54 protein-coding genes, 1 tRNA gene and 2 pseudogenes (2 of these 57 only partly in view) are annotated in these 55,663 nt (G+C 69.8%); 35 read left to right on the top strand and 22 right to left on the bottom strand.

The features are described from left to right. On the bottom strand, positions 1 to 2,031 hold the 5' portion of the coding sequence (gene tkt / locus ACZZ98_RS18235) for a transketolase (protein WP_463517561.1). It extends 279 nt beyond the left edge of the window; only the first 2,031 of its 2,310 coding nucleotides appear in the window; the start codon lies at positions 2,029 to 2,031; its stop codon lies beyond the left edge, outside the window. Positions 2,032 to 2,224: 193 nt separating this feature from the next. Here tkt and ACZZ98_RS18230 point away from each other — a divergent pair, with 193 nt between their 5' ends. Next, entirely contained in the window at positions 2,225 to 3,133 is a 909-nt protein-coding gene (locus ACZZ98_RS18230; protein ID WP_463517811.1) for a heme o synthase, read from the top strand. Here the strand turns inward: ACZZ98_RS18230 and ACZZ98_RS18225 are convergent. The 4 genes and pseudogenes from ACZZ98_RS18225 to ACZZ98_RS18210 all read right to left on the bottom strand — a co-directional run bounded on the left by ACZZ98_RS18225 (position 3,070) and on the right by ACZZ98_RS18210 (position 5,907). After that, positions 3,070 to 3,585 carry an MFS transporter gene (locus tag ACZZ98_RS18225; RefSeq protein ID WP_463517560.1) on the bottom strand — a complete coding sequence of 172 codons (516 nt, stop codon included), beginning with the start codon at positions 3,583 to 3,585 and terminating at the stop codon, positions 3,070 to 3,072. The genes ACZZ98_RS18230 and ACZZ98_RS18225 overlap by 64 nt on opposite strands. Before the next feature lie 22 nt (positions 3,586 to 3,607). Further along, a pseudogene (locus tag ACZZ98_RS18220) lies at positions 3,608 to 4,468 on the bottom strand (MFS transporter); the annotation flags it as partial. Then, positions 4,384 to 4,983, bottom strand: coding sequence for an ArsR/SmtB family transcription factor (locus ACZZ98_RS18215; RefSeq protein WP_463517559.1), 600 nt, complete (start codon positions 4,981 to 4,983; stop codon positions 4,384 to 4,386). The gene ACZZ98_RS18215 and the pseudogene ACZZ98_RS18220, both read right to left, overlap by 85 nt. A gap of 36 nt (positions 4,984 to 5,019) precedes the next feature. Beyond that, complete coding sequence (locus ACZZ98_RS18210; protein ID WP_463517558.1) at positions 5,020 to 5,907, bottom strand: COX15/CtaA family protein; 888 nt, start codon at positions 5,905 to 5,907, stop codon at positions 5,020 to 5,022. Between the two features lie 346 nt (positions 5,908 to 6,253). Between ACZZ98_RS18210 and ACZZ98_RS18205 the strand changes: the two genes are divergently transcribed. Both ACZZ98_RS18205 and ACZZ98_RS18200 read left to right on the top strand, forming a co-directional pair. Further along, positions 6,254 to 8,311, top strand: a complete 2,058-nt coding sequence (locus ACZZ98_RS18205; RefSeq protein WP_463517557.1) for a M4 family metallopeptidase — start codon at positions 6,254 to 6,256, stop codon at positions 8,309 to 8,311. 76 nt (positions 8,312 to 8,387) lie between these two features. Then, entirely contained in the window at positions 8,388 to 9,836 is a 1,449-nt protein-coding gene (locus tag ACZZ98_RS18200; protein WP_463517556.1) for a M28 family peptidase, read from the top strand. Between the two features lie 108 nt (positions 9,837 to 9,944). On the opposite strand, the gene ACZZ98_RS18195 is transcribed toward ACZZ98_RS18200, so the two are convergent. Further along, the gene (locus ACZZ98_RS18195; protein ID WP_463517555.1) at positions 9,945 to 10,478 is read right to left on the bottom strand and encodes a TetR/AcrR family transcriptional regulator; all 534 of its coding nucleotides are present in this window, start codon (positions 10,476 to 10,478) and stop codon (positions 9,945 to 9,947) included. 54 nt (positions 10,479 to 10,532) lie between these two features. Here ACZZ98_RS18195 and ACZZ98_RS18190 point away from each other — a divergent pair, with 54 nt between their 5' ends. Continuing rightward, on the top strand, positions 10,533 to 11,363 hold the full coding sequence (locus tag ACZZ98_RS18190; protein ID WP_463517554.1) for an SDR family NAD(P)-dependent oxidoreductase: 831 nt from the start codon (positions 10,533 to 10,535) through the stop codon (positions 11,361 to 11,363). Positions 11,364 to 11,433: 70 nt separating this feature from the next. On the opposite strand, the gene ACZZ98_RS18185 is transcribed toward ACZZ98_RS18190, so the two are convergent. Together ACZZ98_RS18185 and ACZZ98_RS18180 are read right to left on the bottom strand one after the other, a co-directional pair. Continuing rightward, positions 11,434 to 12,228, bottom strand: a complete 795-nt coding sequence (locus tag ACZZ98_RS18185) for an ABC transporter permease (protein ID WP_463517553.1) — start codon at positions 12,226 to 12,228, stop codon at positions 11,434 to 11,436. Then, on the bottom strand, positions 12,225 to 12,938 hold the full coding sequence (locus ACZZ98_RS18180; protein ID WP_463517552.1) for an ABC transporter ATP-binding protein: 714 nt from the start codon (positions 12,936 to 12,938) through the stop codon (positions 12,225 to 12,227). Before ACZZ98_RS18180 ends, ACZZ98_RS18185 begins: the two co-directional genes overlap by 4 nt. Positions 12,939 to 12,972: 34 nt before the next feature. Here ACZZ98_RS18180 and ACZZ98_RS18175 point away from each other — a divergent pair, with 34 nt between their 5' ends. Both ACZZ98_RS18175 and pssA read left to right on the top strand, forming a co-directional pair. Then, positions 12,973 to 13,641, top strand: a complete 669-nt coding sequence (locus ACZZ98_RS18175) for a phosphatidylserine decarboxylase (protein ID WP_463517551.1) — start codon at positions 12,973 to 12,975, stop codon at positions 13,639 to 13,641. Beyond that, positions 13,638 to 14,591: a CDP-diacylglycerol--serine O-phosphatidyltransferase gene (gene pssA / locus ACZZ98_RS18170; RefSeq protein WP_463517550.1), complete on the top strand. Its 954-nt coding sequence runs from the start codon at positions 13,638 to 13,640 to the stop codon at positions 14,589 to 14,591. The genes ACZZ98_RS18175 and pssA overlap by 4 nt, the downstream gene beginning before the upstream one ends. Here the strand turns inward: pssA and ACZZ98_RS18165 are convergent. Beyond that, positions 14,578 to 15,045: a GrpB family protein gene (locus tag ACZZ98_RS18165; protein ID WP_463517549.1), complete on the bottom strand. Its 468-nt coding sequence runs from the start codon at positions 15,043 to 15,045 to the stop codon at positions 14,578 to 14,580. The genes pssA and ACZZ98_RS18165 overlap by 14 nt on opposite strands. 51 nt (positions 15,046 to 15,096) lie before the next feature. Here ACZZ98_RS18165 and ACZZ98_RS18160 point away from each other — a divergent pair, with 51 nt between their 5' ends. From ACZZ98_RS18160 to ACZZ98_RS18110, 11 genes are all read left to right on the top strand, one after another. Continuing rightward, positions 15,097 to 15,960 (top strand): LLM class flavin-dependent oxidoreductase, encoded by an 864-nt coding sequence (locus tag ACZZ98_RS18160; RefSeq protein WP_463517548.1) that lies wholly within the window; start codon positions 15,097 to 15,099, stop codon positions 15,958 to 15,960. Between the two features lie 90 nt (positions 15,961 to 16,050). Then, complete coding sequence (locus ACZZ98_RS18155) at positions 16,051 to 16,794, top strand: helix-turn-helix transcriptional regulator (RefSeq protein WP_463517547.1); 744 nt, start codon at positions 16,051 to 16,053, stop codon at positions 16,792 to 16,794. After that, positions 16,791 to 18,209 (top strand): Fe-S cluster assembly protein SufB, encoded by a 1,419-nt coding sequence (gene sufB, locus ACZZ98_RS18150; protein ID WP_380089524.1) that lies wholly within the window; start codon positions 16,791 to 16,793, stop codon positions 18,207 to 18,209. Before ACZZ98_RS18155 ends, sufB begins: the two co-directional genes overlap by 4 nt. Continuing rightward, positions 18,210 to 19,382 (top strand): Fe-S cluster assembly protein SufD, encoded by a 1,173-nt coding sequence (gene sufD / locus ACZZ98_RS18145; protein ID WP_463517546.1) that lies wholly within the window; start codon positions 18,210 to 18,212, stop codon positions 19,380 to 19,382. Next, a complete protein-coding gene (locus ACZZ98_RS18140; protein ID WP_463517545.1) occupies positions 19,379 to 19,735 on the top strand; it encodes a non-heme iron oxygenase ferredoxin subunit in 357 nt (118 codons plus the stop codon). The genes sufD and ACZZ98_RS18140 overlap by 4 nt, the downstream gene beginning before the upstream one ends. A gap of 14 nt (positions 19,736 to 19,749) precedes the next feature. Next, positions 19,750 to 20,523 carry a Fe-S cluster assembly ATPase SufC gene (sufC, locus tag ACZZ98_RS18135; protein ID WP_463517544.1) on the top strand — a complete coding sequence of 258 codons (774 nt, stop codon included), beginning with the start codon at positions 19,750 to 19,752 and terminating at the stop codon, positions 20,521 to 20,523. Between the two features lie 12 nt (positions 20,524 to 20,535). Continuing rightward, a complete protein-coding gene (locus ACZZ98_RS18130; RefSeq protein ID WP_463517543.1) occupies positions 20,536 to 21,834 on the top strand; it encodes a cysteine desulfurase in 1,299 nt (432 codons plus the stop codon). Continuing rightward, a complete protein-coding gene (gene sufU / locus ACZZ98_RS18125; RefSeq protein ID WP_463517542.1) occupies positions 21,834 to 22,316 on the top strand; it encodes a Fe-S cluster assembly sulfur transfer protein SufU in 483 nt (160 codons plus the stop codon). Before ACZZ98_RS18130 ends, sufU begins: the two co-directional genes overlap by 1 nt. Beyond that, positions 22,313 to 22,642 carry a metal-sulfur cluster assembly factor gene (locus ACZZ98_RS18120; RefSeq protein WP_463517541.1) on the top strand — a complete coding sequence of 110 codons (330 nt, stop codon included), beginning with the start codon at positions 22,313 to 22,315 and terminating at the stop codon, positions 22,640 to 22,642. Before sufU ends, ACZZ98_RS18120 begins: the two co-directional genes overlap by 4 nt. Beyond that, complete coding sequence (locus tag ACZZ98_RS18115) at positions 22,642 to 23,166, top strand: acVLRF1 family peptidyl-tRNA hydrolase (protein WP_463517540.1); 525 nt, start codon at positions 22,642 to 22,644, stop codon at positions 23,164 to 23,166. The genes ACZZ98_RS18120 and ACZZ98_RS18115 overlap by 1 nt, the downstream gene beginning before the upstream one ends. A 36-nt stretch (positions 23,167 to 23,202) precedes the next feature. Beyond that, positions 23,203 to 23,562 carry a hypothetical protein gene (locus tag ACZZ98_RS18110; protein ID WP_463517539.1) on the top strand — a complete coding sequence of 120 codons (360 nt, stop codon included), beginning with the start codon at positions 23,203 to 23,205 and terminating at the stop codon, positions 23,560 to 23,562. 48 nt (positions 23,563 to 23,610) lie between these two features. Here ACZZ98_RS18110 and ypfJ read toward each other — a convergent pair whose 3' ends face one another. Then, complete coding sequence (gene ypfJ, locus ACZZ98_RS18105) at positions 23,611 to 24,507, bottom strand: KPN_02809 family neutral zinc metallopeptidase (RefSeq protein ID WP_463517538.1); 897 nt, start codon at positions 24,505 to 24,507, stop codon at positions 23,611 to 23,613. A gap of 129 nt (positions 24,508 to 24,636) precedes the next feature. Between ypfJ and ACZZ98_RS18100 the strand changes: the two genes are divergently transcribed. The 4 genes from ACZZ98_RS18100 to ACZZ98_RS18085 all read left to right on the top strand — a co-directional run bounded on the left by ACZZ98_RS18100 (position 24,637) and on the right by ACZZ98_RS18085 (position 29,939). Continuing rightward, a complete protein-coding gene (locus ACZZ98_RS18100) occupies positions 24,637 to 26,235 on the top strand; it encodes an ABC-F family ATP-binding cassette domain-containing protein (protein WP_463517537.1) in 1,599 nt (532 codons plus the stop codon). 166 nt (positions 26,236 to 26,401) lie between these two features. Beyond that, on the top strand, positions 26,402 to 28,288 hold the full coding sequence (locus tag ACZZ98_RS18095) for an ABC transporter ATP-binding protein (RefSeq protein ID WP_463517536.1): 1,887 nt from the start codon (positions 26,402 to 26,404) through the stop codon (positions 28,286 to 28,288). Between the two features lie 134 nt (positions 28,289 to 28,422). Then, positions 28,423 to 29,145, top strand: coding sequence for a hypothetical protein (locus ACZZ98_RS18090; RefSeq protein ID WP_463517535.1), 723 nt, complete (start codon positions 28,423 to 28,425; stop codon positions 29,143 to 29,145). Next, positions 29,145 to 29,939, top strand: a complete 795-nt coding sequence (locus ACZZ98_RS18085; protein WP_463517534.1) for a class F sortase — start codon at positions 29,145 to 29,147, stop codon at positions 29,937 to 29,939. Before ACZZ98_RS18090 ends, ACZZ98_RS18085 begins: the two co-directional genes overlap by 1 nt. Positions 29,940 to 29,974: 35 nt before the next feature. On the opposite strand, the gene ACZZ98_RS18080 is transcribed toward ACZZ98_RS18085, so the two are convergent. After that, positions 29,975 to 30,760, bottom strand: coding sequence for an SURF1 family cytochrome oxidase biogenesis protein (locus ACZZ98_RS18080; RefSeq protein ID WP_463517533.1), 786 nt, complete (start codon positions 30,758 to 30,760; stop codon positions 29,975 to 29,977). 32 nt (positions 30,761 to 30,792) lie between these two features. Between ACZZ98_RS18080 and moaA the strand changes: the two genes are divergently transcribed. Further along, positions 30,793 to 31,803: a GTP 3',8-cyclase MoaA gene (gene moaA / locus ACZZ98_RS18075; RefSeq protein WP_463517532.1), complete on the top strand. Its 1,011-nt coding sequence runs from the start codon at positions 30,793 to 30,795 to the stop codon at positions 31,801 to 31,803. Positions 31,804 to 31,809: 6 nt separating this feature from the next. Here moaA and ACZZ98_RS18070 read toward each other — a convergent pair whose 3' ends face one another. Continuing rightward, positions 31,810 to 32,010 (bottom strand): hypothetical protein, encoded by a 201-nt coding sequence (locus ACZZ98_RS18070; protein ID WP_463517810.1) that lies wholly within the window; start codon positions 32,008 to 32,010, stop codon positions 31,810 to 31,812. A 14-nt stretch (positions 32,011 to 32,024) separates the two neighbouring features. Beyond that, the gene (locus ACZZ98_RS18065) at positions 32,025 to 32,321 is read right to left on the bottom strand and encodes a DUF3099 domain-containing protein (protein ID WP_463517531.1); all 297 of its coding nucleotides are present in this window, start codon (positions 32,319 to 32,321) and stop codon (positions 32,025 to 32,027) included. Between the two features lie 87 nt (positions 32,322 to 32,408). On the opposite strand from ACZZ98_RS18065, the gene fabG reads away from it, so the two are divergent. The 3 genes from fabG to ACZZ98_RS18050 all read left to right on the top strand — a co-directional run bounded on the left by fabG (position 32,409) and on the right by ACZZ98_RS18050 (position 36,202). Then, complete coding sequence (gene fabG, locus ACZZ98_RS18060) at positions 32,409 to 33,122, top strand: 3-oxoacyl-ACP reductase FabG (RefSeq protein ID WP_463517530.1); 714 nt, start codon at positions 32,409 to 32,411, stop codon at positions 33,120 to 33,122. 89 nt (positions 33,123 to 33,211) lie between these two features. Beyond that, the gene (gene fabI, locus ACZZ98_RS18055; RefSeq protein ID WP_463517529.1) at positions 33,212 to 33,970 is read left to right on the top strand and encodes an enoyl-ACP reductase FabI; all 759 of its coding nucleotides are present in this window, start codon (positions 33,212 to 33,214) and stop codon (positions 33,968 to 33,970) included. Between the two features lie 27 nt (positions 33,971 to 33,997). Next, positions 33,998 to 36,202, top strand: coding sequence for a tetratricopeptide repeat protein (locus tag ACZZ98_RS18050; RefSeq protein ID WP_463517528.1), 2,205 nt, complete (start codon positions 33,998 to 34,000; stop codon positions 36,200 to 36,202). A gap of 18 nt (positions 36,203 to 36,220) precedes the next feature. Here ACZZ98_RS18050 and cphA read toward each other — a convergent pair whose 3' ends face one another. The 5 genes from cphA to glgC all read right to left on the bottom strand — a co-directional run bounded on the left by cphA (position 36,221) and on the right by glgC (position 43,413). Beyond that, positions 36,221 to 39,091 carry a cyanophycin synthetase gene (gene cphA / locus ACZZ98_RS18045; RefSeq protein WP_463517527.1) on the bottom strand — a complete coding sequence of 957 codons (2,871 nt, stop codon included), beginning with the start codon at positions 39,089 to 39,091 and terminating at the stop codon, positions 36,221 to 36,223. Positions 39,092 to 39,210: 119 nt separating this feature from the next. Next, entirely contained in the window at positions 39,211 to 40,068 is an 858-nt protein-coding gene (locus ACZZ98_RS18040) for a cyanophycinase (protein WP_380089487.1), read from the bottom strand. 19 nt (positions 40,069 to 40,087) lie between these two features. After that, positions 40,088 to 41,338, bottom strand: coding sequence for a phosphoserine phosphatase SerB (gene serB / locus ACZZ98_RS18035; protein ID WP_463517526.1), 1,251 nt, complete (start codon positions 41,336 to 41,338; stop codon positions 40,088 to 40,090). A gap of 9 nt (positions 41,339 to 41,347) precedes the next feature. Next, the gene (locus ACZZ98_RS18030; RefSeq protein ID WP_463517525.1) at positions 41,348 to 42,163 is read right to left on the bottom strand and encodes an LLM class F420-dependent oxidoreductase; all 816 of its coding nucleotides are present in this window, start codon (positions 42,161 to 42,163) and stop codon (positions 41,348 to 41,350) included. Continuing rightward, entirely contained in the window at positions 42,160 to 43,413 is a 1,254-nt protein-coding gene (glgC, locus tag ACZZ98_RS18025; protein ID WP_463517524.1) for a glucose-1-phosphate adenylyltransferase, read from the bottom strand. Before glgC ends, ACZZ98_RS18030 begins: the two co-directional genes overlap by 4 nt. Before the next feature lie 79 nt (positions 43,414 to 43,492). Between glgC and glgA the strand changes: the two are divergent. After that, positions 43,493 to 44,682, top strand: a pseudogene (gene glgA / locus ACZZ98_RS18020) (glycogen synthase). Here the strand turns inward: glgA and ACZZ98_RS18015 are convergent. Beyond that, complete coding sequence (locus ACZZ98_RS18015) at positions 44,661 to 45,425, bottom strand: hypothetical protein (protein WP_463517523.1); 765 nt, start codon at positions 45,423 to 45,425, stop codon at positions 44,661 to 44,663. The pseudogene glgA and the gene ACZZ98_RS18015 sit on opposite strands and share 22 nt — an antisense overlap. A gap of 42 nt (positions 45,426 to 45,467) precedes the next feature. Here ACZZ98_RS18015 and ACZZ98_RS18010 point away from each other — a divergent pair, with 42 nt between their 5' ends. The 6 genes from ACZZ98_RS18010 to ACZZ98_RS17985 all read left to right on the top strand — a co-directional run bounded on the left by ACZZ98_RS18010 (position 45,468) and on the right by ACZZ98_RS17985 (position 50,373). Continuing rightward, positions 45,468 to 46,250: an ABC transporter ATP-binding protein gene (locus tag ACZZ98_RS18010; RefSeq protein WP_463517522.1), complete on the top strand. Its 783-nt coding sequence runs from the start codon at positions 45,468 to 45,470 to the stop codon at positions 46,248 to 46,250. An 85-nt stretch (positions 46,251 to 46,335) separates the two neighbouring features. Next, the gene (locus tag ACZZ98_RS18005; protein WP_463517521.1) at positions 46,336 to 46,788 is read left to right on the top strand and encodes an NfeD family protein; all 453 of its coding nucleotides are present in this window, start codon (positions 46,336 to 46,338) and stop codon (positions 46,786 to 46,788) included. A gap of 15 nt (positions 46,789 to 46,803) precedes the next feature. Continuing rightward, on the top strand, positions 46,804 to 48,030 hold the full coding sequence (locus ACZZ98_RS18000) for an SPFH domain-containing protein (RefSeq protein WP_463517520.1): 1,227 nt from the start codon (positions 46,804 to 46,806) through the stop codon (positions 48,028 to 48,030). 1 nt (position 48,031) lies between these two features. Next, complete coding sequence (locus tag ACZZ98_RS17995; RefSeq protein ID WP_463517519.1) at positions 48,032 to 48,820, top strand: sulfite exporter TauE/SafE family protein; 789 nt, start codon at positions 48,032 to 48,034, stop codon at positions 48,818 to 48,820. Continuing rightward, entirely contained in the window at positions 48,817 to 49,539 is a 723-nt protein-coding gene (locus tag ACZZ98_RS17990) for a sulfite exporter TauE/SafE family protein (RefSeq protein ID WP_463517518.1), read from the top strand. Before ACZZ98_RS17995 ends, ACZZ98_RS17990 begins: the two co-directional genes overlap by 4 nt. A 24-nt stretch (positions 49,540 to 49,563) precedes the next feature. Then, the gene (locus ACZZ98_RS17985; protein ID WP_463517517.1) at positions 49,564 to 50,373 is read left to right on the top strand and encodes a TrmH family RNA methyltransferase; all 810 of its coding nucleotides are present in this window, start codon (positions 49,564 to 49,566) and stop codon (positions 50,371 to 50,373) included. A gap of 11 nt (positions 50,374 to 50,384) precedes the next feature. Here ACZZ98_RS17985 and ACZZ98_RS17980 read toward each other — a convergent pair whose 3' ends face one another. Both ACZZ98_RS17980 and ACZZ98_RS17975 read right to left on the bottom strand, forming a co-directional pair. Beyond that, positions 50,385 to 50,762 carry a DUF3037 domain-containing protein gene (locus ACZZ98_RS17980; RefSeq protein WP_463517516.1) on the bottom strand — a complete coding sequence of 126 codons (378 nt, stop codon included), beginning with the start codon at positions 50,760 to 50,762 and terminating at the stop codon, positions 50,385 to 50,387. Continuing rightward, on the bottom strand, positions 50,759 to 51,523 hold the full coding sequence (locus ACZZ98_RS17975) for a HipA family kinase (protein WP_463517515.1): 765 nt from the start codon (positions 51,521 to 51,523) through the stop codon (positions 50,759 to 50,761). The genes ACZZ98_RS17980 and ACZZ98_RS17975 overlap by 4 nt, the downstream gene beginning before the upstream one ends. 56 nt (positions 51,524 to 51,579) lie before the next feature. Between ACZZ98_RS17975 and ACZZ98_RS17970 the strand changes: the two genes are divergently transcribed. Further along, positions 51,580 to 53,130, top strand: coding sequence for a serine/threonine-protein kinase (locus ACZZ98_RS17970; protein WP_463517514.1), 1,551 nt, complete (start codon positions 51,580 to 51,582; stop codon positions 53,128 to 53,130). A gap of 30 nt (positions 53,131 to 53,160) precedes the next feature. Beyond that, positions 53,161 to 54,060, top strand: coding sequence for a bile acid:sodium symporter family protein (locus tag ACZZ98_RS17965; protein ID WP_463517513.1), 900 nt, complete (start codon positions 53,161 to 53,163; stop codon positions 54,058 to 54,060). Between the two features lie 87 nt (positions 54,061 to 54,147). Here the strand turns inward: ACZZ98_RS17965 and ACZZ98_RS17960 are convergent. Continuing rightward, positions 54,148 to 54,233, bottom strand: a tRNA-Leu gene (locus tag ACZZ98_RS17960). A 103-nt stretch (positions 54,234 to 54,336) separates the two neighbouring features. Between ACZZ98_RS17960 and ACZZ98_RS17955 the strand changes: the two genes are divergently transcribed. Continuing rightward, on the top strand, positions 54,337 to 55,663 hold the 5' portion of the coding sequence (locus tag ACZZ98_RS17955) for a M20/M25/M40 family metallo-hydrolase (RefSeq protein ID WP_463517512.1). 2 nt of this gene lie beyond the right edge of the window; only the first 1,327 of its 1,329 coding nucleotides appear in the window; the start codon lies at positions 54,337 to 54,339; the stop codon is cut by the window's right edge — 1 of its three bases falls inside, at position 55,663.

The raw sequence follows: 55,663 nt of genomic DNA, 5'->3' as shown, positions 1-55,663 counted from the left end.
ACCGGCTTCCACGCTCACCCGAGCCCGGACGGCCGGCGGGAGCACCTTGTCGCGGTAGGCCTTGGTCTGGGTGTCGAACCACTCGCGGCACGGCATCGAGACGACGCGGGTGCGCACTCCGGACTTCTCGAGAGCGAGCCGGGCCTCGAGCGCCACGGACACCTCCGAGCCGGTCGCCACGAGGATGACCTCGGGCTTGGCCTTGCCGTCGTCACCGGCGTCGATGAGGACGTAGCCGCCCTTGGCGACGTTGTCCGCCTTCGCGTGCGTCTTGCGGTCGACCGTCGGGAGGGCCTGCCGGCTGAGGGCCAGCGCCGCCGTGGTGCCGTTGCGCAGAATCGCGGCCCAGGCGGCGGCGGTCTCGTTGGCGTCGGCCGGGCGCACGACGTCGAGCCCGGGCATGGCGCGCAGTGCGGCGAGGTGCTCGATCGGCTGGTGGGTGGGGCCGTCCTCGCCGAGCCCGATGGAGTCGTGGGTCCACACGTAGGTCACCGGCAGCTGCTGGATCGCAGCCAGGCGCACCGCCGGTCGCATGTAGTCCGAGAAGACGAGGAAGGTGCCGCCGTAGGGCCGGGTGAGCCCTTCGAGCGCGATCCCGTTGAGGATCATGCCCATGGCGTTCTCGCGGATGCCGAAGTGGAGCGTGCGGCCGTAGGGGCCGCCCTTCCACGCATCGGTCTGCTTCGACTTCGGGATGAAGGACGGCTCGCCCTCCATGGTCGTGTTGTTGGACTCCGCTAGGTCGGCGGATCCACCCCACAGCTCGGGCATGACCGGCGCCAGGGCTCCGAGGACCTTGCCCGAGGCGGCGCGGGTGGCGATGCCCTTGGCGTCGGCGGGGAAGGTCGGCAGCGCAGCGTCCAGTCCGTCGGGGAGCTCCCCGGCGACGAGCCGGTCGAGCAGCGTCGCGGCGTCCTTGTTCTTGCGGCGCCACGCGGCATACGTCGTGTTCCACGCCTTGTGCGCGGCCTTGCCGCGTGCCTTGACCTTGCGCGCGTGGGCGAGCACGGCCTTGTCGACCTCGAAGGTCTTCTTGGGGTCGAAGCCGAGCAGTGCCTTGAGGCCGGAGATCTCCTCGTCACCCAGCGCCGAGCCGTGCGACTTGCCCGTGCCCTTCTTGGTGGGTGCCGGCCACGCGATGACGGTGTGCAGGCGGATGAGCGTCGGCCTGGCTGACTTCTTGCTCCGGGTGAGCGCGTCGAGCAGTGCGTCGACGTCCTCGACGTAGTCGGCGCCACCGGCCGGGTCGGTGCTCTGGCGCCAGTCGACGTCGGCGACCTCCCAGCCGTAGGCCTCGTAGCGCTTGGCCACGTCCTCGGAGAAGGAGATGTCGGTGTCGTCCTCGATGGAGATCTGGTTGGCGTCATAGATGACGGTGAGGTTGCCGAGCTCCTGGTGGCCGGCGAGCGAGCTGGCCTCCGAGGCCACACCCTCCATGAGGTCGCCGTCCGACGCGATGACCCACACGTGGTGGTCGAACGGGCTCTGTCCGGGCTTCGCATCCGGGTCGAGCAGGCCGCGCTGACGGCGCTGGGCCATGGCCATGCCGACGGCCGAGGCGAGGCCCGAGCCGAGGGGGCCGGTCGTGATCTCGACACCCGGGGTGTGGTGCACCTCGGGGTGGCCGGGGGTGAGCGAACCCCAGGTGCGCAGCGCCTTGAGGTCCTTCAGCTCGAGTCCGTAGCCGGAGAGGTAGAGCTGGATGTACTGGGTGAGGCTCGAGTGGCCGCAGGAGAGGACGAACCGGTCACGCCCGAGCCAGGTCGGGTCCGACGGGTCGTGCGTCATGACGTTCTGGAAGAGCAGGTATGCCGCGGGGGCCAGGCTCATCGCCGTGCCGGGGTGACCGTTGCCGACCTTCTGCACGGCATCGGCTGCGAGGACACGGACCGTGTCGACAGCCTTGACGTCGAGGTCGTTCCACTTCGCCTTGCGGGCGGTGGGGCGGGCGATCTCGGTGGAGCGAGTGGCGGTCGCTGCGGAGGCGCGGCGGGTCTTGGCCCGGCCTGCCTTCGTCGGGGTGGTGGTCACGTGGAGCCTCTCTGACGTCGTGCAAGTGTGATGCAGGTCAAACCATTGATTCCCAGCCTAGACCGCACCCTGCCGGTGGGAGCGACGGCGTCCGCCCCGGTTAGACTCGCTTTGACTTCATCGCCCCACCGCACCGCGAACTACCCCGAAGGACGCCGTGGCAACCGCCCCGATCAGCACCGCCTCGCCGGCCATGCCGGCGACTGGCTGGAAGCGATCGCTGGGCAACTACGTCGCGCTGACGAAGCCGCGCATCATCGAGCTGCTGCTCGTGACAACGGTTCCAGTGATGTTCCTCGCCGAGCGTGGAGTGCCCGACCTCTGGCTCGTCTTCGCGACCCTCGTCGGAGGCACGCTCAGCGCGGGAGCCGCCAACACCTTCAACTGCGTCTACGACCGCGACATCGACGCGCTGATGGACCGCACTCGCAACCGCCCCATGGTGACCGGTGAGATCAGCCCGCGCGCGGGCCTGGCCTTCGGCGTCGCCCTGACCGTCCTGTCGACGGCGTGGTTCGTCGCCTTCGTCAACGTCGCGTCCGCGCTGCTCTCGCTCGCTGCGGTCGTGCTGTACGCCGTGCTCTACACGATGATCCTCAAGCGCCGGACTCCCCAGAACATCGTCTGGGGTGGCATCGCCGGGTGCATGCCCACCCTCATCGGCTGGTCGGCGGTGACCGGCTCGGTGGGGTGGCCGGCCGTCATCCTCTTCCTCGTCATCTTCTTCTGGACGCCACCGCACTACTGGCCGCTGTCCATGGCCTTCAGGGACGACTACGCCAACGCCCACGTCCCGATGCTCCCGGTCGAGCGCGGCGCGCTGGCGGTGGCCCGCCAGATCGTGGCCTACAGCTGGGTCATGGTCGCGGTGTCCTTGACGCTCGTGCCAGTGGCAGACATGGGCTGGATCTATCTCGTCGCCGCCGTCGTCAGCGGTGCCGTGTTCATCGGCGAGGCGCACCGGCTCCTCCACCTCGCGAAGCAGGGTGCGGCCACCAAGGTGCTCAAGCCCATGCGTCTCTTCCACTTCTCGATCACCTACGTGACGCTGCTCTTCCTTGCCGTCGCGATCGACCCGCTGGTCCATCTCGCCATCGGCTGATCCGGCAGGTCGCGACCTGTCCGGTAGGGACCGAGGAAGACGGACAGCGACACGACGGCGTGGATCGCGGCCATGACGAGGATCGTCTCGCGCACCCCGATCCAGGTGCCGAGCCCCCCGGCCACCAGCCCCGCGAGCGGCATCGTCCCGAAGTTGAGGACGGCCGAGGTGGCGGTGGTGCGGCCGAGGAGCTCGGGTGGTGTGTAGCGCACGCGGAACGACGACCGCACGACGTTGGCGCCGACCACACCGACACCGACGAAGAACGCACCCAACGGCAGCAGCACCACGCCGACACGCGGGAAGGCGAGGCCCTCGATGACGGCGACGGGACCGCCGAGGACCTGCAGCCATCTCAGTGCCCCGGCGTTGCCGAGCCAGGCCGTGGTGCGGGCCGCCAGCGTCGCGCCCAGGAGGCCGCCGATCGACCCGAGCGCCATGACGACGCCCACGGCTCCCGGCTCGAGCTTCCAGGTCGCGCACCATGAACAGGACCATGAGCGCCCAGAACCCCGTCAGCGCGAAGTTGCTGAGCCCGCCCTGGATCGAGAAGAACCTGAGGTAGGGGTCGCGGGCCACGATCGAGACCCCCTCGCGGATCTGACGGACCATCGGCTGCCGGTCCGGCAGGTGGGGCGCCGGGCCGAGCTCCTCGGGGCGCATGCGGGCCAGGCAGAGCCACGAGGCGAGGAAGCTCACGACGTCGATCACCACGGCATACGCAGCCGAGAACAGCTGCACGAGAACCCCGCCCAGCCCGGGACCGCCGACCTGCATCGCCGACTCGGTCCCGTAGATGCGCGCATTCGCGCGCTCCAGGTCGGAGCTGGCGACCACCCGCGGGACGAACGCCGTGTATGCCGTCCGGAAGAAGACCGTGCAGCAGCCCAGTGCCAGCGCGGTTCCCACGAGGTGGGGGAGGGTGAGCAGGTCCATCGCCCACGCGATCGGCACGCTGGCGACGGCCACGGCACCGACGAGGTCGGCGCGCATCATGACGCGGCGGGGGTCGGAGCGGTCCACCCAGGCCCCGGCGACCAGCCCGAGCACGAGCCAGGGCAGCCAGATGGCTCCGGCCAGGATGCCCATCCAGAAGGGTCCGGCGCCGAACTGGGTCACCGCGATCAACGGGAAGATCACGGTGGTCGTCATCGAGCCGAGGACGCTGATCCCCTCGCCGGCCCACAGCAGGCGGAAGTTGCGGTTGCCGGCGAGCAACGGCGGGAGCGTGTCCACCTCGTCGGTGATGGTCACGGCTGCGCCGGGAAGCCGCGGGAGAACACGAAGACCGGCTCGCGCTCTGCGCCGTCGTCGGGGAGCTCCCGCTGGCTCCATCGGACGAGCACCTCGATGAGCTCTTCGGCGACCTCACGCAGCTCTGCCGGCGTGAGGCGCAGCCAGTGCTGGGTCGCGAAGGCCGCGTCGTCCCACTCGGGCACCGTCGCCGCGTTGGCGTTCCACTCCTGGACGCGCTCGAACTGGCGCTGCACGGTGAGCGCCTCGGCGGCATACGCAGCCGTGACCGCGGCCGTGTCCGACGCGAAGTCGGCCCGGGACCAGCGGGTGCCGGGGTCGACGAGACGCCACCAGCGCTCTCGCCGGTCCTTGGCAAGCTCCGGGGCCTCCTCGACGAGGCCCGCCTCGCTCAGCACCTTGAGGTGGTGGCTCACCGAGCCGACGGCCTGACCGGTGCGGGCAGCCAGCGCCGAGGCCGTGGACGGCCCGTCGACCTTGAGTGCGTCCATCATCCGCGAGCGGAAGGCGTTGGCCATCGCCGAGAGGGCCTTGGCGTCGGTGATCGTGCGGACGCCGTCGGGGGACCGGCGATCGGGGTTCGTGGGTCTCGTCATGCTGACGAGGCTAGACCCACAAGCACTGTTGTGCAACTAGTCTTGTGCAATCCTCCGGAGCGAGACGAGGCCGTTGACCAGGGCCACGACGAGGGTGGCTGCGCCGAGCATGTGCGCCAGGACGAGGACCTCGGGCAGGTCGGTGAGGTACTGGACGTAGCCGATCGCTCCCTGAGCGAGCGTCACGACGAGGACGGCACGCCACCCCGCGCTGACCGACGTCGGCGCGGAGGAGAGGCGGGTCGCCAGCCAGACCGCGACGACGAGGCCGATGAAGAGCATGACGGCGTCGGCGTGCAGCCACGAGATGGTGCGTGGGTCGAACCCGAACCGCGCCGGCGCATCGGCATCCCCGGAGTGCGGGCCCGACCCGGTGACGACCGTGCCGAGGGTGAGCACGACGGCCGCGACCGCGGAGGTGAGCCAGGCAACGCGGCGCACGAGCTCGGGGACGAGCAAAGTCGGTGCGCCGTCGCTCTCGTGCCGGGCGAACCACAGGTATGCCGCGGTGGCCACCAGCCCCGCGGACACGAGGAAGTGGGCTGCGACCGTCACGGGGTGCAGGTCGGTGAGTACCGTGACGCCCCCGAGCACCGCCTGCAGGACGACACCGAGGAGGACGGTCACCGCGGCGATCTTGAGGCGTTGCACCGGTGCCCATCGCCACACGACGACCACGGCGAGGATCGCGATGAGTCCGACGAGGCCGGTGAGCGTGCGGTTGCCGAACTCGATGACCTTGTGGATGCCCTCGGCCTGCTCCCGGACGGGAACGTAGGAACCGGGGACGCACTCCGGCCACGTCGGGCATCCCAGACCGCTGCCGGTGAGCCGCACGAGGCCGCCCGTGACGATGATCGCCACCTGAGCCACGAGGTTGGCGAGGAGGATGCGGTGGTAGCTCGGGGGGAACGGCGTGCTCACCCCATGCAGGGTAGGGGAGGGGGACGGCGACCCCGACGCCCGGCTCCGGCGCAGAGGCGAGAGGCACCCGACCGCGCGGCAGGACGGCTGGGCGCCGGGGAGTGTAGGACCCGTTGCCCCTCTTGACCATTCCCTGACCCGTTCTTGACCGATGGTGTGCCTGAGGGTGGACAAGGTCCGGGTTTGGCAAAGGCTTGGTCAGTTTCGTTGACGCGCACGTCAACCCAGCGGTTGGGTTCGGAGCGCGCCGAAGCCCGTGGCCCACCCGAGCCGCCCGGAGGGGGACGACGCTCTCAACCCGTGACCGCCCGTCATCCCGTGCGGTCCGAACCAGAAGAGGTACGACGTGACTCGACGATCCACTGGTGCCATGGTGGTCACCGCCGCCCTGGCCCTCCCTCTCGCCCTCACCATGGGCCTCCCTTCCGCGAACGCCATTCCCACGAGCACGACCGGGACTGCCGTTGCCAAGGCCGACCCGGCCGGTGACCACAAGACGCTCGGCCTCTCCGCTGACGAGAAGCTCGTCGCGACCGCCGTCGTCACCGACAAGGACGGCACGCAGCACATCCGCTACGACCGCACCTTCAAGGGCCTGCGGGTCATCGGCGGCGACCTCGTCCTCGAGAAGTCCAGGAGCGGCGCCAAGAAGGACGTGCACTTCAACGCCTCCGGCAAGGCCGCGGTCAGGTCGACGACCCCGAAGAAGAGCGCCGCCGAGGCCTCGGCGGTCGCGACCAGGAACGCCCGCAAGTCGGCCACGGCCAAGGCCGAGGACAGCGAGCTCGTCGTCTGGGCCGGTGGAGCCACGCCCCGCCTTGCCTGGGAGATCATCACCGAGGGGATCAAGGCCGACCAGACCCCGTCACGCCTCCACACCCTGGTCGACGCGGAGAGCGGCGCCATCGTCCACTCCTGGGACGAGGTCAAGCACGGCACCGGCAACTCGCAGTACTCCGGCCAGGTGACCCTCAACTCGACCCAGTCGGGCACCCAGTGGCTCCTCAGGGACTCGATCGGCAACTTCACGACCGACCTCAACGGCGCGACGTCGGGGACGGGCACCCAGTTCACCGACGCCGACAACGTCTGGGGCAACGGGTCGACGACCAGCCGCCAGACCGCTGGCGTCGACGCGCAGTACGGCGCGGAGAAGACCTACGCCTACTTCGACTCGGTCCAGGGCCGTCGCGGCATCTGGAACGACGGCCGAGGCGCGCGCAGCCGCGTGCACTACGGCAACGCCTACGCCAACGCCTTCTGGGACGGCACCCAGATGACCTACGGCGACGGGGCCAACAACGCCCGTCCGCTCACGTCCATCGACGTGGCGGCCCACGAGATGAGCCACGGGGTCACCGAGAACACGGCGAACCTCAACTACAGCGGCGACGCCGGTGGCCTCAACGAGGCCTCCTCCGACATCTTCGGTGCGGCCGTCGAGTTCTACGCCAACAACACGACCGACGTCGGCGACTACCTCATCGGCGAGAAGATCAACATCCGTGGCAACGGCACCCCCCTGCGCTACATGGACAAGCCGAGCAGGGACGGTCAGAGCCCGGACTGCTGGTCCACCAACACCAAGAACCTCGACCCGCACTACTCCTCAGGTGCTCTCAACCACTGGTTCTACATGGCCGCCGAGGGTTCGGGCGCCAAGACCATCAACGGCGTGAGCTACGACAGCCCGACCTGCGGCGGCGCTCCCGCAGTGACCGGCGCAGGTCGCGCGAACGTCGAGAAGGTCTGGTACCGGACCCTGTCGACCAAGCTCACCTCGGGCAGCACGTATGCCGCCGCCCGCAACGGTGCGATCGCCTCTGCCAAGGAGCTCTACGGGGCGACGAGCCAGACCTGCAAGTCCGTCGAGACGGCCTTCAACGCGATCGCGGTCCCGGTCGGCACCGAGAAATGCGACGGCACCACCACCCCGCCGCCCACCGGTGGCAACCTGCTCCAGAACCCGGGCTTCGAGTCCGGTGCGGTGAGCTGGACCGGGACCTCCGGGCCGATCACCAACAACACCGGCCGCCCGGCCCGCACCGGCAGCTGGAAGGCGTGGCTCGGCGGCAACGGATCCACCTCGACCGAGACGATCCAGCAGAGCGTCGCGATCCCCTCGACGGTCACGGCCGCGACCCTGTCGTTCTGGCTGCGCACCGACACCGCTGAGTCCGGGTCCACGGCCTACGACACGATGAAGGTCCAGGTCGTCGACGGTACGACGACCACGACCCTGGCGACGTACTCCAACGTGGGGACGAACGCGACCTACACCCAGAAGTCGTTCAACCTCACGGCATACAAGGGCAGGACGGTCACGGTGAAGTACCTCATGAACGAGGACTCCTCACTGCAGACGTCGTTCGTCGTCGACGACACGGCACTCGCCACCAGCTAGTCGAACTCGAGCCGGGTCGGCGCTCTCCACGAGCGCCGACCCGGCTCCTTCGCTGCACTTCTCAAGGAGACCTTCCATGTCCTCACCCATCCGACAGCTTCTCGCCCCGGTGGTCATCGCCTCGCTCGCCACGGCCTCGCTCGTGGCAGCGGCCCCGGCCACCCAGGCTCGCCCGGCGGCCCCCACGGCCGTCGCGGCCAGCCCCGACATCTCGGTCGCCAACACGCAGGCGCACCTGAACCAGCTGCAGTCGATCGCCAACGCGAACGGCGGCAACCGCTACACCGGCAGACCCGGCTACGCCGCCTCCATCAGCTACCTCAAGGGCAAGCTCGACGCCGCCGGCTACACGACGACGGTGCAGAGCTTCAGCACCTCGGCGGGCATGACGTCCAACCTCATCGCAGAGTGGCCGGCTGGTGACGCCAACAACGTCGTCATGCTCGGCGGGCACCTCGACAGCGTCTCCACCGGCGCCGGCATCAACGACAACGGTTCCGGCAGCGCCGGAGTGCTCGAGGCTGCCCTGGCGTATGCCGCGAGCGGCCAGAGTGCGAAGAGTCGCCTTCGCATCGGGTTCTGGGGTGCCGAGGAGCTCGGCCTGCTGGGCTCGAAGTTCTACATGAACAGCCTGTCCACGACCGAGAAGAACAAGATCAGGGTCTACCTGAACTTCGACATGATCGGCTCGCCCAACCCCGGCTACTTCGTCTACAACGACAACCCGGCGGGCAACGCCGCACGTGACGAGCTGACCAGCTGGTACACCTCCAAGAACATCCCGTGGGAGTACATCGACGTGCAGGGTCGCAGCGACCATGCGGCCTTCCGGTCGTACGGCATCGCGACGGCCGGCATCTTCAGTGGCGCCGAAGGGCTCAAGTCGAGCAGCCAGGCCTCGAAGTGGGGTGGCACTGCGGGACGCGCGTTCGACCCCTGCTACCACTCCTCGTGCGACAACATCAACAACATCAACGTGACCGCGCTCGACCGTGGTGTCGACGTCATCGGTCACATGCTGTGGCTGTATGCCGCCAAGGACTACGGCACGACGACGCCTCCCACGGGGGGCAACCTGCTCCAGAACCCGGGCTTCGAGTCCGGTGCGGTGAGCTGGACCGGGACCTCCGGGCCGATCACCAACAGCACCGGTCGACCGGCGCGCACGGGCAGCTGGAAGGCGTGGCTCGGTGGCAACGGGTCGACGTCGACCGAGACGATCCAGCAGAGCGTCGCGATCCCGTCGACGGTGACGGCGGCGACGCTGTCGTTCTGGCTGCGGACCGACACGGCTGAGTCCGGGTCCACGGCCTACGACACGGTGAAGGTGCAGGTGGTGGACGGCTCGACGACCTCGACGCTGGCGACATACTCCAACGTCGGCGCCAACGCGACCTACAGCCAGAAGACCTTCAGCCTCACGGCATACAAGGGCAGGACGGTCACGGTGAAGTACGTCATGAGCGAGGACTCCTCACTGCAGACGTCGTTCGTCGTCGACGACACGTCCCTCACCACGAGCTGAGGCCTCACGAACGGCGATGGGCCGGCACGCCTCCGGGTGCCGGCCCATCGTCCTCGCTCGCCCCCGGAGCTCGGCCAGCTGCCCCGGTCGGAGCCGTGGGTCGAAGGGTCACGACCCCAGGTCGAGGATGCGCTCGACATGCTCCTCGAGCTCGTCGTCCCGGAACTGGGGGAGTCGCAGGAACCAGCGGTAGAAGATCGGGGCGAGCAACAGCTCGGTCGACGCCGGAGGGTTCGCATAGCCGGCGGCCGCGACAAGTTTCGTGATCTGCGCCTGCTGAGGTTCGAAGAGCCGCTCCCGGAAATGCTGCGCAACGCCCTCGTCCGTCTGGATCGAGGCCGCCAACAACCGCAGCAGCGAGGAGCGGGGCTCGGTGGAGATCTCGTCGATCGATGCTCGAAGCACCTGCATGACCGTGCGGTCGTCGGCGGACGCGTCCGAGTCGGCGGACTCGTCGGCGGACTCGTTGGCGAGAGCCTCGAAGAGGATGGCGTGGACGGAAGGCCAACTCCTGTAGAGGGTCTGCTTGCCCACCCCCGCCTCAGCGGCGATGCCTTCCATCGTCAGGGCACCGGGGCCAGCTCGCTCGGCAAGCGCCATGACTGCGGCGTGCACACGCTTGACGGTCTCGGGCCTGGCCATGCGCCTCAGTATAGAAACGAGACGCAGCGTCTCGTTTGGTGTTTGAATGCTGGGATGACGACGACGCAGACCTGGCTCATCACCGGTGCGAGCAGCGGGCTGGGCCTTGCCCTGACGAAGCACGTGCTGACCGCTGGTCATCACGTGGTGGCCACGACCCGGAAGGGAGCCCTGCCCGTCGAGGATCCACGCCTTACCGTGGTCCGGCTCGATCCCGCAGACAGGAGGGAATGCCGCCGCGCCGTGGAGGAGGCCAGCCGCGTCACCGGACGTGTGGACGTTCTGGTGAACAGCGCCGGCTACGGACTGGTGGGAGCCGTTGAGGAGGTCAGCGAGGCGGAGGCTCGTGCCATCGTCGACGTCGACCTGTTCGGTCCGCTCTGGCTGACCCAGGCTGTGCTGCCCATCATGCGGCGCCAAGGGGACGGACACGTCGTGCAGATCTCCTCCACGGGCGGCGTGGGCGCCATGCCATTCCTCGGCCTCTACAACGCTGCGAAGTGGGGCCTGGAGGGGTTCAGCGAGGCGCTCGCCGCCGAGGTGCAGTCGATGGGCATCCGAGTCACCCTCGCCGAGATCGGCGCGATGGACACGCAGTGGGCAACGTCAGGCATGAGGTTCAGCGATCCCCACAGCGACTACGACGCACTGCGCGAACAGCTGCTGGGTACGGCCACCGTTCCATGGCCCAGCGAACCGGGAGCAACGGGCGGGGGGTCCGCTCCGGACGAGATCGCTCGCAGCATCTTCGGGCACGTCACCGCGGGAAGCGGTCCACTGCGCCTTGTCCTGGGAGACGGCGCCGCCGATCAGATCACGACGGTGCTCGAAGGCAGGAGGCAGGAGTACTTCACCCAACCCGGATTTCATGGCACCGAGGACTGAGGACGATCTCGCCGGACCGTGGCTGACGCCTGGGCCCGGCACGACAGACCAACGTCCCCGAGCAGCGCCGCTAGTCGGACCAGTGGAACCAGCGGGCCGCAGCCGCACCTGCCACCATCGCCCAGACCACCAGCACGAGCCACTGAGCCAGCGGCCAGTGCCCCTCGACCAGGGCCGATCGCAGACCGTCGCCCAGCGCGCCCGAGGGCAGGAGCCGGGCCAGGCCGCTAAGGACGTCCGGGAGCCGGTCCGTCGGCAGGAGCACGCCCAGGCCCAGGAGCAGGACCCACGCGAGGTTCGCGAGGGCAAGGACCCCCTCGGCCCGCACGGTCCCGGCCAGGAGCAGGCCCAGCGCCAGGAACGCCGTTGCGCCCAGGGCGATCGTGACCAGAGCGGGCGCGACCCCGGAGGCATCGGGTCGCCAACCGAGGGTCGCCGCGATGCCGCCGAGGACGACGAGCTGCACGGCGATGACGATGCCGACCGCGGCCAGCTTGCCGGCGAGCAGCCCCTCACGTCCGAGAGGGCTGGCGCCGAGGAAGCGGAGGACGCCGTGTCTCCGGTCGAAGCCGGTGGCGATGGCCTGTCCGGTGAACGCCGTCGACACGACGGCGAGGGCGAACACTCCGGCGGTGGCGAGATCGATGCGCCGGCCCGGCCCGAGGTCGGGCACCCCGGTGAGTGCGAGGGCGACGAGGGCCAGTGCGGGGAGGACCAGTGCGACGAGCAGCTGCTCGCCGTGCCCGAGGATGGTCGCGCTCTCGAAGCGGGCCTGCGCGAGCCATCGCTGCGAGGCCGGTGCGGGCGCTGCTCCAGGAGTCGGCAGGCTCGTCGGCCTGCCGTTGGGCGTGCCGTTCGCCGTCATCGACGCGCCCCTGCCGTGAGGGCGAAGTAGCGCTCCTCCAGAGGTCGTCCGTCGCACACCTGAGCGAGCGAGCCCTCGGCGACGACCCGGCCGGCGCTCATGATGACGACGTGGTCGGCGAGGCGCTCGGCCTCCTCGAAGGAATGGGTCGTGACGACGACAGCCGACTCGCGGGCCGTCTCGGCGATGAGGTCCCAGACCTCGAGACGGGCGTGTGGGTCCAGGCCCGCCGTCGGTTCGTCGAGGAAGGCGACCTCGGGTCGGCCGACGAGGGCCGCGACGAGGGCCACCCGTTGGCGCTCACCGCCGGAGAGGCGCCGGATCGAGCGGTCCGCGACCCGGTCCAGGTCGAGCCGGGTCAGGAGCGCGGCCACGTCGGCGGGGGCCCGGTGCAGCCGGGCGACGTGCCGGAGCAGGCGTCGCGCCGTCGTCGTCACCGGAAGCCCGCCGTCCTGGAGCATGACGCCGACCCGGGCCCGGTGCTGCGCCGGGGCGCGCCAGGGATCGGTGCCGAGGACCCGGGCGGTGCCGGACGTGGGGCGCTGCAGCCCTTCGAGGCACTCCATCGTCGTCGTCTTGCCGGCGCCGTTGGGTCCGAGGACGGTCGTGACGTGGCCCTGCTCCGCGGACCAGGAGGCCCCGTCGACGGCCCGGACGTCGCCGAGGTCGCGATGAAGGGCGACGACTTCGACTGCGGGCACGGCGCACATCCTAGGCTGGGGGGCACTCGACCCAAGGAGCACCATGCCCACCATCGACCGCGAGGCCGCCCCGGCCACCGCCGTCGCCGCCCTGCCCGCGCTCGTCGCCGCCCTGGCGGGACGACGTGGTCTGGCGCTCGCGCTCGCCGTCGCCCCGGTCGGGGTCGCGCTCTTCTTCCGGGACCCGGACCGCCGGCCCGAGCACGGGGTGGTCGATGCCGACACGGTGGTCTCGCCCGCGGACGGCAAGGTGATGTATGCCGGTCCCGGTCAGGACGGCGTGGCACCCGAGGGGGAGTGGCAGCAGGTGAGCATCTTCCTGTCCGCCTTCGACGTCCACATCAACCGGGCGCCCTACGGCGGACGACTGCGAGAGGTGACCTACCGTCCGGGCAGGTGGCTGGCGGCATACAAGCACGAGAGCGCACACCGCAACGAGCGCACCGACCTCGTCATCGAGCGCGAGGTCGACGGAGCGACCCGGGTCGTCCACTTCCGTCAGATCGTGGGGCTCATGGCTCGACGGGTCGTCACCCGCGTCGCGGTGGGCGACGAGCTCGCCACCGGGCAGCGCATCGGCCTGATGAAGTTCGGCTCGCGCATGGACGTCTTCGTGCCGCCGGAGGTCGACCTGCTCGTCCACACCGGGCAGCGCGTCGTGGCCGGCGAGACCGTCATCGCCCGCTGGCCGTCCTCGGACGTGACCGCGTGAGCAACGACTCGGACGGGCGGCGGCGCCGTTTCGACCGCTGGCGGCTGATCTCGCCCAGCGGGGCAGAGGTCGTCTCGCTCCGCCAGCTGAGCAAGCGCGAACGGTTGCGGGTCACGGCACCGACGCTCTTCACCATCGTCAACCTCATGAGCGGGCTGTCGTCGGTCCTGCTGGCCTTCCGCGGCGAGTTCACTTGGGCCGCCGTGCTCATCGCCGTGTCGATCGTCATGGACATCGCCGACGGAGGGGTGGCCCGGCTCGTCGGAGCGACGTCACCGTTCGGTCTGCAGATGGACTCGCTCGCCGACCTCATCGCGTTCGGCTTCGCGCCGGCCATCCTCGTGCACACCTGGGCCCTGCCCGACTACCCCGTGCTCTCGTGGCTCGCCGCGTTCTTCTGGCTCGGCTGTGCAGCCTTCCGCCTCGCTCGGTTCAACGTGACCGTCGACCCGACAGCGGACAAGCGCTACTTCGTGGGCCTTCCCAGTCCTGCCGCGGCGGCGGTCATCATGGCGACGATCTTCGCCCTCAACCAGCCGAAGGCGGGGGGATACGACACCTCACTCATCGTTCCGGTCATCGTGAGCTGCGTCCCGGCCGTGCTCATGGTCACCTCGATCCGGTTCCGGTCCTTCCGCAACCTCCTCGCCCCCAACGGGCGCAACGCGTGGATCACCACGGTGCTCGCCGCAGTGGCCATCGTGGTCGGCCTCGTCGTCGAGCCGGGCGTCACCGGCCTCGTGCTGGCCTACGGCTACATCCTGCAGGCACCCCTCGGGGTCGTCACCGCACCGCTGCGGGAGCGGCTCCTCGGTCCGGACTCGGTCGCCCCTCGCCGTGAGCGGCTGCCATCGGTCTTCCTGCCGGACACGGACAGCGACGACGATGACGATGACGATGCCCACGGGGACGACGACGGCGGCCCTCGACGGGAGGTCACGGCCCGCTGATCGAGGAGAAGAAGCGCGACTTGGCCTCCTCGTAGTCCGCTGCCCCGGTGGCTGCCACCTTCAGGGCGTTGTACTGCTCCAGCAGCACCGGCTCGTGGCGGAGGCGCCACCAGGTGCGGCTGAAGCGCAGGTCGTGCTCGGAGCCCCGTGGAGTGACAGCGAGGCCGGCGGCCCGGGTGCCGGGGAGGTCGAAGACGGCCAGGGTCGCCGCCCACGAGTGGGGACTCGCCACGGGATAGGCCACCTCGAGCCGACCGACGGCGTCTTCGAAGTCGTGGGGTTCGACCCGCAGGTGCAGGTCGACGTCCCCCTTGGTGAGGGCTCCGGGCACACTGAGCCCGCCGGTGAGCACGAGCTCACCCGGAACGCCCGCCGACGTGAGGGCCACGGCGACGGAGTCCCGCGTACGCCGCGCCTCCGGGATCAGGTCGTCGGACAGCAGCAGGTTCTCCATCCCTCCAGCAGAGCACGCGCGCCGGCCGTCGTCCGCCGCTAGGGTCGGAGGATGCGCCATGGTCTCTCGGTGCCGTGCTTCGGCGCAGGCCTCGACGCCGCGACGGTGGCGGTGTGGGCCCGGGACGCCGAGGACGCGGGGTGGGACGGCTTCTTCCTCTGGGACCACCTGTTCGCCTTCACCGATGGACCCGTCGACACCGTGGACCCGTTCATCACCCTCACCGCTGCGGCGTGCGCGACTCGCTCGATCCGGCTCGGGACGCTGGTCACCCCCTTGCCCCGCCGCCGACCGCTGGTGGTCGCACGCCAGAGCGTGACGTTGGACCGGTTGAGCGGAGGCCGGTTGGTGCTGGGTGTGGGCACCGGCTCAGGCCCCTTCGAGTGGGACTTCTGTGGCGAGGAGGCGGACCCGGTCCTGCGGGGCGACATGCTCGACGAGCACCTCGACCTGCTGAGCCGCCTCTGGACCGGTGAACCCGTCCGGCACGAGGGGCGGTTCTACACCGTGGCGGGACCCGAGTGGTCGGGCCGATGCCACCCGCCACCGCTCCAGCAGCCCCGGATCCCGGTCTGGGTCGGTGGTTCGTGGCCGGGCACTCGACCCTTCGCCCGGGCGGCGCACTGGGACGGCGTCGTCCCCATGCGTCCGGACGGCTCGTGGTCGGTGGCTGACACCGATGCCGTGGCTCGCCGGATGCGCACCCTGCGGGGGATGACGGACTCACCCTTCGACGTGGCCGTGCCCGGCGAGAGCGACCCCACGGACCCGGGTCGCACGGAACGGTTCGCCGAGCACGCGGCTGCCGGGGCCACCTGGTGGATCGAGGCCGTCCACCCGTGGCGCTACGGCGACCCTGACCGCGGCGAGTGGAACCTCGCCGCCATGCACGAGCGGATCCTGTCCGGCCCCTGAGGGTCCTGGCGACAGCGAGGCTGGCTTCCCCCGTGCGCTTAGGGTCACCTTCGTTTCCCACCTACCAGGCAATTACGTAACATTGGTGTTGTGAATATCCCGGCCAGCACTGCGGTGCCTCTGGTTCTCGAGTCGCGCACGCGCGACCGGGTCCTGCAGGCCATCAGTGAGCACGGCCCGGTGACAGCGACGGCGCTCGCGCAGGAGCTGGGACTCACCGTCCCCGCGGTGCGCCGACACCTCGAGAACCTCACCGACTCAGGGCTCATCGACGAGCGCGAGGTCGCAGCCACGAGTCGTGGTCGCGGTCGCCCGGCCCGGTCGTTCGTCCTCAGCGAGTCCGGGCACCAGGCGCTCGAGTCCGACTACGACCACCTGGCGACCGAGGCGCTGCGCTTCCTCGCCACCGAGGCGGGTCCCGACGCAGTGCGTCGCTTCGCAGAGTCCCGTGTCGCCCTGCTCGAGGAGCGGTATGCCGCGGAGCTGGCCGTTGCCGGCACCGACACCGCCGCCCGGGTCGAGGCCCTCGTCGCCGCACTCACGCGCGACGGTTTCGCCGCGTCCGCCCGCCCGATGGGCGAGGCCCCCCGGGCAGGTCAGGACGCCGGCACGGCTCCCGCTGGACTGTCCGGCATACAGCTCTGTCAGGGTCACTGCCCGGTCCAGCACGCCGCTCGGGAATTTCCACAGTTCTGTGACGCTGAAACGGACGCGTTCTCACGCCTGCTCGGCGTGCACGTCCAAAGACTCGCAACACTCGCGCACGGAGATCACGTGTGCACGACGTTCGTCCCCACCAAGTCTGAGCTTTCAACAGGAAGGTCCACGCGATGAGCACCATCGAGGAACTCAACCCCGGCCTCAAGGACATCGGGCGCTATGACTTCGGCTGGGCGGACAGCGACACCGCTGGCACCAACGCCCGTCGTGGGCTGAACGACGAGGTCGTCCTCGACATCTCGCGGCGCAAGAGTGAGCCGCAGTGGATGGAGGACCTCCGCATGAAGTCGCTGCGGCTGTTCCACAAGAAGCCCATGCCGACGTGGGGGAGCGACCTCACCGGCATCGACTTCCAGAACATCAAGTACTTCGTGAAGTCCACCGAGCAGCAGGCAACCTCGTGGGAGGACCTGCCCGAGGACATCAAGAACACCTACGACCGTCTGGGCATCCCCGAGGCCGAGAAGCAGCGTCTCGTGTCCGGTGTCGCCGCCCAGTACGAGTCCGAGGTCGTCTACCACCAGATCCGTGAGGACCTGGAGGAGAAGGGCGTCATCTTCGTCGACACCGACACCGGCCTGCGCGAGCACGAGGACCTCTTCCGCGAGTACTTCGCGAGCGTCATCCCCGCCGGTGACAACAAGTTCGCCGCGCTCAACACGGCCGTCTGGTCGGGCGGCTCGTTCATCTACATCCCGCCGGGCGTGCACGTCGACATCCCGCTGCAGGCCTACTTCCGGATCAACACCGAGAACATGGGCCAGTTCGAGCGCACCCTGATCATCGCCGACGAGGGCTCCTACGTGCACTACGTCGAGGGCTGCACCGCGCCGATCTACCAGTCGGACTCGCTGCACTCGGCCGTCGTCGAGATCATCGTCAAGAAGAACGCCCGCGTGCGCTACACGACGATCCAGAACTGGTCCAACAACGTCTACAACCTCGTCACCAAGCGCGCGACCTGCGCCGAGGGCGCGACGATGGAGTGGATCGACGGCAACATCGGCTCCAAGGTGACGATGAAGTACCCCGCCGTCTTCCTCATGGGCGAGCACGCCAAGGGCGAGACGCTCTCGGTCGCCTTCGCCGGTGAGGGCCAGCACCAGGACGCCGGATCCAAGATGGTCCACGCCGCTCCCAACACCTCCTCGACGATCGTCTCCAAGTCGGTCGCCCGTGGCGGCGGCCGCACGTCCTACCGCGGTCTCGTGCAGATCATGGAGGGCGCGCACGGCTCGAAGTCGAGCGTCGTGTGTGACGCCCTGCTCGTCGACACGATCAGCCGTTCCGACACCTACCCCTACGTCGACATCCGCGAGGACGACGTGACGATGGGCCACGAGGCCACGGTCTCCAAGGTGTCCGAGGACCAGATGTTCTACCTCATGTCCCGAGGCATGTCCGAGACCGAGGCCATGGCGATGATCGTGCGCGGCTTCGTCGAGCCCATCGCCAAGGAGCTCCCCATGGAGTACGCCCTCGAGCTCAACCGCCTCATCGAGCTCCAGATGGAAGGAGCAGTAGGCTAAATGAGCCTTCTGGCCCAGAAGAATCCCGAAGCCCCTGCCGGGCACACCGACTCGGCTGCTGCTTTCGTCCCTGACCAGTCCCGCGCCGAGCGTGCGACCTCGTATGCCGTGGCGGACTTCCCGGTCCCGTCCGGTCGCGAGGAGGAGTGGCGCTTCACGCCCGTCGACCGTCTCCAGGCACTCTTCGCCGAGACGGCCGGCACCGCGCTGCGCCGCGAGGAGTTCCTCCCCGACGGCGTGACCGTCTCGACGCTCCCGCGCGAGCAGTGGCAGGGGAGCAAGGCGCCCAAGCCGGCCGACCGCGCCGCTGTGGTCGCCGCGGCCCAGACCGAGTCGGTCACCGTCCTCGACATCCCCGCGGAGGCCGAGCTCCGCGAGCCGGTGCGCCTCGTCCTCACGGGTGACGGCGGTCTGGCCCACGGGCACACCGTCATCCGCGTGGGTCAGTTCGCCAAGGCCACGGTCGTCCTGCGCCACCAGGGCGACGCCCAGTACTCCGAGCTGCTCTCCGTCGTCGTCGGCGACGGCGCCGACGTCACCGTCGTGACCGTCCAGGAGTGGGCCGACAGCGCCCTGCACCTCGGGCAGCACGACGTCGTCGTCGGCCGTGACGCCAAGGTGCGCCACATCGCGGTCACCCTCGGTGGCGGCATCGTGCGGCTCAACACCAATGCCTCGTATGCCGGTCCCGGCGGTTCGTTCGAGGCGCTCGGCGTCTACTTCGCCGACGCCGGTCAGCACCAGGAGCACCGTCTCTTCGTCGACCACGAGGCGCCCCACTGCCGCTCCAACGTCGAGTACAAGGGCGCGCTCCAGGGCGACAGCGCCCACACGGTCTGGGTCGGTGACGTCCTCATCCGCGCCAGCGCCGAGGGCACCGACACCTACGAGCTCAACCGCAACCTCATCCTCACCGACGGCGCCCGCGCCGACTCGGTGCCCAACCTCGAGATCGAGACCGGTGAGATCGCTGGAGCCGGGCACGCTTCTGCCACAGGCAGATTCGATGACCAGCAGCTGTTCTACCTGCAGGCGCGAGGCATCGACGAGGACACCGCCCGTCGACTCGTCGTGCGCGGCTTCTTCGCCTCGATCGTGGGTCGCATCGGCGTTCCCGAGATCGAGGAGCACCTCATGGAGGCGATCGACGGCGAGCTGGAGGCCACGGCGTGAGCGAGGTCAACGAGGTCGACGAGCTCTCGACGACGTCGGACTTCGTGCGGGTCTGCTCGCTCGACGAGCTGCCGACCGTGGGCGCGGCTGCTGCCGACATCCGCGGCCGCACGGTCGCCGTCATCCGCACCGCCGAGGGTGAGGTCCACGCCGTGGACGACACCTGCAGCCACGCCAACGTCTCGCTCTCCGAGGGCGAGCTCGACGGGTGCACGCTCGAGTGCTGGCTCCACGGCTCGCGCTTCGACATCCGCACCGGGGACCCGTCGGGCCCGCCGGCCATCGCACCCATCGCCGTCCACACCGTCAAGATCGAGGGCGACGACGTCTACGTCGCGCTCACCGAGAACTGAAAAGCTGAGTGCACATGTCGACCCTTGTCATCACCGACCTCCACGTCACCGTGGACACCGAGCAGGGCACCAAGGAGATCCTCCGCGGCGTCACGCTGACCATCAACTCCGGCGAGACGCACGCGATCATGGGCCCCAACGGCTCGGGCAAGTCCACCCTCGCCTACTCGATCGCCGGTCACCCCAAGTACACCGTGACCAGCGGCACCGTCACCCTCGACGGTGAGGACGTCCTCGCGATGAGCGTCGACGAGCGCGCCCGGGCCGGACTCTTCCTCGCGATGCAGTACCCCGTGGAGGTCCCTGGCGTGACCGTGAGCAACTTCCTGCGCACCGCCAAGACGGCCATCGACGGCGAGGCCCCCAAGCTCCGCACCTGGGTCGAGGAGCTCAAGCAGTCGATGACCGACCTCAAGATGGACCCGTCCGTCTCGGAGCGCGGGGTCAACGAGGGCTTCTCCGGTGGCGAGAAGAAGCGGCACGAGATCCTCCAGATGGAGCTGCTCAAGCCCAAGATCGCCATCCTCGACGAGACCGACTCCGGCCTCGACGTCGACGCGCTGCGCATCGTGTCCGAGGGCGTCAACCGCGCCAAGGAGGCCACCGGCTCCGGCGTCCTCCTGATCACGCACTACACGCGGATCCTGCGCTACATCAAGCCCGACTTCGTCCACGTCTTCGTCGACGGCAAGATCGCCGAGCAGGGCGGATCCGAGCTGGCCGACCGGCTCGAGGCCGAGGGCTACGACCGCTTCCAGACCGCTCCCGCGGCCATCACGACCGCCTGATTGGGGGCCTTCATGCCTGAGCCGTCGAAGACGCCGTTCACCGACGAGGAGGTCGCCCGGATCCGGGCCGACTTCCCGATCCTCGCGCGCACCGTGCGCGACGGTGCGCCGCTCGTCTACCTCGACTCGGGCGCGACCTCGCACAAGCCGACGCAGGTGCTCGACGCCGAGCGGGACTTCTACGAACGTCTCAACTCGGCGCCGCACCGTGGGGCGCACGCGCTCTCCGAGGAGGCGACGGCGGCATACGAGGGTGCACGTGAGCGCATCGCGTCGTTCATCGGAGCCCAGGCCCAGGACGTCGTCTTCACCAAGAACGCGACGGAGGCGCTCAACCTCGTCGCCTACGCGTTCTCGAACTCACCGCACCCCGGCATCCCGGGCAGCGAGCGGTTCGCGCTGGCGGAGGGCGACGAGGTCCTCGTCACCGAGATGGAGCACCACGCCAACCTCGTGCCGTGGCAGGAGCTCTGCCGTCGCACCGGTGCCACCCTGCGCTGGATCCCCGTCACCGACGGCGGACGTCTCGACCTCAGCACCCTCGACGAGCTCATCACCGACCGCACCAAGGTCGTCGCCCTCGTCCACGCGTCCAACGTCCTCGGCACGGTCAACCCGCTCGACGAGGTCGTCACCCGGGCACACCAGGTCGGTGCGGTCGTCGTCCTCGACGCGTGCCAGTCGGTGCCCCACGACGGCGTCGACGTGACCGCCCTGGAGGTCGACTTCCTCGCGTTCTCGGGCCACAAGATGTTCGGGCCCAGCGGCATCGGCGTCCTCTGGGGTCGCGGAGAGCTGCTCGAGGCCATGCCGCCGTTCCTGACGGGCGGCTCGATGATCGAGATGGTCCGGATGGAGGGCAGCACCTATGCACCTCCGCCGCAACGCTTCGAGGCCGGCGTGCCGATGACGGCGCAGGCCATCGGTCTGGCCGCGGCCGTCGACTACATCGAGGGCATCGGCGGCGTCTCCAGGATCCACGCGCACGAGCTGGCCCTCACCGAGCGGCTGCTCGCCGGCCTCGCGACCCGTCCGTGGGTCACCGTGGTCGGCCCGACCGACCTCGAGTCCCGCGGAGGCACGGTCGCCTTCGTCGTCGACGGTGTCCACGCCCACGACGTCGGTCACGTGCTCGACGCGTCCGGTGTCGCGGTCCGCGTCGGTCACCACTGCGCCTGGCCGCTGCACCGCCGCTTCAGGGTGGCGGCGACGACGCGAGCCAGCTTCGCGGCATACAACACCTTCGACGAAGTCGATGTGCTCCTCGAGGCACTCGACCGCGTCCCACAGATCTACGGGGTGGCCAGCTGATGGACCTTTTCCAGGAGCTCATCCTCGAGCACTCGAAGCGCCCGCAGCACGCCGGTCTGCGCGAGCCGTTCGAGGCCGAGGTGCACCACGTCAACCCGACGTGCGGTGACGAGGTCACCATGCGGATCCACGTCGTGGACACCGCCGAGGGTCCGCTCGTCGAGGACATCTCCTACGACGCGCTCGGCTGCTCGATCAGCATGGCCTCGACGTCGATCCTTGCTGAGGAGAGCATCGGTCGCCCGCTGAGCGAGGTCCTCACGACCTACGAGGCGATGAAGGCGATGCTCACGTCCAAGGGCGAGGACCCGGGCGACGAAGAGGTCATCGGCGACGGTGTCGCACTCGCCGGCGTCGGCAAGTACCCCGCACGCGTCAAGTGCGCCCTCCTTGGATGGATGGCGTTCACCGACGCGTTGCACCAGAGTGGTCGTCAGACCACCCCCCAGCTCGAAACCCAGTCCGTGGAAGGAACGTCATGAGTGAGACCACCAACGCACCGGTCAACGTGGCCGACGTCGAGGAGGCCATGCGCGACGTCGTCGACCCCGAGCTCGGGATCAACGTCGTCGACCTCGGCCTCGTCTACGGCATCACCGTCGACGGCCAGAACCACGCCGTCATCGACATGACCCTCACGTCCGCGGCCTGCCCGCTCACCGACGTCATCGAGGACCAGACGCAGCAGTCGCTCGAGGGTGTCGTGGCGTCCTACCGGGTCAACTGGGTCTGGATGCCGCCGTGGGGCCCCGACAAGATCACCGACGACGGTCGCGACCAGCTCCGCGCCCTGGGGTTCAACATCTAGTGAGCCGCCTCGTGGAGGTCGCGCCCGAGCGGTATGCCGCGTGGCGCGAACGCTTCGACGTCGCCAATCCCGACGGTCCCCAGCGGATCGTCGGGATCTCGCGTTTCGAGGCCCCTCACCTGGCCGTCCTGCTCATCCGACGCGGTGGGTATGCCGTCGCGCACGTCGAGGGGTCCGCTCTCGTCGCGCACAAGGTCGGGACCCGCCACGTCCAGTCGCGCACGGCGGCCGGCGGCTGGTCGCAGCAACGGTTCGCCCGGCGCCGCGGCAACCAGGCCGACGAGCTGGTCCGGGCCGTGACGGAACACCTCCTGCGGATCGTGCCGGCCGGCATACCCCAGGGTGTGGTCGTCGGCGGGGACAAGACCCTGGTGCGCGAGGTCCTGGAGGACCCACGACTGAAGTTCCTGGCAGACCTGCCGCGGCGGGAGTTCCACGACATCGGGGACCCACGAAGGGCGGTGCTCGACGAGGTCGTGCGCCGGGCACGAGCGGTCGAGGTCCGCATCGACGACGGTCCGTGAGGGCACCTGTCGCGCTAAGCAGGCCATGATGGGGAGATGGCCACCTACAGCGTGAACAGGGCAGCGGTGAAGCACTGTCGCGAGCTCATCGAGTCCGGCAAGGTCGTCCTCGACAGTGAGTGGGGTGACGTCCAGCCCGATGCCGAGGCGCAGAACGCGTTCCTCGACAAGCACGACTGGAAGGCATACGGGGCGTGGCACCTCGGGCTGACCGAGGGGCCGGGGGAGGAGACGAAGGCGCGGTACGCGTTCGGGTTCGGTGACTTCACCAAGGTCCACCGGAGCGCGCTCATCGCGTCCGTCTTCCGGGCGTCGCAGTGGCATCACAAGGACGTCGAGCTCGCGGCGCATCGTCTGCTGCAGGAGCTGGACAAGGCTCACCCCGGGCCGGAGTGAACCGAACCCGGGGTGGTATGCCGCGTCAGCCGACGTCGGGCAAGGGCCTCAGGTGAAGGTGTTGCACTTGTTGAGGTCGCCAGTCTTGAAGCCTTGGAGGAACCACCGCTGGCGTTGCTCGGCGGATCCGTGGGTCCACGCCTCAGGGTTGACCTGTCCTTGCGTCTTCTCCTGGATGCGGTCGTCGCCGACCGCTGCGGCAGCCGAGAGGGCGCTCTTGATGTCGGCCTCGGTGAGCTTCTCCAGGTAGGGCTTGCCGTCGGGGCCGTTGGTCGTCGAGGCCGCCTGGGCCCACACGCCCGCAAGGCAGTCGGCCATGAGCTCGATCTTGACGCCGCCGCTGTTGGGACCCTGCGGGTCCTGCTGGGCGCGTCCGAGGAGGTTGAGCTGGTCCTGGAGGGCGTGGCCGTACTCGTGGGCCACGACGTACTCCTGCGCGAGCGCGCCACCGTCGGAACCGAACTGCTGCTGGAGGATCGCGAAGAAGTCGGCGTCGATGTAGACCTTCTGGTCGAGCGGACAGTAGAACGGACCGACCTGGTTGCTCGCGGTGCCGCACTGCGACTGGGTCGAGCCCTTGTAGAGCACGGTCTTGGTCGGCTGCCACTGCTTCTGGTAGCGGGGAAGCTCCGCGGTCCAGAAGGCCTGGACCGAGTTCACCGTGCCGATGACGCGGCACTCGACGTCGGCGTCTGCGTCGGCCCCCGTCTTGCAGCGCTCGAAGGCGTCCCCGCTCGTGCTCGTGCCGTCGACCTGCTCCTGGCTGGTGCCGGCCGACCCACCGCCGGTGGGCAGGTCGGAGGGGTTGATGCCGAAGATCAGCCCGATGATGAGCAGGATGATGCCGCCGAGCCCGCCACCCACGGCGATCCCTCCCGGTGCGCCGCCGCCGCCCCCGGACTCCACCTGCGAGGTGTCGAGACTGACGTCGTCGTTGAAGCTCATCCAAGGCCTCCCATGTATCGCGTTTTCCGTGCGGAGCACGGCCCACCTAGACTAAAGGCCGCAAGGCCCGCGGTGTGTCAGCGGTGCGCCTGCTCATCCACCTCAGTTCCCCCGACGAAGGACTTCCCTGTGCTCACTGCCGCCGCGATCGAGCTGCGCGCGGGGTCCCGACTCCTCCTCGACAACGTGAGCTTCCGGGTCGCTGCGGGCGACCGGATCGGCCTCGTGGGCCGCAACGGCGCGGGCAAGACGACGCTCACCAAGGTGCTGGCGGGTGCCGGGCAGGCCGCGGCCGGCACGGTGCAGAGCACCGGTGAGGTCGGCTACCTGCCGCAGGACCCACGCACCGGCGACCTCCACGTCACCGGGCGCGACCGCATCCTCTCCGCGCGTGGGCTCGACCGGATCGTGCGCGAGCTGCGCGCTGCCGAGGTGGCCATGGGCGAGCAGAGCGGCGAGAAGCTCGAGCAGGCCATGCGCCGATACGGCCGCCTCGAGGGCGAGTTCCACGCCGCGGGCGGGTATGCCGCGGAGTCCGAGGCTGCGTCGATCGCCTCGGCGCTGGCCCTCGAGGAGCGACACCTCGACCAGACCCTCGCGACGTTGTCCGGTGGCCAACGCCGCCGCATCGAGCTGTCCCGCATCCTCTTCTCCGGCGCCGAGACGCTGCTGCTCGACGAGCCGACCAACCACCTCGACGCCGACTCCATCGTCTGGCTGCGTGACCACCTCAAGGGCTACAAGGGTGGGCTCATCGTCATCTCGCACGACGTCGACCTCCTCGAGGCCGTCGTCAACAAGGTCTTCCACCTCGACGCCAACCGCGCCGAGCTCGACATCTACAACCTGGGCTGGAAGGCCTACCTCCAGCAGCGTGAGACCGACGAGCGCCGTCGCAAGCGCGAGCGGGCCAACGCCGAGAAGAAGGCCGGGGTCCTCATGGCCCAGGCCGACAAGATGCGCGCCAAGGCCACCAAGACGGTGGCCGCCCAGAACATGGCCCGCCGGGCCGAGCGCCTGCTGTCGGGTCTCGAGACCGAGCGGGTGCACGACCGCGTTGCCAAGCTGCGCTTCCCCGACCCGTCGCCGTGCGGCAAGACCCCGCTGCGAGCGAGTGGACTGTCGCGCTCCTACGGCTCGCTCGAGATCTTCACCGACGTCGACCTGGCCATCGACCGAGGGTCACGCGTGGTCGTGCTCGGTCTCAACGGCGCCGGCAAGACCACCCTCCTGCGGATGCTCGCCGGGGTCGACGCGCCCGACACGGGTCAGGTCGAGCCGGGTCACGGCCTCAAGATCGGCTACTACGCCCAGGAGCACGAGAACCTCAACGTCGACCGGACGGTGCTCGACAACATGAAGTCGGCCGCGCCGGAGCTGGGTGAGACGGACGTGCGCAAGACGCTCGGCTCGTTCCTCTTCACCGGCGACGACGTCGACAAGCCGGCGGGGGTGCTGTCGGGAGGCGAGAAGACCCGGCTCTCACTGGCCCTGCTGGTGGTGTCGTCGGCCAACGTCCTCCTCCTCGACGAGCCCACCAACAACCTCGACCCTGCCTCTCGCGCGGAGATCCTCGGCGCCCTCAAGACCTACAAGGGCGCGGTCGTTCTCGTCACCCACGACGAGGGAGCGGTCGACGCCCTGGAGCCCGAGCGGATCCTCCTGCTCCCGGACGGCGTCGAGGACCTGTGGGGTCCCGACTACAAGGACCTCGTCAACCTCGCCTGAGCTCCCGTCCGCGAGGGTGCCTGTCGGCGTCGCCTCGTAGAGTCGTCCTGAGGCACGACGCTGCCCGCGGAATGGGCAGGCTCCGCGGCTGGTTTGACCTCAAGCGCACCAGAGGATCGAGGATCGACCACGTGAACACGTCCATCGACATCGGGAACACCACACCATGAGCATGGCTGGCTGGCAGGCGATCCAGAGCCTGAGCAAGGACGCCAGCGTCACGTCCAAGGAGCTTGCACCGGGCACTGCCCGACGGGTGCTGTCCTACGCGCGTCCCTATCGACGGATCATCGCGGGTTTCCTGGTGCTCGTGGTCGTGGATGCCCTGCTCATCGTCTCCACCCCGCTGATCCTCAAGAGCCTCATCGACGACGGGATCTATCCCAAGGACTCGGGCCTCGTCGTCCGCCTCTCCCTGCTCGTCGCCGCCCTCGCGGTCGTGAGCGCCGCCGTCACGTTGCTGTCGCGCTGGCTCTCGGCCCGCATCGGTGAGGGGCTCATCGTCGACCTGCGCACCCAGGTGTTCTCCCACGTGCTGCGCCAGCCCATCGCGTTCTTCACCCGCGCCCAGACGGGTGCGCTCGTCTCGCGCCTCAACAACGACGTCATCGGTGCCCAGCAGGCCTTCACGTCCGTGCTCTCGAGCGTGGTGAGCAACGCCGTCTCGCTCGTGCTGATCATCGGTGTGATGGGACTGCTCTCGTGGCAGCTCACCCTCGCCTCGCTCGTCCTCGTCCCGCTCTTCCTCATCCCGGCGCGCACCATGGGCGGACGCCTGGCCGGTCTGGCTCACGACCAGATGGGGCTCAACGCCGACCTGGGCACCCGCATGACGGAGCGCTTCAACGTCGCCGGTGCACTCCTGGTCAAGATCTACGGCAACCCGGACGTCGAGAACCGTGAGTACTCCCAGAGGGCCCGCAGCGTCCGCGACGTCGGGGTGCGCATCGCTGTCAACCGCTCGGTCTTCTTCGTCGGGCTCACCCTCGTCGCCGCGCTGGCGACGGCGCTGGTCTACGGGTTCGGTGGGGTGATGGCGGTGAGCGGCTCGATCTCGGTCGGCACGCTGCTCGCGCTGACGGCGCTGCTGGCTCGTCTCTACGGCCCGTTGACGACGATCTCCAACGCCCGGGTGGACGTCATGACGGCTCTGGTGTCGTTCGAGCGTGTCTTCGAGATCATCGACCTCGAGCCTCTTGTCGCCGAGGCGCCTGATGCCACGGCGATCCCGGACGGCCCGGTCCGGCTGGACCTCGACCATGTCGGGTTCTCCTACCCGGCCGCCAGCGATGTCTCGCTCCGCTCCCTCGAGTCGGAGGCCAGCGGAGACCGCGAGGCCGGGTCCGTCGTCCTCGAGGACATCGACGCGACCATCGAGCCCGGGCAGCTCGTGGCGCTCGTCGGTCCGAGCGGCGCCGGCAAGTCCACCCTGACGGCGCTCGTCGCACGCCTCTACGACCCCACGAGCGGGGCGGTGCGCATCAACGGCGCCGACCTGCGCACCGTCACCCTGGAGTCGCTGCGCGACACCGTGAGCGTGGTCACCCAGGAGGCGCACCTCTTCCACGACACCATCCGCACCAACCTCACGTATGCCGCGCCCTCGGCCACGGATGCCGAGATCGAGGCAGCGCTGCGCGCTGCGCGGGTGTGGGAGCTCGTCGAGCGACTGCCGGCCGGACTCGACACGGTCGTGGGGGATCGCGGGCACCGTCTGAGTGGCGGTGAGAAGCAGCGCATCGCCATCGCCAGGCTGCTCCTCAAGGGACCACGCCTCGTCGTCCTCGACGAGGCGACCGCCCACCTCGACAGCGAGAGCGAGGTCGCCGTGCAGCGCGCCCTGGACGCCGCGCTCGAGGGCCGCACCGCGCTGGTCATCGCCCACCGGCTCTCCACGGTGCGCCATGCCGACGTCATCCTCGTCCTCGACGGCGGCCGGATCGTCGAGCGAGGCACGCACGCGGAGCTGCTGACGCGGGGTGGTCTCTACAGCGACCTCTACACGACCCAGTTTGCCGATGACACCGTGACCACGCCCTCGCCGCGGCCCTAGTCCCTTTGCGCGTGCACCAGGGTCCCTTCGAGTCAACCTTGGTCGGTTCGCGGATTTCTCCGCACCGCGCGGGCAAACGATGACTACGGGAGAGCGCGACTTGTGCGTCCCCCACGTCATTCTCTGGAGGACTCATGGCACGGTACACAGCTCGACTCAGCAGCGCGGCCCTCGGGCTGGCGCTCGTCGGCGCCTCCGGCATCGCCTTCGCGAGCGCCGCCAACGCCGACCCGAACAACAACATCACCATCTGTCACGCGACGGAGTCCGAAGGGAACCCGTTCGTCGTCATCAAGATCGACGCTGCTGCGATCACGCAGCAGGGTCACGACACCCACCAGGACGGGCGCGACGTCATCCCGCCGTTCGAGTACGTCTCGGACAACACCGGAGAGACGGTCAGCTTCCCAGGTCAGAACTGGAACGACAACTGGATGACCGACGGCGAAGGTATGGCCACGGAGGACGTCGACAAGGAGGACTGCGACGCTCCTGAGGAGCCCAGCGAGACGCCTTCCGGGACGCCCACGGTGACGCCGTCCGAGACGCCTTCGGAGACCCCGTCCGAGACGCCTTCCGAGACGCCTTCCGAGACGCCCTCGGAAACGCCTTCCGAGACGCCCTCGGAGACGCCTTCCGAGACGCCCTCGGAGACCCCGTCCGAGACGCCTTCGGAGACCCCGTCCGAAACGCCTTCCGAGTCGACCCCGCCGGTTCCGACAGGTCCGGTCGTCGAGACCGACATCGTCGACCCGGCCGGCCCCAGCCCTGCCCTCATCGGCGGCGGTGCCGCGCTGATGCTCGCCGGAGCGGCGGCAACCGCAGCCGTCGTCCGTCGCCGGGGTAGCCACACCTGATGACGCGACGCCCTCTGCTCGCTGGGGGCGTTGTCGCCATCTCCGTCGGCGCGCTCCTTCTCTCCCTCGGCCTGAGCCGGGGGAGAGAAGGCGCGCCCTCGCTCGCTTCCGAGCCGTCGACGGTGACGTCGACGGCTCCCACGGCGAGTCCCACCCCGACTGGCTCGACCCCCACCGCGTCTGCCACGGCGTCGGCGACCGCGGCGCGGACCCTGACGCCCACGCCGACGAACACCCCATCGTTGACGCTGACTCCGAAGAGCAGCCCCACCCCCAAGCCCACCCGCGCGGCGCCGCAGCCCACGAAGCCCACGAAGAGCTCCCGCCCCAAGGTCTCGCAGCCGTCGGTGAAGTCCGGTCTGCGTCTGCGCGTGCCCGACATCGGGCTCAACACCTCGATGCGTTCTGGCGGGGTGAGCTCGTCGGGCAAGATCAACCCGCCTGCGGGCACAGCGATGTGGGTGCGCGGCTACGGGCGGGTCCAGCCCGGCAAGGTCGGCACGGCCGTGGTGGCGGGTCACGTGGTGGCGTCAGGCGATGACGACGTCTTCGCTCGGCTGTCCTCCGTCCGGGTGGGTGACAAGGTGGTCGTCACCTCCGGCTCGGTCACCCGGACCTACGTCGTCAAGCGGGCCGCCGTGGTCAAGAAGGCCGCGCTCACCCGCGACGCCGACGTCTGGGGTCAGAACAGCTCACGGCGCCGGATCGTGCTGATCACCTGCGACGACGAGCTCGGCTATCGCAGGGACGGGCACCGGGTCGCGAACTACGTCGTCGTCGCCGACGCCGTCTGAGGCTGCGGTGGACCAGGCCCATCAAGGCACCGCCGTCAGCCGTCCTCCTCGTCCCAGATACGGACCTTCTTGGGTTTCCGGGGGCGGTCCGGCTGCTCCTCTCGCAGCTCTCGTCTCAGCCCCAGCCAGATGAGGAGCAGACCGACCGGCATCGAGAGCCACCACTGGAACGCGTAGGCCTGGTGGGGCCCCAGGCTCCGGTCGGGATCGGCGAGCCGGGCGGGGCGTGGAGGTGCGGACCCGTCGGCGGAGCGCTCGGAGTCGAGGACGACATAGCCGTCGAGCACGTCGCTGCCCCAGGCTTCTTCGACGTCGGGCAGGCTGATGCTCGCGACCTGACCGGCCGGCAGCGTCTTGTCCTGAGTGGTCTCGGCGGGGCGGACCCAGCCGACGACGTCCACCTCACCCGCCGGGGCCGGGGGGACGTCGGGCGCGACCGCGGCGCCGCGGTCGGAGTTCTGCACCCAACCACGGTCGACGACGACGGTGGACCCGTCGGCCAGGGTCAAGGGTGCGAGCACCTCGTAGCCGAAGACGCCGTTGTTGGGCCGGTTGCGCACGAGCAGCTGCTTCCCGGCATACGTTCCGGTCGCGGTGACCTTCGTCCAGTCGTCACGGGCCCGATCGACCGGTCGGTCCGTCAGGACCTCGCGCACAGGGACGGGGTCGGCGCGGTAGTGGGCGTCGAGGAGGGCGTTGCGCTCCACCTTGAACTCATGGCGGCCGTACTGCCAGTGGCCGAGCTGGTAGGCGCCCACGGCATACAGCACGGCGAGGGCGAGTGCACCCAGCCAGCGCGGGGTGAACAGACGCCGAAACACTCTCGTCACGCTACCCGGCATACCCTAAGTACATGGCCACCGCCCCGACCACCGCCCGCCTCCTCGACCAGCACGGTCGAGTGGCCCGAGACCTGCGCGTGTCGGTGACGGACCGCTGCAACCTGCGGTGCCGCTACTGCATGCCGGCCGAAGGCCTGCCCTGGCTCGCAAAACCCGAGATGCTCACCGACGACGAGCTCGTCCGGCTCGTGACGATCTTCGTCGCGCTGGGCGTCGAGCAGGTGCGGCTCACCGGCGGCGAACCCCTGCTCAGGCTCTCGCTCACCGATGTCGTGGCCCGGATCGCCGCGCTCACCCCTCGGCCACGGATCGCCATGACGACCAACGGCATCGGACTCGACCGGCTCGCCGCGCCGCTCGCCGCCGCCGGGCTGGACCGGGTCAACATCAGCCTCGACACCGTCGACCCGGCAGAGTTCGCCGACCTCACCCGCCGTGACCGCCTGGCAGACGTCGAGGCCGGGCTCGAGGCCGCCCGAGAGGCCGGTCTGGTGCCCGTCAAGGTCAACGCCGTCGCCATGCGCGGCATCAACGACCACTCCGTCGCCGACCTGCTGGCTTGGTGCCTGGGGCGCGGCTACGAGCTGCGGTTCATCGAGCAGATGCCTCTCGACGCGCAGCACGGTTGGGACGCCAACACCATGATCGGCGCCGACGAGATCCGGAGCCGGCTGTCCGAGCGGTTCACCATCACGCCACTCCCGGAGGCCGAGCGGGGGAGCGCCCCTGCCGAGCGGTTCCTCGTCGACGGCGGCCCCGCCACCGTCGGCATCATCGCGAGCGTCACGGCGCCTTTCTGTGGCGCGTGCGACCGCACCCGGCTCACCGCCGACGGACAGGTTCGCAACTGCCTCTTCTCGCAGCGCGAGACCGACCTGCGTGGCCCCATGCGTGACGGCGCCAGCGACGACGAGCTCGCCGCACTCATCACCGGCGAGATGTGGCGCAAGGCCAAGGGACACGGCATCGGCAGCGCCGACTTCGTGCAGCCGATCCGGCCCATGAGCGCCATCGGCGGCTGAGGGGCCCTAGCCGGCCTCTGCCGGGATCTCGTCGACCGGGACCGTCTCGCGCAGGAAACCTCGCAGCGACAGGAAGTCGCCCAGCGTCACCCGGTGCTCGTCGCAGCCGAGCCAGACCTTGCGCCGCTCTGCCGTGTGCAGCCTGGGGTTGTTCCAGAGCAGACCCCAGGTGGCCTCCTGCCGGCAGCCCTTGGCGCTGCAGATCATCTGGCGGTCGCGGCTCACGGGTCGAGCTGTCGGCGGTGCGGGTCCTGCGGCGTGACGGCCGAGACGCGGCCGGCGACGCGGGGGGAGCGGGCGTTGGCGAACAGCACCGCGACATAGGGCAGGACGACGGCGAGGGCGACACAGGTCCAGCGAACCCATCCGGTCGTGACCACGGCAAGCACGAAGCACCCGGTGCGGATCCCCATCGTGACGAGGTAGTGCTTCATCCGGGCGTTGAGGTCCTCCTCCCTGGAGGTGCGCGCGCTCGTGACGGTCTGCACCGTCGGTTCGCCTTGCTCGCGCCTGCTCACCTCCTCACTGTACGTCCGCGACCTGCGAGCTCAACGGGGCCACGGCGATGCGGGCTACCGGGCAGTAGTCCACTAGCGTCGGGCGCCATGAGCCAAGCACGCAACGTCCTCGTCACGGGGGGCAACCGGGGCATCGGTCTGGCCATCGCCAAGGCCTTCGTCGAGGCCGGGGACACGGTCGTCGTGACGAGCCGTAGCGGTGAGGCCCCCGACGGACTGACCGCGGTCGCCTGCGACGTCACCGACTCGGCGTCGGTCGACGCAGCCTTCACCGCGGCGGAGGAGCTCTTCGGCGGTCCGGTGCAGGTCCTCGTGGCCAACGCCGGCATCACCAAGGACGGGCTGCTCATGCGCATGAGCGATGCCGACTTCGACGCGGTGATCGACACCAACCTCGCGGGGACCTTCCGCTGCGTCCGTCGGGCAAGCACCGGCATGATCAAGGCACGCGGCGGTCGGATCATCCTCATCTCGAGCGTCGTCGGACTCTACGGCGGGCCGGGACAGGCCAACTACGCCGCGAGCAAGGCCGGACTCGTCGGCTTGGCGCGCTCGGTGACCCGAGAACTCGGTGGACGGGGCATCACCGCCAACGTCGTGGCGCCCGGCTTCATCGAGACTGACATGACCGCAGCGCTGCCGGACGCGACGCAGAAGACCTACAAGGCCGGCATACCGGCTGGCCGTTTCGCGCAGCCCGCTGAAGTCGCGGCCGTCGTGCGCTTCCTCGCCTCCGAGGAAGCCGGCTACGTCACCGGAGCGGTCATCCCGGTCGACGGCGGCCTAGGCATGGGTCACTGAGCCGCACCTCCTCTCGACCGTCACACCGACAGACCGACAGACCTACAGACCCCACACCCCAGACCCACCCGACAAGGAGAACGACGCCGATGCTGCTCGAGGGCAAGAAGCTGCTCATCACGGGAGTCCTCATGGACTCCTCGATCGCCTTCCACGTCGCCAAGCTGGCGCAGGAGCAGGGCGCCGAGGTCGTGCTCACCTCCTTCGGGCGGACGATGAAGATCACGTCGACCATCGCCAAGCGGCTGCCGACCACGCCGCCAGTGGTCGAGCTCGACGTCACCGACGCCGAGCACCTCGACACCCTGGCCGAGCGCCTCGGCGAGCACGTCGACCACCTCGACGGCGTGCTCCACTCGATCGGGTTCGCCCCGCAGGGTGCCTTCAACTTCCTCGAGGGCACGTTCGAGGACGTGTCGGTCGCGATGCACGCGTCCGCCTACTCGCTGAAGTCCCTCGCGGTCGCCGCCCTGCCACTCATGACGCCGGGCTCGTCGGTCGTGGGGCTCACCTTCGACGCGAAGTTCGCCTGGCCGGTCTACGACTGGATGGGCGTGGCGAAGGCAGCGTTCGAGTCCACCAACCGCTACCTCGCCCGCGACCTCGGACCCAAGGGTGTGCGCTGCAACCTCGTCGCCGCCGGCCCGATCCGGACGACGGCCGCAAAGTCGATCCCCGGCTTCCAGACGTTCGAGGACTCGTGGGGACAGCGCGCCCCCCTCGGGTGGGACGTCAATGACGCCTTGCCTGCGGCGAAGGCCTGCGCCGCGCTGCTGTCCGACTGGTTCCCCGCGACGACGGGAGAGATCGTCCACGTCGACGGCGGGGTGCACGCGATGGGCTTCTGAGCCCGTCACGAGAACTAGGCTCGCTGGGTGACCAGCGACCTCCACCTCACCCCTGCCGTGACCGCCACCGAGGTGCGCGTCCTCGAGGGCCCCAACCTCTACTTCCCCAGGCCGGCCGTCAAGGTCACCCTGGACCTCACGGCATACCTCGAGGCCGACAAGGACACGGTCCGCAGCGTCGCCCACACGGCCGGCCTCGGCGCGATCCAGGCAGGTGCCCCCGGCACCGAGCAGCGACAGCGCGTCATCGCACGCCTGGCCGAGCGCGCCGTGCGTGCCGTCTCACGCGCTTCGGGCACAGGTCGGCTGGGGGTCCGCTCCCGTCCCGGTGGGGACCGCTCCGTCGTCGTCGTGTCCTTCGTCTGGCGTCGACGTGGTCCGGCGCAGGCACTGGGGGAGTCGGTGGCGCCCGTGCTCGCGGCCTGGCTCGTGGGCCGCGACGTCGTGGAGGAGCAGGCACACCTCGTGCGCGAAGCCCCCGACGGTCCGGCCGCGCGCATCGTCACGCCCCAGATCCCGGTCGCGTCCATCACCGGGACCAATGGCAAGACGTCCACGACCCGGCTGCTGGCGCACATCGCCATGACGGCCGGACGGCACACGGCCTGGAGCTCGACCGACGGGGTCGTCGACCACGGCACCATGGTCGAGCCGGGTGACTTCTCCGGACCCGCGGGCGCTCGAGGCGTCCTGGGGGCGCCCGGGGTCGAGATCGGCATCCTCGAGACCGCACGCGGCGGGATGCTCCTCAAGGGTCTGGGCGTCTCGCACAACGACGTGTCGGTCGTGACCAACGTGACCGCCGACCACCTCGGCCTCCACGGCGTCGACACGGTCGACCAGCTTGCCGAGGTCAAGGCCATCATCACCCGCGCCACCAGGCCCGAGGGCTGGACGGTCCTCAACGGCGACGACCCGCGCGTCTGGGCCATGCGCACCGGCTCGCCGGCCCGGCCGTGGGTGTTCACCCTCGACGCCAACTCGCCGGCCATCCGGGAGGCCCTGGGCCTCGGTGGCCGCGCCCTCACGGTGCTCGACGACCACGTCACGGTGCTCACCGACTCTGGCGTCCCGGACCGGCTGGTGTCCGTCGTCGACATCCCCATGACGATCAGCGGGCTCTCCCGCCACAACGTCGCCAACGTGCTGGCGGCGACAGCAGCAGCGCTCGGTCTCGGGATCGACCGAGCCGACGTCATCGAGGGGCTGCGCACGTTCCGCCCGGACGCCGAGCTCAACCCCGGCCGGATGAACACCTACACGGCTCCGGCGGGCCAGGGCGGCAGCTGCACGGTGGTCGTCGACCTCGCCCACAACGAGGCCGGGCTGGACGCGCTCATGGACGTCGCCGAGGGTCTGCGCGAACCCGGCTCACGCATCCACCTGGGCTTGGGTGCCGGGGGGGACCGCACCGACGAGATCCTCGAGAACCTCGGTGAGATCGCGGGTCACCGCGCCGACCACGTCGTCGCGGCACACAAGGCGCACTACCTGCGAGGTCGGACCATGGAGGACCTCGAGGCCCATCTCCGCGTCGGGCTGCAGCGCGCCGGTGTCGCCGACATCGACTCCCACGAGACCGAGCTGAGCGGGCTGCAGGCGCTCGTCGAGGTGGCCCACGACGGCGACGTGGTCGCGATCATGTGCCACTCCGAGCGCGAGGCGATCTATGCCTGGCTGGCGGAGATCGGGGCCGTCGCCGACACGTCGTCGTCCATCCGGCGCAAGGTCATCCTCGCGCGGGGTGAGCACGAGGCCGAGGAGGCGATCGCGGCGCTCTGGGAGGACGAGGACGTGGAGCGGCGGATCGCCACGGGCGCAGCACTGTATGCCGCGTATCCAGGGGACGCTCGCATCGCCTACGAGTACGGCGGCACCTTCGACTCCGCCGGGCGGGAGGAGCGGGCGGTCGAGCTCTATCGCGAGGCTCTGGGCGGCGGCCTGCGTGAGCCGTACCGCCACCGCGCCCTCATCCAGCTGGCCTCCTCACTGCGCAACGTCGGGAGGTACGAGGAGGCCGTCGAGCTGCTCGACGACCTGGCCCGGGACCGTCCGGACTCCATCGGCATCGCCGGCTTCCGGGCTCTGGCCCTGCACTCGACCGGGCGCTCCGCAGAGGCCCTCGGCAGCCTGTTGGCGGCGGTCGCCCACGCGAGCATGGACGACGACGTCCTGCGCTACCGACGCTCGCTCTCGGCCTATGCGCAGGAGCTGGCACCTCCCCCCGAATGACGGTCGAGGGGTGCGCCCTCAGCTCGCGGACTGCCCGTCGTCGTCGGACTCGTGCTCGGCGAGGTCCTGGTCCGTGGCCTCCTCGCCGCTGACCTGTGCCTCTGCGGAGAGCGTCGTCGGGTCGAGGTCGGGGTCGGCGAGCGAGTCGGCCGTGTGCGTGCCCGGCTGGGCCTGCTGGGTCATGGTCTCGAGCTCGTTCATGACGACGCCGTGCTGGTCGACGCAGACGACGACGATGTCGCCGGGGTTGGCGCGGGCCATGACGTGCCGAACCGCCGACAGCTCCTCGGTGACGACCTCGACCTGACGGCAGCGGGCGCCCTCGGCCATGGCTGCCTTGGCGCCCTCGGCGACGAGACCGGCGGTCTCGGCTCGCTGGCGACCCCGCAGACCGACGTCCTCACGCACGACGAGGACGTCGAAGTGCTGCGCGGCGATGGCGCCGAGCTCACGCATGTCCTCGTCGCGCCGGTCACCCGCCGTGGCGATGACGCCGAGGCGTGAGATCTTGCCGAGCTCGCTCGCGCCTGCCTTGGCATCGGCGTAGCGCTCGACGAAGTCGCCGAGCACCTTCATGGCGGGAGCGTTGTGGCAGTAGTCGACGATGACGTCGACGTTGTTGACGCTGATCTGGTTCATGCGACCGGGGGAGAGGTAGTAGCTCGTCGAGAAGGTGCGCAGCCCCTGACGGATCTCGTGCAGCCCGGTGCCCATGGCGAAGGCGGCTCCAGCGGCGGCCATGGCGTTGGCGACGTTGAACATCGCGGTCCCGCCGAAGGTGGCGGGCAGCAGGTGCGTCCAGGCGAGCTGCATCGAGCGGCGGCCGTGTCGGATGACGATCATGTCGCCCTTGTCGGACGGCTCCAGCACGACGGCGCGTCCTCCTCGACGGCAGTGGTTGTCCACGAACTCGCGAACGGATGACCCGGGGGAGGACATGGTGAACCACACGATGGAGCCGGAGCAGCGTCGGCGCATCTTGCGCACCAGGGGGTCGTCAGCGTTGAGCACGGCAAAACCGTTGCGGGGCACCGCCTCCACGATGACGGCCTTGACGTCGGCCAGCTGCTCGACGGTGTTGATGCCACGCAGGCCGAGGTGGTCAGGGGCGACGTTGGTGACGACCGCGACGTCGTTGCGGTCGTAGCCCAGCCCCTCACGCAGGATGCCGCCGCGAGCGACCTCCATGACGGCGAAGTCGACCCGGGGGTTCTGCAGCACCATGCGGGCGGACTTGGGGCCGGACGCGTCGGCCTTGAAGACGAGCCGCTCGTCGACCACGATGCCGTCGGTCGAGGTCATGCCGACCTTGCGGCCCACGCCCTTCATGATGTGGGCGATCATCCGCGACGTCGTCGTCTTGCCGTTGGTGCCGGTGACGGCGACGATGGGCACGCGCGACGGCGATCCCGGCGGGAAGAGCAGGTCCACGACCGGCTTGGCGATGAACTGGGGCTCACCGATCGTCGGGTGGGTGTGCATCCGGAAGCCGGGTGCCGCGTTGACCTCGCAGATGGCGCCCCCGGTCTCGCGGACCGGTGACGCGATGTCGGGGCAGATGAAGTCGATGCCGGCGACGTCGAGCCCGACCATGCGGGCGGCCTCCTCCGCGATCTCGACGTTGTCGGGGTGCGCGTCGAAGGTGCGGTCCACGGAGATGCCGCCGGTCGACATGTTGCCGGTGAGGGCCAGCTTGACCATCGTCCCCTGCGGGGGGACGTCGTCCATCGCGTAACCCTGCTCGCGGACGAGGCCCTCGGCGTTGCGGTCGACCTTGATGCGGGTGAGGACCTTCTCGTGCCCGACCCCACGCCGCGGGTCGGCGTTGGTGATGTCGACGAGCTCGGTCACGGTGTGCTCGCCGTCTCCGACGACGTGCGCCGGCACGCGCTCGGCGATGGCCTGCATCCGGCCGCCGACGATGAGGCAGCGGTAGTCCTTGCCGGTGATGAACGACTCGACGATGACGTGGCCGCGGCGGGACTGCTCACGGGCCACGACGAAGGCCTCACGCACCTCGTCGTCGTTGGTGATGTCCAGGCAGACGCCGCGTCCGTGGTTGCCGTCGAGGGGCTTGAGGACGACAGGGAAGCCGATCCGGCGGGCGGCGGCCACCGCGTCCTCGGGGCCACGCACGGTCTCCTGCTTGGGCACCGGCAGACCGGCCGAGCCCAGGAAGCTGGTCGTGAGGTCCTTGTCCGAGGCGATGTCGACCGCCAGTGCTCCGGTCTTGGACGTCATCGTGGCGCGGATGCGCTGGGCGTGAACCCCCTGACCCAGCTGGACCAGGCTGGCGCTGTTGAGCCGGATGTAGGGGATGTCGCGGCTGACCGCCTCTTCGAGGATCGCCGCGGTCGACGGCCCGAAGGCGGTCCGCTCGGCGCGACGCAGGAACGCCTCGAGAGCGCTGTCGAAGTCGAACTCCTCCTCGGCCCTGACGAGGTGGTTGACCAGGCGCACGGCGAGCTTGCCGGCCGCCAGGCCCACGCCCTCGTCGGAGTAGCCGTAGACGACGTTGTAGCGGCCCGGGTGGCCCTTGACCTCACGGGTCTTGCCGCGACGCTGGTCGTGACCGGCCTCCTGCTGGAGCTGGAGAGCAATGTGCTCACTGACGTGACCGAGCCAGGTCCCCTCGCGCAGCCGTTGGACGAAGCCGCCCTTGACCCCCCGTGAGCAGGTGTGGTTCTCGATGCCGGGCAGGAGCTCGAGCAGCTGGTCGGTGAAGCCGTCGAGGAGGTCCGTGGGGTACTGCTCGAGGATGCCCAGGTCCACGATGAGATGGACGGCCGGGTCGTAGGACCAGATGTTGCCACCGCGATAGACCCTCGACTCGACGATCGTGAGCTCGGGCGCGGCAGGGCCGGTGGGGGTGGGGCGGTCCTCGGTCATCGGACTCCTCGGTGCTGGCGGGGGGTGGTGCAGGGTGCGGAGGTGCTGCGGCTGGTGCTGAGGGGCGGGAGCGCTCCGGGGCGGGAGTGCTGTGGGACGGGGACTGCTGTGAGCGCGGACTAGGCCTTGGCGGTGGCCAGGCCGATCGCGACGTCGCCGTGCTGCTCGACGAAGTCGACGAGGGTGGCCGTGGGGAGGTCGAACGTGGCTCCCGCGGGGAGGTTGTGGATGACGGCTCCGGACACGAGCAACGGTGCTCCACGACGGGCGTCGGGGGCGTCCGTGGTCACGTCGCGGCAGTCCATGACGATGACCCCGCCGCGACCGTGGACGGTGAACCGCGTCCCGTCGCTGACCTCGATCGCGGTGTCCTCGTCGATGCCGATCCCGAGCAGGCTGGGGGAAGACGCGACGACGGACAGCAGCCGCCCGTAGCGGGAACGCTGGGCGAAGTGCTGGTCGACGATGACGCCCTTGAGGAGGCCGATGCCCGCGCTGACCTGGCTGGCCCGTTGCACGGGGGTGAGACCCTCGTCACCCATCGAGATCATGAACTCGCTCATGATCGAGGCGCCGGCCGACGTGCCCGCCACGACGGCGCCGCGCGAGTGTGCGCGATGAAGCGCGTCGCCGAGCGGAGTGCCGGGGAAGAACTGGGACAGGCGGAGCTGCGAGCCACCGCTCATGAAGATCCCGGTGGCCTGGTCGAGGAGGGCGACGGCGCGGGGGTCGTGTGCCTCGCGTCTCGACTGAGGGTTGACGACGTCGACCGCCTCGACGCCGAAGCGGTTGAAGACCTCGGTGTAGGACGCCACCACCTCGTCCTGGAACGACGAGGCGGTCGGGATGACGACGACGCGGGACTGCCGACCGCCACTGATCCGGACGAAGCGTCGCAGCAGGGCTGCTCGTCCGACGCGGTCCTCGGCGCCGCCGATGATGAACAGCGTGGGTGTCGTGGAGGGGTAGCGCGCCATTGGACCAGCCTAGGAGGTGTCAGCCGTGCGAGCCGGCAGGGGCAGGTGTCGGTGTGCCGTCGGCGTCGTCGGCCTCCTCGATCTCCTCCCGGGTGATCCCGAGGAGATGGAGCACCGCGTCGAGATAGGGCACGTTGACGGCGGTGTCCGCCTGCTCGCGGACGAGCGGCTTGGCGTTGAAGGCGATGCCCAGACCGGCCGTGCCGAGCATGTCGAGGTCGTTGGCCCCGTCGCCAATGGCAACGGTCCGGGACAGGGGCAGCCCGGCGACCTCGGCGAACTCGCGCAGCGCGCTGGCCTTGCCCTGGCGGTCCACCACCGCGCCGACCACGCGTCCCGTGAGGTGACCGTCCTCGACCTCGAGCCGGTTGGCCCGGGCGTGGTCGATGCCGAGCTCGTCGGCGATCGGCTGGACGATCTCGATGAAGCCACCGGAGACGAGGGCCACGGTGAACCCGAGCCGCTTGAGGGTGCGGACGAGCGTGCGGGCACCGGGCGTGAGGCGCACCGCCGCCCGAACCTCCTCGAGGACGGCGACGTCGAGCCCCGCGAGGGTGGCGACGCGGGCGTGCAGGCTCGCGGCGAAGTCGAGCTCACCGGCCATGGCCCGTTCGGTCACTGCAGCGACCTCTGCCTCTCGACCCGCGTGCCGGGCGAGGAGCTCGATGACCTCGTCCTGGATGAGCGTCGAGTCGACGTCCATGACGACGAGCCGTCGACCGCGCCGGGCCAGACCAGCGGGCGACACGGCGATGTCGACCTTCTCGTGGGCCGCCACGAGGGACAGCTGGCGGCGAAGGGCGCCGAGGTCGGCCCCGCTGACGTCCAGCTCGAGGGTCGTGACGGGGTAGCGGGAGAGCCGGCGGATGCGGTCGATGTTGGCGCCGTGGGCGGCGATGGAGCGAGCCACCGCGGCGACGCCCTGGGACCGCAGAGGAGCCCCCAGGACGACGACAGCAGCCCGCCCGGTGGGGCGCTCGCGGTTGTCACCCCGCCCCTTGGACATGCTCACGCTGAGGCCCAGCTCGTCGGCGACGCCCTTGACCACGTCACGCAGCGCCCTGGCCGTGCCACCGGGCTCGAGCAGGACGGCGAGCGTGAGCTGACCTCGCACGACGACCTGCTCGAGGTCGAGCACCACCGCACCCGTCGGGGCGACGGCGTCGAACAGGGTGCTGGTCACCCCCGGACGGTCCTCGCCCGTCAGGGTCACGAGGAGCGTGGACGGGAGCTCGGGCGTCGGCCCGTCAGGGGCCGGTCGGGTGGTCACGACATCAGGCTAGGAGTTCACCGCGTCTCGCCACGCGAGGAGGTCACGGACCGGACCGAGGTCGTGGTGGGGACCACTCAGTCCGGTGGTGAACAGGCGCGTGCCGACGGCATACAGGGCGTCTGCTCCCGCGGCGTAGTCCTCGACGTCCTCCGGGAAGCGACCGGGCTGCGGGCTGACCCCCGCCGAGCGGATGATCGACGAGGGGTCGCGACCCACGCGACCACACCAGTCGTCGAGCACGGCGTGCTTGTGGGCGATCGTGTCGGCGTCGCCGAAGCCGTGCCAGATGTCGGCCTGCTCGGCGACGATGCGCAGCGTCTTGCGCTCGCCACCCCCGCCGATGAGGACCGGGATCTTCCGGGTGGGCGCGGGGTTGAGCTCGCCCCAGCGCTCCTTGATGAGTGGCAGATCCCGATCCAGTGCGTTCAGTCGTCCACCGGCAGAACCGAACTCGTAGCCGTACTCGTCGTAGTCGCGCTCGAACCAGCCCGACCCGATGCCGAGGATGAGCCGCCCCTCGCCGCCGCGAGCGGAGATGTGGTCCACGGTGCGCGCCATGTCGGCCAGGAGCTGCGGGTTGCGGTAGGAGTTGCACGTGACGAGAGCGCCGATCTCGACGCGCTCGGTGGCCTCGGCCCAGGCCGCGAGCATCGACCAGCACTCGAAGTGCGCGTCGTCGGGGTCGCCGTTGAGCGGGTAGAAGTGGTCCCAGTTGAAGAGGACGTCGACGCCCATCTCCTCGAGCGTCGCGCAGGTGCGTCGGATCTCGGCGTATGCCGCGTGCTGCGGCTGGATCTGTACGCCGATGCGCGCTCGGCTCACGACCCGAGCACCGTGCCCTTGCCGACGATGGTGATGCCGGAGTCGGTGACGGTGAACCCGCGGGCACGGTCCTGTTCGGCGTCGAAGCCGACGGACGTGCCCTCGGGCAGGTGAACGTTCTTGTCGATGATGGCTCGGCGCACCCGGCAGTTGCGGCCGACGTCGACGCCGTCGAGGAGGACGGAGTCGTCGACCTCCGAGTAGCTGTGGACACGGACGTCGGGCGAGACGATCGAGGAGTTGACGCGCGCGCCGCTGATGATGACGCCGGGGGAGACCATCGAGTTCAGCGCCTCGCCGAAACGACCACTCGCGCCGTGGACGAACTTGGCCGGCGGGTAGGGGCCGTAGCTCGTGAACAGCGGCCAGTCGTAGTTGTAGAGGTTGAAGATCGGGTGGATCGAGATGAGGTCCATGTGGGCGTCGAAGTAGGAGTCGAGCGTCCCGACGTCACGCCAGTAGCCCTTGTCGCGCTCGGTGCCACCGGGGATGACGTTCTTCTTGAAGTCGTAGGTGTAGGCGGCCCCCTGCTTGACGAGGGCCGGGACGATGTCACCACCCATGTCGTGGGTGCTGTCCGGGTCCTCGGAGTCGCGGGTGACGGCCTCCTGGAGGACGTCGGCGTCGAAGACGTAGTTGCCCATCGAGGCGAGGATCTCGTCGGGGGAGTCGGGCAGGCCGTCCGGGTTCTTGGGCTTCTCGAGAAAGGCCTTGATGCGCGTGTGGTCGTCGGCCTCGACCTCGATGACCCCGAACTGGTCGGCCATGTCGATCGGCTGCCGGATGGCCGCCACGGTGACTCCGGCACCGGACTCGACGTGCTGGTCGACCATCTGCGAGAAGTCCATGCGGTAGACGTGGTCGGCGCCCACGACGACGACGATGTCCGGGCGCTCGTCGGTGATCGTGTTGAGGCTCTGGAAGATCGCGTCGGCGCTGCCCTGGTACCAGGACTTGTCGATGCGCTGCTGCGCCGGGATCGGGGCGACGTAGTTGCCGAGCATCGTCGACATGCGCCACGTCTTGGTGACGTGCCGGTCGAGGCTGTGCGACTTGTACTGCGTCAGCACGACGATCTTGAGGTAGCCCGAGTTGACGACGTTGCTCAGGGCGAAGTCGATGAGGCGGTAGATGCCCCCGAACGGCACCGCCGGCTTGGCCCGGTCGGCGGTGAGTGGCATGAGTCGCTTGCCCTCTCCACCTGCGAGAACGATGACGAGCACCTTGGGTCCACCGCTGCGGTATGCCATGTCGCTCAACCTAGTGGAACGAGCACCAGGATGTGGCCGGCGTCTCGCGCCGGGCTCGGCACGTCGCTAGGGTCAGGGCGTGCGCGTCGACATCCTCAGCAAGGAGTACCCACCCACGATCTACGGCGGGGCGGGGGTCCACGTCGCCGAGCTCACGAGAGCCCTGCGCGAGCGTGGCGACATCGACGTCCGGGTGCGCGCCTTCGGTCCTCCCCGTGACGAGGAGGGGACGACGGGGTATGCCGACCTGCCGGCTCTCGAGGGCGCCAACCCGGCGCTCGTGACGATGGGCGTGGACCTCGCCATCGCCGCCGACTGCGGCGGCACCGACCTGGTGCACTCGCACACCTGGTACGCCAACTTCGCGGGGCACACCGCCTCGCTCCTCGAAGGCGTCCCGCACGTCGTCAGTGCGCACAGCCTCGAGCCGATGCGCCCCTGGAAGGCCGAGCAGCTCGGCGGTGGCTACCGGCTGTCCTCGTGGATCGAGCGGACGGCATACGAGGGCGCTGCTGCCGTCATCGCGGTCAGCGACGGCATGCGCAAGGACGTCCTGCGCAGCTATCCGTCGATCGACCCGGCCAAGGTGAAGGTCGTCCACAACGGCATCGACAGCGAGCTCTGGAAGCGCGCCGAGGACCCGGACACGGTGCGGCGACACGGCGTCGACCCCGACCGGCCGAGCGTCATCTTCGTGGGACGGATCACCCGACAGAAGGGGCTGCCCTACCTCCTGCGGGCGGTTGCCGAGCTCCGCCCGAGGTGCAGATCGTGCTCCTCGCCGGCGCGCCCGACACTCCCGAGATCAAGGCCGAGGTCGAGGCGCTCATCGACGGGCTGCGTGAGACGCGGGACGGGGTCGTGTGGGTCCCGGAGATGCTGCCGCGTGCCGAGGTCATCGCCTTGCTCTCTGCCGCAACGGTGTTCGTCTGCCCGTCGGTCTACGAGCCGCTCGGCATCGTCAACCTCGAGGCCATGGCGTGTGACCTCCCCGTCGTCGCGACCGCCACGGGCGGCATCCCGGAGGTCGTCGTCGACGGCGAGACCGGCTGGCTCGTCCCGATCGACCAGGTCCAGGACGGGTCGGGCACGCCGGTCGACCCCGACCGCTTCGTCGCCGACCTCGCGAACGCGCTCAACGCTGCCGTGTCGGACCCTGACCGGGCGGCGCGCTTCGGCCGGGCAGGTCGCGCCCGGGCGGTGGAGTCCTTCTCCTGGGCACGCATCGGAGACGAGACCCTGACGGTCTACCGCGACGTCCTGGGGTGAGCGACGGCCACGACGCCCGCGTTCGTGGCATCCACGAGTGAGCGTTCGGCCACGCGGCGCAGCTCGCGCAACAGGTCGAGCCGCCGCTGCTGCGTGAAGCCGTCCAGCGCGTCCTGGGGTCCGTCCAGCCCCGCCGCCGCGGCGGTGCTGATGGCGGCGGCGAAGGTGATGGCGCGCAGGGTCTGACCGGGCAGCTCCTCCGGCAGCGCCCAAGACCCCGGCCGTGGCACCGCCTCACGGGCCGAGACCGCGTCGAACGGCTGCCCGCCGAGCTCGTCCAGCTGCGCGGTCGTCTCGAGGACGATCGTCGTGAGCAACCGGGTCGACTCGCGTGGGTCGAGCGCCTCGACACGGTGGACGGGCACGGGGTCACAGTCGTGTGCGGACCAGTCGAGCCGGGTGCCGGAGTCGACCCCTGTGGCCCCGGGAGGTCCGAACGTCGACCAGGTCGGAACGAGCAGGGCGCCGAGACCCGGTGCGACCACGCACTCCTCGGCGTCCACGGCCGCGGCCCGGGCGTCGGCGCCGCACCGCGGGAGGCTCGTGGTGTCACCGCTCGTCGGCAGGGCCACGAGGACCGTCCGCTCGCCGAGGTCGTGCCACAGGTCGAGCGTGCGCACCCCCGACCCCACGGCATCGACGTCGGGCAGGGCCGACTCGATGGCGCTCTCGAGGGTGTCGCCACGGGTCCATGCGGAGGTGACCCAGAGGGCGAGCCGAACAGATGCGGGCAGCTCGGGCATGCCGTCATCGTAGGCACCCCCGGGTCAACTAGGGTTCCCGTCATGAGCGATGTGCTGGCGCTGGCGGGCGTGACCGTCGTCCGCGGCGGCGCGACCCTGCTCGACGACGTCGACTGGGAGGTCGAGGAGGGGCAGCGATGGGTGATCCTCGGTCCCAACGGGGCGGGCAAGACGACCCTGCTGCAGCTGGCCTCGGGGCGGATGCACCCGACGCTCGGCGTTGCCGGTGTCCTCGGTGAGGTCCTCGGCGCGGTCGACGTCTTCGAGCTCCGGCCGCGGATCGGGCTGGCCTCGGCCTCGTTGGCCGAACGCATCCCCGGGGGTGAGCGCGTGGGCGACGTCGTCGTCACGGCGTCCTACGGCGTGGTCGGTCGGTGGCGCGAGAGCTACGACGCCCTCGACCATGCCCGTGCCGGTGAGCTGCTGGGCGCACTCGGCGCAGGTCACCTCGTGGACCGCACCTACGGCACGTTGTCCGAGGGGGAGCGCAAGCGCGTCCAGATCGCCCGGGCCCTCATGACAGACCCCGAGCTGATGCTGCTCGACGAGCCCGCCGCCGGCCTCGACCTCGGTGGCCGCGAGGACCTCGTCGCCCGGCTCGGGGCCATCGCTGGTGACGTGACGGCACCGGCGCTCATCCTCGTGACCCATCACGTCGAGGAGATCCCGCCCAACTTCACCGACGTCCTCCTCCTGCGCGAGGGCCGCGTCGTGGCGCAGGGGCCGCTCGAGATCACCCTCACGGCTCAGAACCTGAGCGCGACCTTCGGGTTGCCCCTCGAGCTGGAACGACGGGGATCCCGGTATGCCGCGTGGTCCCGTTGAGGACGCGGTGACCGGCACCTGCCGCCTCGTGGGATCGTTGACCTGACAGAGGCCGTCGAGGACGACGGCACGAAAGGGGAATGTCATGGAGTGGCTCACCGATAATCCGTGGCTGGTCTGGGTGGGAGTGGCTCTGATCCTCGCCGCGGTCGAGGCGGCGACGGTGGACTTCGTCTTCGTCATGCTCGCCGGCGGAGCACTGGCCGGCGGACTCGCCGCTGGTCTCGGCGGCAACGCCACCGTCCAGGTCATCATCGCCATCCTCGTCGCGGGACTGCTCCTCTTCGTCGTGCGCCCGATCGTCAAGCGCAAGTTCACGCAAGGGGAGCTCGACCACAGCATCGGTGCGTCGAGCCTCGTGGGACGTGAGGCCCGGGTGCTCCAGACCGTCACCGACACCGACGGCCGGATCAAGCTCGCCGGCGAGACGTGGTCGGCCCGGGTCGCCGAGGGCTCAGAGTCTCTGCGCCCCGGCGACGACGCCCGTGTCATCGCCATCCACGGCGCGACGGCCATCGTCGCCGCCGACCGCCACTGACCACTAGGGGATTCCATGATCGAGCTCATCATCCTGGGCCTGCTGCTGCTCTTCGCAGTCATCGTCATCATGCGCACCGTGCGCATCGTGCCGCAGCAGACCGCACTCATCATCGAGCGCCTCGGGCGCTACAACGCGACCCTCGAGGGCGGCATACATTTCCTCGTGCCCTTCGTCGACAAGGTGCGCGCCAACATCGACCTGCGCGAGCAGGTCGTGTCGTTCCCGCCGCAGCCGGTGATCACGAGCGACAACCTCGTCGTCAACATCGACACGGTCATCTATTACTCCGTCATCGACGCCAAGTCCGCGGTCTACGAGATCGCCAACTTCATCCAGGGCATCGAGCAGCTCACCGTCACCACCCTCCGCAACGTCATCGGCTCGCTCGACCTCGAGCAGACGCTGACCAGCCGCGACCAGATCAACGCCCAGCTGCGTGGGGTCCTGGACGAGGCCACCGGCAAGTGGGGCATCCGCGTCAACCGCGTCGAGCTCAAGGCGATCGACCCGCCCATGTCGATCCAGGAGTCCATGGAGAAGCAGATGAAGGCCGAGCGTGAGCGCCGCGCCATCATCCTCACCGCCGAGGGCGCCAAGCAGTCCAACATCCTCACCGCCGAGGGCGAGAAGCAGAGCCAGATCCTGCGTGCCGAGGGCTCGGCCCAAGCCAGGGTCCTCGAGGCCCAGGGACAGGCCCGCGCCATCCAGCAGGTCTTCGACGCCATCCACCGCGGCAAGCCGACCCAGAAGCTGCTCGCCTACCAGTACCTCCAGGTCCTGCCGCAGATCGCGCGCGGCGACTCCAACAAGATGTGGATCATCCCCAGCGAGCTCACCGACGCCCTCAAGGGCATCGGCGGCATGCTCGGACGCAACGAGGGTGATGGCGGCAACGGTGGCGGTTTCAGCGACGACGACGCCGAGCCGTGGGAGCCGACCGAGGAGATGAAGACCGTCTTCGACGACACGGTGCTGGCCGACCCGGCGCAGGCGCTGGCCGAGGCCCGTGGTGAGGCCGGCGAGGCCTCCCGTGAGGCCAAGGACCACTCCCAGGTGCCGGTCCGTCAGCAGCCGCCGCTGAGGCCGCCCGCCGACGCCGTCCCGCCGCGGACCCCCCAGGCGGACCCTGCCCCGCCGACCGAGCCCATCCCGGCGATGGACCCCGCTCCGCCGATGGACCCGACCCCACCGACGGACCCGACCCCACCGACGGACCCGGCTCCGCCGCGCCAGAGCTGAGGTGGGCGCCGCCGAGGCAGCGCTCATCCTTGCCGCCGGCGTGGCTGCCGGCACGATCAACACCGTCGTCGGCTCCGGCACCCTGGTGACCTTCCCGACCCTGCTCTTCTTCGGGTATGCGCCGGTCACGGCCAACGTCTCCAACACCATCGGGCTCGTGGCCGGTGGCCTCACCGGGTCGTGGGGCTATCGCCACGAGCTCCGTGGGGCGAGAGCGACGCTGTTGCGGTGGGCGCCGATGTCGCTGTTCGGCGGAGTCGTCGGCGCGGGCCTGCTCCTCGTGCTCGACCCTGCGGCGTTCCGGGCGATCGTGCCGGTGCTGATCGGTCTGGGCCTGCTGCTGGTCGTCTTCGGGCCCCGCATCACGGCGTGGACGACCGCGCGCCGCGGGGACTCACCGGCAACGGCGCTGGGCGAGCACTCGGCGCGACGAGCCGCCCTGCTCATGGTCGGCGTCTTCGCCACCGCCATCTACGGCGGCTACTTCGGGGCGGCGCAGGGCGTCATCCTCATGGGTGTCCTCACGACGCTCACGAGCGAGAGCCTGCAGAGCCTCAACGGCATCAAGAACGTCCTCTCGACCATCGTCAACGCGGTGGCAGCGCTGACCTTCATCATCGTCGCGCCCGAGCAGGTCGACTGGCGCGTGGCCGGGCTCATCGCTGCCGGCTCGCTCCTCGGTGGCGTCCTCGGCGCCCGGGTGGGACGTCGACTGCCCCCCGCCGTCCTGCGTGCCGTCATCATCGTCATCGGTGTCGTCGCGATCGTGCGCATGATCTGGTTCTCGTGATCGACTGGACGCTCGTGCTCGGGCTCGGGGTCGCTCTCCTGGCGGGTGCGTTCGTGCAGTCGTCGATCGGGTTCGGCATGTCGGTCGTGGCCGCGCCCTTCGTCGTCGTGCTCGCCCCCGACCTCATGCCCGGCGCCCTGCTCGTCACGAGCTTCTCGCTGCCCATCGTCCAGCTGTCCATGGCGCCGGTGGACATCGCCTGGCGCTCGTTGTCGTGGGCCCTCCTCGGGCGCCTGCTCCTCACTCCCGTCGGGGTCGCCGTGGTCGCGGTCCTCTCGGTGCGCTCGATCTCGGTCATCGTCGCGGTCCTCATCCTGCTGACGGTGGCGACCTCGCTCACCACCATCCGCATCCGCAACACACCGGTTACGGCAGGAGTCGCGGGCGGTCTCGCCGGGGTCTGGGGGACGGCGACGAGCATCGGTGGGCCGTTCCTGGCGCTCGTGCTCCAGCACGAGAAGCCGGACCGTGTGCGGGCGACCCTGGCCGCCTTCTTCCTCGCTGGCTCGTCCATCTCGGCGGCAGGTCTCGTCCTCGCCGGGGAGTTCACCGACCAACAGCTCGTCAGCGGGCTCGTCTGGATCCCGTTCCTCCTGCTCGGGTATACCGCGGCCGCACCCCTGCGCGCTCGGCTCGACACCGAGCGGCTCCGTCGAGCAGTGCTCGCCTTCTGCGTCCTCGCAGGAGTGAGCATCCTCGTGCGCGCATTCGTCTTCTGAGCGCGCACCTCCTAGCCTCACACCGTGCCGCAACGGATCACCGACCCCCACGACGACCGCGTCCGCGACTACGTCGCCCTCACCGATGTGGCGCTCCGACGACGGACCGAGCCCGAGCGCGGCCTCTACATCGCCGAGTCCGAGAAGGTCATCCGGCGGGCGCTGGCGGCCGGGCACCGGCCGCGCTCCTTCCTCATGGCGGAGCGCTGGCTCACCGACCTCGGTGACCTCGTCACGGACGCCGAGCGGGACGGCATACCCGTCTTCGTGGCCGACCACGACGTCATCGAGGGCTTCACCGGGTTCCACCTGCACCGAGGGACGTTGGCCTCGATGCAGCGCCCCGAGCTGCGTTCGGTCGGCGAGGTCGTCGCGGACGCGCGACGGGTGCTCGTCATCGAGGACGTCGTCGACCACACCAACGTGGGTGCGATCTTCCGCAGCGCTGCAGCCCTCGGCGTGGATGCCGTGCTCGTCACGCCCCGCTGCGCCGACCCGCTCTACCGTCGCGCGATCCGTGTGTCGATGGGGACGGTGTTCCAGGTGCCCTGGACGCGCATCGACCCGTGGCCGGCGGGGGTCAACGTGCTTCGTGACCACGGTTTCACGGTGGCTGCCCTGGCCCTGTCCGACGACGCGGTCGGCCTCGACCAGCTTGCTGCCGACCCGCCCGAACGGCTCGCGCTCGTCCTCGGCACCGAGGGCGACGGGCTGAGCCGTCGCACGGTCGAGAGCGCCGACCTCGTCGTCACGATCCCGATGGCTGGGGGAGTGGACTCGCTGAACGTCGCCGCCGCCGGCGCCGTGGCGGCGTGGGCCCTGCGCGCTCGGTGACCCCGCTTCTCCTAGCGGACGAGGCGCTCGAGCAGCGCTGCGAGCTCGGACGCGGGGTCCTCGGCCGTCCCGCCGTGCACTGCCGATGGCTGGATCACGGTGCTGCGGGGGGCGCTGAGCCAACCGAAGCGCTTGCCGGAGGTCGCGAGCCTCGGGCGCCCACCCCCGTCGGTGCCGGCGCACACGTCGTCGACGACGGCCAACGAGGCTCTGACGGCCTCGACGTCCACCTCCGGTGCGAAGGCACGCAGCCGTTCGGCGTCGACGTGGCAGGCCGCACCGAGGAAGCCGGCCGACTGCGAGAACAGCACGACGCCGACGTTGAGGCACTCGCCGCGGTCCACGCGTGGGACGCACTTGAGGACGACGTACTGGTAGGGGTGGCTCATGCGGTGGCCTCCCACCAGACGGTCGCGTTCTCGAGTCGTCGCGTGAGGTGATCGACGTATGCCGTCCGCACCGCAGCCGTGTCGTCGAGACCCGGAGCGGGTTCGAGCCACTCGGTGGGGACCAGTCCCACGACCTCGGTCAGCACCTCCGGGGTGACGATCGCGCAGGCGCGGGCATGTGCCGCTGCGAGGTCGCCGACGACGTCACCCAGCACGTGCTCGGAGGCGTCGAACGGCTGGCTGGCGAACCGCGAGGCGTCGGCGCCGCGGCTCGGCCAGGAGTGGTGGAACCAGATGGCTGCTCCGTGGTCGATGGCCCACACCTGCCGATGCCACACGAGCAGGTTGGGGTTGGACCAGGTGCGGTCGACGTTGGCCGTGAAGGCGTCCAGCCAGACGATGTCGGCGGCCTCGTCGGCGGTGGGCGGACGCGAGCCGTCATAGCCGAAGGACCCCGGGAGGAAGTCGACGGCGAGGTTGTCACCCGTGCTCGCGACCAGGAGGTCCTGGACCTCCTCATCGGCTTCGTATCGGGCCAGGGCTGGAGGCAGGTCGATGACCGCCATGGCGGGGACGCGGACCCCAAGGCGTCGGCCCAGCTCCCCGACGATGACCTCGGCCACGAGAACCTTGAGCCCCTGGCCGGCGCCACGGAACTTCGCCACGTAGGTGCCGTCATCCGACGCCTCGACGATCCCGGGCAGCGAGCCCCCCTCGCGCAGGGGGGTGACGAACCTCGTCGCAGTGATCTGGGGCAGCACATTCACAGGCTACGGGAGGGACTAGGGTCGGACGGACGTCCACGCGAGGAGTTGCATTGAGCACGACGCAAGGGCGGCTGCTCGGCGGTCGCTACCGACTGGGGGCCCCACTGGGACGCGGCGGCATGGCTGTCGTCTGGCGGGCCGATGACGAGATGCTCGGGCGCGAGGTGGCGGTCAAGACTCTCGACCTCACCGGTCCCGACAGCGACAACGCCGGCGAGCGCTTCCGCCGGGAGGCCCGGGCGACCGCTGCTCTCAACCATCCGCACATCGTCACGGTCTTCGACACCGGCGTCGAGGACCAGACGGCATACCTCGTCATGGAGCTGCTTCCCGGACCGACGCTCGCCGAGCAGCTGCGTGACTTCGGTCCGCTGCCCGTCGACGAGGTGCGCACCATCGGCCAGGAGGTGGGCGACGCCCTGCAGGCCGCCCACGACGCGGGCATCATCCACCGCGACATCAAGCCGGGCAACATCTCGTATGCCGCTGACGGCACGACCAAGGTCCTCGACTTCGGCATCACCCAGCTCGTCGACGAGGCCCTGGGCCACCACCAGCTGACGATGACCGACACGATCGTCGGCACGGCCGAGTACCTCGCCCCCGAGCAGGCGACCGGTCAGCGGGTCGATGCGCGTGCCGACCTCTATGCCCTCGGGTGCGTGCTCCACACCCTGCTGGCAGGACAGCCCCCTTTCACGGCCACGACACCGGTCGCGATCCTCATGAAGCACGCGCACGACGTCCCCGCGGACGTGCGCGAGCTCCGGCCCGACACCCCCGCCGACCTCGCTGCCGTCATCGCCGCGCTCCTGGCCAAGGACCCCTCGGAGCGGCCTCAGTCCGGACACGAGGTCGCCGAGCTGCTGCGCTCGCACCGCGCACCGGCCGTGACCGAGGTCATCAGCCCTGTAGGTGCTGCTGCCATGGCCCCGACCACGCTCGCCCCGCAGCAGGAGAGGTGGGACGAGCCCGTCTACGCGCCGGCGTCCGAGCCTGCCTGGGAGGACGAGCCGCGCCGGTCGCGCGCCTGGATCTGGCTGCTCCTGCTCGCCGCGGCCATCGCAGCCGCGGCCATCTGGTTCCTGCTCTCGCAGAACGACGACCCGAACACGCCGACGAACACACCGACGTCGTCCCGGACAAGTGCCGCGGTCACGCCGACGAACTCTCCGACGAGCTCGCCGACGACGGACACTCCGACGCCAACTCCTCGCCCGACGACCCCCAGCCCGCCTGTCACGGTGACGCAGACGGCGACGCCCACCCCGACGCCGACGCCCACCACCCCCTCACCGACACCGTCGGTGGACACCGGTGGGCCCGTCATCGATGCCAGCGCCGCGATGAGCGATGCCGTGCGCGGCCTCTCGGCCGACGACCTGGACCCGTCCATCGCCAAGACCATCGAGGGCAAGCTCCGCGACATCGACAAAGCCGTCCGTGCGGGAGACGCCCCGGCGGTGAACTCGCTCGTCGGCGACATCGAGGGCGAGCTGAACCAAGCCCGGCAGCAGGGCGAGCTCAGTGAGCCCGGTGCGGCTGCACTCGAGGAGCCGTTGGCCAGCCTGGGCGAGGCAGCAGACGCATTCCGACCCTGACGGACCTGCGGGCACGATACGGTCCGCCCCATGGATTCCGCCCTCATCTCGGTCGGCCTGCCCATCGCGCTGGCCGTCATCATGTTCGGACTCGGCCTCTCCCTCACGCCGGCCGACTTCCGCAGGGTGGGACAGAGCCCGAAGGCCGTGGCGATCGCACTCGCCTGCCAGCTGCTCGTCCTGCCGCTGGTCGCGTTCGGGCTGGTCAAGCTCTTCGGCCTGTCGCCGCTGCTCGCGGTGGGCTTCATGATCCTGGCCGCGTCTCCCGGCGGCACGACGGCCAACCTCTACAGCCACCTGTTCCGCGGCGACGTCGCCCTCAACATCACCCTGACGGCCATCAACTCCGTCATCGCGATCATCACCCTGCCGGTCCTCACGAACTTCGCCATCGCTCACTTCATCGACGACTCGAGCCGCGTCGGCCTGCAGTACGACAAGCTGCTCCAGGTCTTTGCCATCGTCGTGGTCCCGGTCGTCATCGGGATGCTGGTGCGGCGCCGCTCGCCCCGGTTCGCGGACCGGATGGACCGTCCCGTGCGCATCGCCTCCGCGGTGCTGCTGCTGCTCGTCGTCCTCGGCGCGATGCTGTCCGAGCGGGACAACATCGCCGACTACTTCGCCGAGGTGGGGCTCATCGCCGCCCTGTTCTGCGTCCTGTCGCTCAGCGTCGGCTATGTCGTCCCGCGGGCGCTGGGGCTCTCGGAGGACCAGGCGGTGGCGAGCGGTTTCGAGATCGGGATCCACAACAGCACCCTGGCGATCGCCATGGCGCTCACCGTCATCGGCAACACCCAGATGTCCATCCCGGCCGCGGTCTACGGGGTGCTGATGTTCCCGATCGCCGCCGTCTTCGGCGTGGCGGTCCGCAACCGTGCGGTGGCCCGGGCGACCGACGAGGAACGCTCACTGGACCAGCGCAGCCGCTGACGCCCCCGTGGTGCGCGCCCGCTCTCTACCAACGGGCAAAGAGAAGCGCCCCGAGTCTCTGACCTGCAGAGACTCGGGGCGCGATCTGTGTCCGAGGGGGACTTGAACCCCCACCCTCTATACGAGGACTAGCACCTCAAGCTAGCGCGTCTGCCATTTCCGCCACCCGGACGAGGTGATTGCCGGACCCGTGAAGCGGTCCTTCGCAACGTGCCGGAACTTTACACGGCATACCGACGCATCGAGAAATCGGGTCGGCGTCCTACTGTGGACGGCATGACGCAGACCACGAGCAGCCGCCCCGAGGACGAGGTCGTCGGCATCTGCCAGGACCTCATCCGCATCGACACGTCGAACTACGGCGACGGATCCGGCCCGGGGGAGCGGGCCGCGGCGGACCACGTCGTCGGGCTCTTCCGCGAGGTCGGTCTCGAGCCCGAGGTCATCGAGTCCGACCCCGGCCGAGCCTCGGTCGTCGTCCGCATCCCGGGGGCCGACCGAGAGCGTGGAGGCCTCTGCATCCACGGACACCTCGACGTCGTCCCGGCCAACGCCGAGGACTGGGAGGTCGACCCCTTCTCCGGCCTCGAGAAGGACGGCTGCATCTGGGGGCGCGGGGCCGTCGACATGAAGGACATGGACGCGATGATCATCGCCTGCGTCCGCCACATCGCCCGCGAGGGCATCGTCCCGCCGCGCGACCTCGTCATCGCCCTCTTCGCCGACGAGGAGGCCGGGGGAGTGAAGGGTTCGCACCACCTCATCGAGACCCGGCCCGACCTGTTCGAGGGCGTGACCGAGGCCATCAGCGAGGTGGGCGGCTACAGCGTCACCGTGCCGACGGCAGACGGCGGCGAGAAGCGCGCCTACCTGCTGCAGACCGCCGAGAAGGGCATCGCGTGGATCCGGCTCACCGCCACGGGCCGCGCCGGCCACGGCTCGGTGCCCAACGACGAGAACCCCATCGCCCGGCTCGCCGAGGCCATCAGCCGCCTCGCCGCGCACAAGTGGCCGCGTGAGTACATCCCGTCGGTGCGCACCCTGCTCGACGGACTGAGCGAGCTGACGGGGGTGAGCTACTCCGACGAGGACGCCGAGGAGCTGCTCGACCACCTCGGTGGCGCCCAGGGGTTCGTGCGAGGAACGCTGCAGGACACCAGCAACGTGACGATGCTCGACGCCGGCTACAAGCACAACGTCATCCCGCAGCACGCCAGCGCCAACGTCGACTGCCGCTTCCTCCCCGGCCATGAGGACGAGCTCATGCAGACCGTCAAGGACCTCGTCGGCGAGCACGTGACGATCGAGGTGCTGCACCGTGACATCGCCCTGGACTCGCCCTTCGAGGGGCCGCTCGTGGACGCCATGGTCGCGGCGCTCAAGGAGGAGGACCCCGAGGCCGAGGTGCTTCCCTACTGCCTCTCCGGCGGCACCGACAACAAGGCGCTGTCTCTGCTGGGCATCACCGGCTACGGCTTCGCGCCGCTGCGGCTCCCGGCGGACCTCGACTTCGCGCCGATGTTCCACGGGATCAACGAGCGCGTCCCGACCGAGTCCCTGAAGTTCGGCGCCCGCGTCCTGCAGCGACTCATCGAGACCAGCT

Source organism: Knoellia sp. AC549 (genome assembly GCF_979258975.1).
The sequence above is the reverse complement of the archived record's forward strand: the minus strand, read 5'-3'. Positions and strand labels throughout refer to the sequence as shown.

What these genes read in the sequence shown, in the direction of transcription:
- ACZZ98_RS18200 (WP_463517556.1), top strand. Translation starts at nt 8,388, where the DNA reads ATGTCCTCACCCATCCGACAGCTTCTCGCCCCGGTGGTCATCGCCTCG.
- fabG (WP_463517530.1), top strand. Translation starts at nt 32,409, where the DNA reads ATGAGCCAAGCACGCAACGTCCTCGTCACGGGGGGCAACCGGGGCATC.
- ACZZ98_RS17965 (WP_463517513.1), top strand. Translation starts at nt 53,161, where the DNA reads ATGGATTCCGCCCTCATCTCGGTCGGCCTGCCCATCGCGCTGGCCGTC.
- ACZZ98_RS18160 (WP_463517548.1), top strand. Translation starts at nt 15,097, where the DNA reads ATGCGCCATGGTCTCTCGGTGCCGTGCTTCGGCGCAGGCCTCGACGCC.
- ACZZ98_RS17980 (WP_463517516.1), bottom strand. Translation starts at nt 50,762, where the DNA reads ATGAGCCACCCCTACCAGTACGTCGTCCTCAAGTGCGTCCCACGCGTG.
- fabI (WP_463517529.1), top strand. Translation starts at nt 33,212, where the DNA reads ATGCTGCTCGAGGGCAAGAAGCTGCTCATCACGGGAGTCCTCATGGAC.
- ACZZ98_RS18185 (WP_463517553.1), bottom strand. Translation starts at nt 12,228, where the DNA reads ATGACGGCGAACGGCACGCCCAACGGCAGGCCGACGAGCCTGCCGACT.
- ACZZ98_RS18195 (WP_463517555.1), bottom strand. Translation starts at nt 10,478, where the DNA reads ATGGCCAGGCCCGAGACCGTCAAGCGTGTGCACGCCGCAGTCATGGCG.
- ACZZ98_RS18175 (WP_463517551.1), top strand. Translation starts at nt 12,973, where the DNA reads ATGCCCACCATCGACCGCGAGGCCGCCCCGGCCACCGCCGTCGCCGCC.
- ACZZ98_RS18120 (WP_463517541.1), top strand. Translation starts at nt 22,313, where the DNA reads ATGAGTGAGACCACCAACGCACCGGTCAACGTGGCCGACGTCGAGGAG.
- ACZZ98_RS18095 (WP_463517536.1), top strand. Translation starts at nt 26,402, where the DNA reads ATGAGCATGGCTGGCTGGCAGGCGATCCAGAGCCTGAGCAAGGACGCC.
- ACZZ98_RS18015 (WP_463517523.1), bottom strand. Translation starts at nt 45,425, where the DNA reads ATGCCCGAGCTGCCCGCATCTGTTCGGCTCGCCCTCTGGGTCACCTCC.
- moaA (WP_463517532.1), top strand. Translation starts at nt 30,793, where the DNA reads ATGGCCACCGCCCCGACCACCGCCCGCCTCCTCGACCAGCACGGTCGA.
- ACZZ98_RS18090 (WP_463517535.1), top strand. Translation starts at nt 28,423, where the DNA reads ATGGCACGGTACACAGCTCGACTCAGCAGCGCGGCCCTCGGGCTGGCG.
- ACZZ98_RS18070 (WP_463517810.1), bottom strand. Translation starts at nt 32,010, where the DNA reads ATGATCTGCAGCGCCAAGGGCTGCCGGCAGGAGGCCACCTGGGGTCTG.
- ACZZ98_RS18165 (WP_463517549.1), bottom strand. Translation starts at nt 15,045, where the DNA reads ATGGAGAACCTGCTGCTGTCCGACGACCTGATCCCGGAGGCGCGGCGT.
- ypfJ (WP_463517538.1), bottom strand. Translation starts at nt 24,507, where the DNA reads ATGAGCTTCAACGACGACGTCAGTCTCGACACCTCGCAGGTGGAGTCC.
- sufB (WP_380089524.1), top strand. Translation starts at nt 16,791, where the DNA reads ATGAGCACCATCGAGGAACTCAACCCCGGCCTCAAGGACATCGGGCGC.
- ACZZ98_RS18010 (WP_463517522.1), top strand. Translation starts at nt 45,468, where the DNA reads ATGAGCGATGTGCTGGCGCTGGCGGGCGTGACCGTCGTCCGCGGCGGC.
- ACZZ98_RS18005 (WP_463517521.1), top strand. Translation starts at nt 46,336, where the DNA reads ATGGAGTGGCTCACCGATAATCCGTGGCTGGTCTGGGTGGGAGTGGCT.
- sufD (WP_463517546.1), top strand. Translation starts at nt 18,210, where the DNA reads ATGAGCCTTCTGGCCCAGAAGAATCCCGAAGCCCCTGCCGGGCACACC.
- ACZZ98_RS18180 (WP_463517552.1), bottom strand. Translation starts at nt 12,938, where the DNA reads ATGTGCGCCGTGCCCGCAGTCGAAGTCGTCGCCCTTCATCGCGACCTC.
- ACZZ98_RS18000 (WP_463517520.1), top strand. Translation starts at nt 46,804, where the DNA reads ATGATCGAGCTCATCATCCTGGGCCTGCTGCTGCTCTTCGCAGTCATC.
- ACZZ98_RS18190 (WP_463517554.1), top strand. Translation starts at nt 10,533, where the DNA reads ATGACGACGACGCAGACCTGGCTCATCACCGGTGCGAGCAGCGGGCTG.
- ACZZ98_RS18230 (WP_463517811.1), top strand. Translation starts at nt 2,225, where the DNA reads ATGCCGGCGACTGGCTGGAAGCGATCGCTGGGCAACTACGTCGCGCTG.
- ACZZ98_RS18040 (WP_380089487.1), bottom strand. Translation starts at nt 40,068, where the DNA reads ATGGCGCGCTACCCCTCCACGACACCCACGCTGTTCATCATCGGCGGC.
- ACZZ98_RS18215 (WP_463517559.1), bottom strand. Translation starts at nt 4,983, where the DNA reads ATGACGAGACCCACGAACCCCGATCGCCGGTCCCCCGACGGCGTCCGC.
- ACZZ98_RS18110 (WP_463517539.1), top strand. Translation starts at nt 23,203, where the DNA reads ATGGCCACCTACAGCGTGAACAGGGCAGCGGTGAAGCACTGTCGCGAG.
- sufC (WP_463517544.1), top strand. Translation starts at nt 19,750, where the DNA reads ATGTCGACCCTTGTCATCACCGACCTCCACGTCACCGTGGACACCGAG.
- ACZZ98_RS18085 (WP_463517534.1), top strand. Translation starts at nt 29,145, where the DNA reads ATGACGCGACGCCCTCTGCTCGCTGGGGGCGTTGTCGCCATCTCCGTC.
- sufU (WP_463517542.1), top strand. Translation starts at nt 21,834, where the DNA reads ATGGACCTTTTCCAGGAGCTCATCCTCGAGCACTCGAAGCGCCCGCAG.
- glgC (WP_463517524.1), bottom strand. Translation starts at nt 43,413, where the DNA reads ATGGCATACCGCAGCGGTGGACCCAAGGTGCTCGTCATCGTTCTCGCA.
- ACZZ98_RS18130 (WP_463517543.1), top strand. Translation starts at nt 20,536, where the DNA reads ATGCCTGAGCCGTCGAAGACGCCGTTCACCGACGAGGAGGTCGCCCGG.
- cphA (WP_463517527.1), bottom strand. Translation starts at nt 39,091, where the DNA reads ATGACCGAGGACCGCCCCACCCCCACCGGCCCTGCCGCGCCCGAGCTC.